At 67.6% G+C, this 54,710-nt stretch carries 46 protein-coding genes, 2 tRNA genes and 5 pseudogenes; 25 read left to right on the top strand and 28 right to left on the bottom strand.

Annotation, left to right across the window (positions count from 1 at the left end):
- Window positions 1–96 precede the first annotated feature (96 nt).
- The gene (locus tag AC07YH_RS22945; RefSeq protein WP_252633584.1) at window positions 97–546 is read left to right on the top strand and encodes a MaoC family dehydratase; all 450 of its coding nucleotides are present in this window, start codon (window positions 97–99) and stop codon (window positions 544–546) included.
- 12 nt (window positions 547–558) lie between these two features.
- Here AC07YH_RS22945 and AC07YH_RS22940 read toward each other — a convergent pair.
- Window positions 559–639: pseudogene (locus AC07YH_RS22940) on the bottom strand (hypothetical protein); the annotation flags it as partial.
- 67 nt (window positions 640–706) lie between these two features.
- On the opposite strand from AC07YH_RS22940, the gene AC07YH_RS22935 reads away from it, so the two are divergent.
- The 4 genes and pseudogenes from AC07YH_RS22935 to AC07YH_RS22920 all read left to right on the top strand — a co-directional run bounded on the left by AC07YH_RS22935 (window position 707) and on the right by AC07YH_RS22920 (window position 3,579).
- The gene (locus tag AC07YH_RS22935) at window positions 707–1,024 is read left to right on the top strand and encodes a DUF1272 domain-containing protein (protein WP_494749227.1); all 318 of its coding nucleotides are present in this window, start codon (window positions 707–709) and stop codon (window positions 1,022–1,024) included.
- Between the two features lie 11 nt (window positions 1,025–1,035).
- Window positions 1,036–1,512, top strand: coding sequence for an OsmC family protein (locus AC07YH_RS22930; protein ID WP_494749226.1), 477 nt, complete (start codon window positions 1,036–1,038; stop codon window positions 1,510–1,512).
- Window positions 1,513–1,557: 45 nt separating this feature from the next.
- Window positions 1,558–3,456 (top strand): M1 family metallopeptidase, encoded by a 1,899-nt coding sequence (locus tag AC07YH_RS22925; protein ID WP_494749225.1) that lies wholly within the window; start codon window positions 1,558–1,560, stop codon window positions 3,454–3,456.
- A 7-nt stretch (window positions 3,457–3,463) separates the two neighbouring features.
- Window positions 3,464–3,579, top strand: a pseudogene (locus tag AC07YH_RS22920) (hypothetical protein).
- A gap of 73 nt (window positions 3,580–3,652) precedes the next feature.
- Here AC07YH_RS22920 and AC07YH_RS22915 read toward each other — a convergent pair.
- Window positions 3,653–3,849: pseudogene (locus AC07YH_RS22915) on the bottom strand (CsbD family protein).
- A 69-nt stretch (window positions 3,850–3,918) separates the two neighbouring features.
- Window positions 3,919–4,767, bottom strand: a complete 849-nt coding sequence (locus tag AC07YH_RS22910) for a trypsin-like serine peptidase (RefSeq protein WP_494749224.1) — start codon at window positions 4,765–4,767, stop codon at window positions 3,919–3,921.
- A 123-nt stretch (window positions 4,768–4,890) separates the two neighbouring features.
- Between AC07YH_RS22910 and AC07YH_RS22905 the strand changes: the two genes are divergently transcribed.
- From AC07YH_RS22905 to AC07YH_RS22895, 3 genes are all read left to right on the top strand, one after another.
- A complete protein-coding gene (locus tag AC07YH_RS22905) occupies window positions 4,891–7,080 on the top strand; it encodes a S9 family peptidase (protein ID WP_494749223.1) in 2,190 nt (729 codons plus the stop codon).
- A gap of 138 nt (window positions 7,081–7,218) precedes the next feature.
- Window positions 7,219–7,770 carry a GNAT family N-acetyltransferase gene (locus AC07YH_RS22900; RefSeq protein ID WP_494749222.1) on the top strand — a complete coding sequence of 184 codons (552 nt, stop codon included), beginning with the start codon at window positions 7,219–7,221 and terminating at the stop codon, window positions 7,768–7,770.
- Between the two features lie 74 nt (window positions 7,771–7,844).
- Entirely contained in the window at window positions 7,845–9,671 is a 1,827-nt protein-coding gene (locus AC07YH_RS22895) for an ATP-binding protein (RefSeq protein WP_494749221.1), read from the top strand.
- 63 nt (window positions 9,672–9,734) lie between these two features.
- Here AC07YH_RS22895 and AC07YH_RS22890 read toward each other — a convergent pair whose 3' ends face one another.
- A complete protein-coding gene (locus AC07YH_RS22890) occupies window positions 9,735–10,163 on the bottom strand; it encodes a Ros/MucR family transcriptional regulator (protein WP_494749220.1) in 429 nt (142 codons plus the stop codon).
- A 422-nt stretch (window positions 10,164–10,585) separates the two neighbouring features.
- Here AC07YH_RS22890 and AC07YH_RS22885 point away from each other — a divergent pair, with 422 nt between their 5' ends.
- A complete protein-coding gene (locus AC07YH_RS22885; protein WP_494749219.1) occupies window positions 10,586–10,888 on the top strand; it encodes a DUF1330 domain-containing protein in 303 nt (100 codons plus the stop codon).
- 41 nt (window positions 10,889–10,929) lie between these two features.
- On the opposite strand, the gene AC07YH_RS22880 is transcribed toward AC07YH_RS22885, so the two are convergent.
- A tRNA-Gln gene (locus AC07YH_RS22880) sits at window positions 10,930–11,003 on the bottom strand.
- 165 nt (window positions 11,004–11,168) lie between these two features.
- Between AC07YH_RS22880 and AC07YH_RS22875 the strand changes: the two genes are divergently transcribed.
- Window positions 11,169–11,245, top strand: a tRNA-Pro gene (locus AC07YH_RS22875).
- Between the two features lie 174 nt (window positions 11,246–11,419).
- Complete coding sequence (sppA, locus tag AC07YH_RS22870) at window positions 11,420–13,204, top strand: signal peptide peptidase SppA (protein ID WP_494749218.1); 1,785 nt, start codon at window positions 11,420–11,422, stop codon at window positions 13,202–13,204.
- Between the two features lie 352 nt (window positions 13,205–13,556).
- Here the strand turns inward: sppA and AC07YH_RS22865 are convergent, their stop codons facing one another.
- Complete coding sequence (locus AC07YH_RS22865) at window positions 13,557–16,517, bottom strand: TonB-dependent receptor (protein WP_494749217.1); 2,961 nt, start codon at window positions 16,515–16,517, stop codon at window positions 13,557–13,559.
- A 647-nt stretch (window positions 16,518–17,164) separates the two neighbouring features.
- Here AC07YH_RS22865 and AC07YH_RS22860 point away from each other — a divergent pair.
- Window positions 17,165–17,572 carry a TIGR01244 family sulfur transferase gene (locus AC07YH_RS22860; RefSeq protein WP_494749216.1) on the top strand — a complete coding sequence of 136 codons (408 nt, stop codon included), beginning with the start codon at window positions 17,165–17,167 and terminating at the stop codon, window positions 17,570–17,572.
- 6 nt (window positions 17,573–17,578) lie between these two features.
- Here AC07YH_RS22860 and AC07YH_RS22855 read toward each other — a convergent pair whose 3' ends face one another.
- A complete protein-coding gene (locus AC07YH_RS22855) occupies window positions 17,579–17,725 on the bottom strand; it encodes a hypothetical protein (RefSeq protein ID WP_494749215.1) in 147 nt (48 codons plus the stop codon).
- A 152-nt stretch (window positions 17,726–17,877) separates the two neighbouring features.
- Here AC07YH_RS22855 and AC07YH_RS22850 point away from each other — a divergent pair, with 152 nt between their 5' ends.
- On the top strand, window positions 17,878–18,768 hold the full coding sequence (locus AC07YH_RS22850) for an MBL fold metallo-hydrolase (RefSeq protein WP_494749214.1): 891 nt from the start codon (window positions 17,878–17,880) through the stop codon (window positions 18,766–18,768).
- A gap of 4 nt (window positions 18,769–18,772) precedes the next feature.
- Here the strand turns inward: AC07YH_RS22850 and AC07YH_RS22845 are convergent, their stop codons facing one another.
- Window positions 18,773–19,732 carry a hypothetical protein gene (locus AC07YH_RS22845; RefSeq protein WP_494749213.1) on the bottom strand — a complete coding sequence of 320 codons (960 nt, stop codon included), beginning with the start codon at window positions 19,730–19,732 and terminating at the stop codon, window positions 18,773–18,775.
- Window positions 19,733–19,742: 10 nt separating this feature from the next.
- A complete protein-coding gene (locus AC07YH_RS22840; RefSeq protein ID WP_494749212.1) occupies window positions 19,743–22,709 on the bottom strand; it encodes a long-chain-fatty-acid--CoA ligase in 2,967 nt (988 codons plus the stop codon).
- 199 nt (window positions 22,710–22,908) lie between these two features.
- On the opposite strand from AC07YH_RS22840, the gene AC07YH_RS22835 reads away from it, so the two are divergent.
- Window positions 22,909–24,705, top strand: a complete 1,797-nt coding sequence (locus AC07YH_RS22835) for a response regulator (RefSeq protein WP_494749211.1) — start codon at window positions 22,909–22,911, stop codon at window positions 24,703–24,705.
- Window positions 24,706–24,763: 58 nt separating this feature from the next.
- Here the strand turns inward: AC07YH_RS22835 and AC07YH_RS22830 are convergent.
- Both AC07YH_RS22830 and AC07YH_RS22825 read right to left on the bottom strand, forming a co-directional pair.
- Window positions 24,764–24,844 (bottom strand): annotated as a pseudogene (locus tag AC07YH_RS22830) (hypothetical protein); the annotation flags it as partial.
- Between the two features lie 7 nt (window positions 24,845–24,851).
- A complete protein-coding gene (locus AC07YH_RS22825) occupies window positions 24,852–26,351 on the bottom strand; it encodes a bifunctional aminoglycoside phosphotransferase/ATP-binding protein (protein ID WP_494749210.1) in 1,500 nt (499 codons plus the stop codon).
- Window positions 26,352–26,495: 144 nt separating this feature from the next.
- Here AC07YH_RS22825 and AC07YH_RS22820 point away from each other — a divergent pair, with 144 nt between their 5' ends.
- Window positions 26,496–27,116 carry a TetR/AcrR family transcriptional regulator gene (locus AC07YH_RS22820; protein WP_494749209.1) on the top strand — a complete coding sequence of 207 codons (621 nt, stop codon included), beginning with the start codon at window positions 26,496–26,498 and terminating at the stop codon, window positions 27,114–27,116.
- A gap of 9 nt (window positions 27,117–27,125) precedes the next feature.
- Here the strand turns inward: AC07YH_RS22820 and AC07YH_RS22815 are convergent, their stop codons facing one another.
- Together AC07YH_RS22815 and pdxH are read right to left on the bottom strand one after the other, a co-directional pair.
- Window positions 27,126–28,154: a hypothetical protein gene (locus tag AC07YH_RS22815; protein WP_494749208.1), complete on the bottom strand. Its 1,029-nt coding sequence runs from the start codon at window positions 28,152–28,154 to the stop codon at window positions 27,126–27,128.
- Between the two features lie 103 nt (window positions 28,155–28,257).
- Window positions 28,258–28,926 carry a pyridoxamine 5'-phosphate oxidase gene (gene pdxH, locus AC07YH_RS22810; RefSeq protein ID WP_494749207.1) on the bottom strand — a complete coding sequence of 223 codons (669 nt, stop codon included), beginning with the start codon at window positions 28,924–28,926 and terminating at the stop codon, window positions 28,258–28,260.
- 103 nt (window positions 28,927–29,029) lie between these two features.
- On the opposite strand from pdxH, the gene AC07YH_RS22805 reads away from it, so the two are divergent.
- The 3 genes from AC07YH_RS22805 to AC07YH_RS22795 all read left to right on the top strand — a co-directional run bounded on the left by AC07YH_RS22805 (window position 29,030) and on the right by AC07YH_RS22795 (window position 30,880).
- Window positions 29,030–29,731: a J domain-containing protein gene (locus tag AC07YH_RS22805; RefSeq protein ID WP_494749206.1), complete on the top strand. Its 702-nt coding sequence runs from the start codon at window positions 29,030–29,032 to the stop codon at window positions 29,729–29,731.
- Between the two features lie 271 nt (window positions 29,732–30,002).
- On the top strand, window positions 30,003–30,419 hold the full coding sequence (locus AC07YH_RS22800) for an organic hydroperoxide resistance protein (protein WP_494749205.1): 417 nt from the start codon (window positions 30,003–30,005) through the stop codon (window positions 30,417–30,419).
- A gap of 11 nt (window positions 30,420–30,430) precedes the next feature.
- Window positions 30,431–30,880 carry a MarR family winged helix-turn-helix transcriptional regulator gene (locus tag AC07YH_RS22795; RefSeq protein ID WP_494749204.1) on the top strand — a complete coding sequence of 150 codons (450 nt, stop codon included), beginning with the start codon at window positions 30,431–30,433 and terminating at the stop codon, window positions 30,878–30,880.
- A gap of 5 nt (window positions 30,881–30,885) precedes the next feature.
- On the opposite strand, the gene AC07YH_RS22790 is transcribed toward AC07YH_RS22795, so the two are convergent.
- The 3 genes from AC07YH_RS22790 to AC07YH_RS22780 form a co-directional block, all read right to left on the bottom strand.
- Window positions 30,886–31,290, bottom strand: coding sequence for a DUF4282 domain-containing protein (locus tag AC07YH_RS22790; RefSeq protein WP_494749203.1), 405 nt, complete (start codon window positions 31,288–31,290; stop codon window positions 30,886–30,888).
- A 104-nt stretch (window positions 31,291–31,394) separates the two neighbouring features.
- Window positions 31,395–31,910, bottom strand: coding sequence for a hypothetical protein (locus tag AC07YH_RS22785; protein ID WP_494749202.1), 516 nt, complete (start codon window positions 31,908–31,910; stop codon window positions 31,395–31,397).
- 86 nt (window positions 31,911–31,996) lie between these two features.
- Window positions 31,997–32,593: a TetR/AcrR family transcriptional regulator gene (locus tag AC07YH_RS22780; RefSeq protein WP_494749201.1), complete on the bottom strand. Its 597-nt coding sequence runs from the start codon at window positions 32,591–32,593 to the stop codon at window positions 31,997–31,999.
- Between the two features lie 113 nt (window positions 32,594–32,706).
- On the opposite strand from AC07YH_RS22780, the gene AC07YH_RS22775 reads away from it, so the two are divergent.
- Window positions 32,707–34,020, top strand: coding sequence for an oxygenase MpaB family protein (locus tag AC07YH_RS22775; RefSeq protein WP_494749200.1), 1,314 nt, complete (start codon window positions 32,707–32,709; stop codon window positions 34,018–34,020).
- Window positions 34,014–34,106: pseudogene (locus tag AC07YH_RS22770) on the top strand (hypothetical protein); the annotation flags it as partial. The gene AC07YH_RS22775 and the pseudogene AC07YH_RS22770, both read left to right, overlap by 7 nt.
- 57 nt (window positions 34,107–34,163) lie before the next feature.
- Here AC07YH_RS22770 and AC07YH_RS22765 read toward each other — a convergent pair.
- The 11 genes from AC07YH_RS22765 to AC07YH_RS22715 all read right to left on the bottom strand — a co-directional run bounded on the left by AC07YH_RS22765 (window position 34,164) and on the right by AC07YH_RS22715 (window position 48,137).
- On the bottom strand, window positions 34,164–35,579 hold the full coding sequence (locus tag AC07YH_RS22765) for an OprO/OprP family phosphate-selective porin (protein ID WP_494749199.1): 1,416 nt from the start codon (window positions 35,577–35,579) through the stop codon (window positions 34,164–34,166).
- Window positions 35,580–35,619: 40 nt separating this feature from the next.
- Window positions 35,620–37,728: a flagellar biosynthesis protein FlhA gene (gene flhA, locus AC07YH_RS22760; RefSeq protein WP_494749198.1), complete on the bottom strand. Its 2,109-nt coding sequence runs from the start codon at window positions 37,726–37,728 to the stop codon at window positions 35,620–35,622.
- 138 nt (window positions 37,729–37,866) lie between these two features.
- Window positions 37,867–39,240: a sigma-54-dependent transcriptional regulator FlbD gene (gene flbD / locus AC07YH_RS22755; RefSeq protein WP_494749197.1), complete on the bottom strand. Its 1,374-nt coding sequence runs from the start codon at window positions 39,238–39,240 to the stop codon at window positions 37,867–37,869.
- Between the two features lie 27 nt (window positions 39,241–39,267).
- Complete coding sequence (gene fliN, locus AC07YH_RS22750) at window positions 39,268–39,603, bottom strand: flagellar motor switch protein FliN (protein WP_494749196.1); 336 nt, start codon at window positions 39,601–39,603, stop codon at window positions 39,268–39,270.
- A gap of 15 nt (window positions 39,604–39,618) precedes the next feature.
- Window positions 39,619–40,257: a FliH/SctL family protein gene (locus tag AC07YH_RS22745; protein ID WP_494749195.1), complete on the bottom strand. Its 639-nt coding sequence runs from the start codon at window positions 40,255–40,257 to the stop codon at window positions 39,619–39,621.
- 13 nt (window positions 40,258–40,270) lie between these two features.
- On the bottom strand, window positions 40,271–41,293 hold the full coding sequence (fliG, locus tag AC07YH_RS22740) for a flagellar motor switch protein FliG (RefSeq protein ID WP_494749194.1): 1,023 nt from the start codon (window positions 41,291–41,293) through the stop codon (window positions 40,271–40,273).
- Entirely contained in the window at window positions 41,293–42,954 is a 1,662-nt protein-coding gene (gene fliF / locus AC07YH_RS22735) for a flagellar basal-body MS-ring/collar protein FliF (RefSeq protein WP_494749193.1), read from the bottom strand. The genes fliG and fliF overlap by 1 nt, the downstream gene beginning before the upstream one ends.
- 272 nt (window positions 42,955–43,226) lie before the next feature.
- Window positions 43,227–43,508, bottom strand: a complete 282-nt coding sequence (sciP, locus tag AC07YH_RS22730) for a CtrA inhibitor SciP (protein ID WP_099580735.1) — start codon at window positions 43,506–43,508, stop codon at window positions 43,227–43,229.
- Window positions 43,509–43,677: 169 nt separating this feature from the next.
- Window positions 43,678–45,438, bottom strand: a complete 1,761-nt coding sequence (gene flgE / locus AC07YH_RS22725) for a flagellar hook protein FlgE (protein WP_494749192.1) — start codon at window positions 45,436–45,438, stop codon at window positions 43,678–43,680.
- 129 nt (window positions 45,439–45,567) lie between these two features.
- Window positions 45,568–46,284: a flagellar hook assembly protein FlgD gene (locus AC07YH_RS22720; protein WP_494749191.1), complete on the bottom strand. Its 717-nt coding sequence runs from the start codon at window positions 46,282–46,284 to the stop codon at window positions 45,568–45,570.
- A gap of 14 nt (window positions 46,285–46,298) precedes the next feature.
- Entirely contained in the window at window positions 46,299–48,137 is a 1,839-nt protein-coding gene (locus tag AC07YH_RS22715) for a flagellar hook-length control protein FliK (RefSeq protein WP_494749190.1), read from the bottom strand.
- 402 nt (window positions 48,138–48,539) lie between these two features.
- Between AC07YH_RS22715 and flgK the strand changes: the two genes are divergently transcribed.
- From flgK to AC07YH_RS22695, 4 genes are all read left to right on the top strand, one after another.
- Entirely contained in the window at window positions 48,540–50,651 is a 2,112-nt protein-coding gene (flgK, locus tag AC07YH_RS22710; protein ID WP_494749189.1) for a flagellar hook-associated protein FlgK, read from the top strand.
- Between the two features lie 3 nt (window positions 50,652–50,654).
- The gene (locus AC07YH_RS22705) at window positions 50,655–51,578 is read left to right on the top strand and encodes a flagellin (protein ID WP_494749188.1); all 924 of its coding nucleotides are present in this window, start codon (window positions 50,655–50,657) and stop codon (window positions 51,576–51,578) included.
- Between the two features lie 147 nt (window positions 51,579–51,725).
- Window positions 51,726–52,958: a tRNA 2-thiouridine(34) synthase MnmA gene (mnmA, locus tag AC07YH_RS22700; RefSeq protein ID WP_494749187.1), complete on the top strand. Its 1,233-nt coding sequence runs from the start codon at window positions 51,726–51,728 to the stop codon at window positions 52,956–52,958.
- 26 nt (window positions 52,959–52,984) lie between these two features.
- Complete coding sequence (locus tag AC07YH_RS22695; protein ID WP_494749186.1) at window positions 52,985–53,764, top strand: DNA polymerase III subunit epsilon; 780 nt, start codon at window positions 52,985–52,987, stop codon at window positions 53,762–53,764.
- A gap of 86 nt (window positions 53,765–53,850) precedes the next feature.
- On the opposite strand, the gene AC07YH_RS22690 is transcribed toward AC07YH_RS22695, so the two are convergent.
- Complete coding sequence (locus AC07YH_RS22690) at window positions 53,851–54,162, bottom strand: hypothetical protein (protein ID WP_494620982.1); 312 nt, start codon at window positions 54,160–54,162, stop codon at window positions 53,851–53,853.
- A 160-nt stretch (window positions 54,163–54,322) separates the two neighbouring features.
- Here AC07YH_RS22690 and AC07YH_RS22685 point away from each other — a divergent pair, with 160 nt between their 5' ends.
- A complete protein-coding gene (locus AC07YH_RS22685; protein ID WP_494749185.1) occupies window positions 54,323–54,682 on the top strand; it encodes a DUF2200 domain-containing protein in 360 nt (119 codons plus the stop codon).
- Window positions 54,683–54,710 lie beyond the last annotated feature (28 nt).

The raw sequence follows: 54,710 nt of genomic DNA, 5'->3' as shown, positions 1-54,710 counted from the left end.
CACCCCTGCCCCTCCCCCATCAAGGGGGAGGGGAAAACTTGCTCTGCACGTTCTCCCATGCCATCCATCAAACAACTGTTCGAGGGAGAGAAAGTCATGAAGGAAGTCGCCTACGCCGACGTCGCCAGCCTGGTCGGCCAGGAGATCGGCGTGTCCGACTGGGTCGAGGTCACCCAGGAGCGCGTCAACCTGTTCGCCGAAGCCACCGGCGACCACCAGTGGATCCACGTCGATGTCGAGCGCGCCACCAAGGAGATCGGCGGCCCGATCGCCCACGGCTACCTGACCCTGTCGCTGATCCCGATGCTGGGCGCCGACATCCTGCGCGTCACAGGCGTCACGCGCGGCATCAACTACGGCTGCGACAAGGTCCGCTTCACCGGCATGGTCCGGGTCGGCAAGCGCGTGCGCATGCGCCAGAAGCTGCTCTCGGCCGAGCCCAAGTCGGGCGGCCTGCAGATGAAGAACGAGTGCACCATCGAGATCGAGGGCGAAGAGCGCCCGGCCTGCGTGGCCGAGACGATCTCGGTGATCTACGGGGCCTGAGGGTCCGGAAACCTCGTCCTTCGACAAGCTCAGGATGAGGTTTCCTACTGAACTGTCCTTGGTCCTCACCCTGAGCTTGTCGAAGGGCGAGGGCCACACTCGGCGGAAAACGAGGGATCATCGTCATTTCTGCTGATGAGATTGCGGGCTATCTGAGCCCATGCTCGAGCTCCGTCCCAACTGCGAACTCTGCGACGTCGATCTGCCGCCGAACGCGCTGAACGTCCGCATCTGCAGCTACGAATGCACCTACTGCGCCACGTGCGCCGGCGACGTCCTCCAGAACGTCTGCCCGACCTGCGGCGGCGGCCTGGCGCCCCGCCCCATCCGGCCGAAGCAGGCCTATCACCATCCGCATATTTCACTCGGCCTGGGCTTCCACCCCGCCAGCGACTCCCGCAGACACACGCGCTGGAGCCGGGACGAGATCGCCGCCATGACCGCGCGGCTGAAGGACGTTCCGCCCCCAGAACGCTAGGAGAGACGGTGATGGCCAAGCAGCACGACTATACCAGCCTGATCGAATGGACCGGCGACCGGGGCGACGGCACCAAGACCTATCGCGGCTACGACCGCACCTGGACCATCGCCACGCCGGGCAAGCCGCCAGTGGCCTGCTCCAACGACCCGTTGCTCGGCGGCGATCCGACCCTGCACAATCCCGAAGACCTGCTGCTGTCGTCGCTGAGCGCCTGCCACATGCTGTGGTACCTGCACCTGGCCTCGGTGGCCGGGATCGTCGTGCGCGGCTACCAGGACCAGCCGATCGGCGTCGGCGAAAGCACGCCCGACGGCGCCGGTCGCTTCCTCAGCGCCACGCTCAAGCCGCACATCAAGGTCGAGCGCGGCGCGGACTTGGCCAAGGCCGACGCCATCCACCACGAAATCCACAAGGTCTGCTTCATCGCCCGCTCGGTGAACTTCCCGGTGGCGTATGCGGCGACCTATGAAGAGGTGGACGCCTAGCTTCGGGAGGGCGCATTAAACATCCCTCTCGCACAGGGATGATCCATGACCTCCAAAGCCCGCGCCGTCCTGCTGTCGCTTCTGCTCTGCGGCGTCGCCGCGCCCGTGCTGGCGCAAACCGCTCAGCCGCCCATCCCGGCGATCCTGAAGACGCCCGAGGCGCGGGACATCCACTCCTACGCTCAGCCGCTGGTGGCGCGGGTCACCCATGTCGATCTGGACCTGACCGCCGACTTCAAGGCCCAGCAGATGAAGGGCAAGGCCTCGCTCGACATCGCCGCCGCCCCGGACGCCAAGGAAGTGGTGCTGGACACCAAGGGCCTGGTGATCCACGGCGTCACCGACGCCTCGGGCAAGGCCCTGCCTTGGACGCTCGGCAAGGCCGATCCGATCCTGGGCGCGCCGCTGACCGTGACGCTGAACGGCGCCAAGCGGATCATCGTCAGCTATGACAGCGCCCCCGACGGCGCGGCCCTGCAATGGCTGACCCCGTCCCAGACGGCCGGCAAGAAGAGCCCGTATCTGTTCAGCCAGGGCGAGGCGATCCTGAACCGTAGCTGGATTCCCACCCAGGACAGCCCCGGCATCCGCCAGACCTGGACCGCCCGCATCGTCGCGCCCAAGGGGCTGAAGGCGGTGATGAGCGCCCAGATGCTCACCCCCAACGGCGAGCCGCTGGCCGACGGGTCGCGCGCCTATCGCTTCAAGATGGACAAGCCGGTGGCCTCGTACCTGATCGCCGTGGCGATCGGCGACCTGACCTTCACGCCCCTGGGCAAGCGGACCGGCGTCTATACCGAACCGTCGGTGATGAAGAAGACCGCGAGCGAGCTGGTCGATGTCGAGAAGATGGTCGCCGCGGCCGAGAGCCTCTACGGCCCTTACACTTGGGGCCGCTACGACCTGCTGGTGCTGCCGCCGTCGTTCCCGTTCGGCGGCATGGAGAACCCGCGCCTGACCTTCGCCACGCCGACCATCATCGCCGGCGACCGCTCGCTGGTCAGCCTGGTGGCGCACGAGCTGGCGCACTCGTGGTCGGGCAATCTGGTCAACAACGCCACCTGGTCGGACTTCTGGCTGAACGAAGGCTTCACCGACTATTTCGAGAACCGGATCATGGAGCGGCTGTATGGCAAGCCGCGCGCCGACATGCTGGCCGACCTGGGCTGGAGCGACCTGCAGGCCGCCATCGCCGACGCGGGTGGGCCCACCGGCGCCGACACCCGCCTGCATCTGGATTTGACCGGCCGCGATCCCGACGACGGCATGACCGACATCGCCTACCAGAAGGGCGCGACCTTCCTGCGCACGATCGAGAAGGCCGTCGGCCGGGCGCGCTGGGACGCCTATCTGAAGAGCTACTTCGCCCGCCACGCTTTCCAGAGCCAGACCACGGCCGGTTTCGTCGCCGACCTGCGCCAGAACCTGATCAAGGGCGACGCCAAGCTGGAAGCGCAGATCGGCATCGACAAGTGGGTCTATGAGGTCGGGCTGCCGGACAACGCCGTGCACGTGAAGTCGGCCGCCTTCCCGGCGGTGGACGCGCTGGCGCAGGCCTATGCCAAGGGCGGCGCCGCGCCGCTGGCCCAGTGGAAGGCCTGGAGCACGCCCGAGCGCACCCGCTTCGTCGCCAGCCTGCCGCGCAAGCTGACCGACGAGCGGCTCGCCGCGCTGGACAAGGCGCTGGGGCTGTCGGCCCAGGGCAACAGCGAGATCCGCTTCGTCTGGCTGGAGCTGGCCGTGGCCAACCGCTACCAGCCTGCGGTGAGTTCGCTGGAGGCCTTCCTGACCGACCAGGGCCGCCGCAAGTTCGTCGCGCCGCTGTTCAAGGACCTGATGGCGCAAGGCGAATGGGGGCAGCCGATCGCCAAGCGGATCTATGGCAAGACCCGGCCGCTGTATCACGCGGTGACGAGGCAGACGGTCGATACGATCGTGAAGTGAGACGGCCCTGCGCCCCCTCCGTCACGATGCGTATCCGCATCGCGCCACCTCCCCCGTTTCACGGGTGAGGAGAAGAACTCCCCTCCTGCCCCGCTTGCGGGGGAGGTGGCGCGGCGCCGATAGGCGACGTGACGGAGGGGGCGCTCTAAGCCCAAACAAAACGGCCGCTGGATCGCTCCAGCGGCCGCTTCTCTAGTCATAGACAGGCGTTCAGTGCTTGATCGCGTCGCCGATCTTGTCCTGGACCTTGCCGACCTTGTTCTGGATGTCGCCCTTGGCCTTCTGGGCGACGCCCTCGGCTTCGAGACGTTCGTTGCCGGTGGCCTTACCGACGCCTTCCTTGACGGCGCCCGCGGCTTTATCGATAGCGCCTTCGACACGATTGGTGCTCATGGCTCGCTCCTGCTTGCTGGTTGTTGTGCGTTGCAGAAGAAACGGGCGGAGCGCGGAAGCAGTTCCGATTTAGTGCGAGGCTCCCATCGCCGTCGCCGAGGTCGCCACGGCCGGGATCGCCCCAGGGATCGCAGGCTCGGGTCTGGTCAGTTTCGCCTGGGTGACCGGCGCGCCAGGGACCTTGTCCAGCAGGGCCAGGGTCTCGCGGATGAACTTGGCGTGGGTGACGATGCCGATCTCCAGGCGCTCGCCCGACAGCTCGACCTGCTGGGTCAGCAGGCCGGCCACGAACTGGACCTCCTGGCTTTCGTTGGCGCCCGGCCGGCGGCGCGCGCCTTCGGCCATGAACACCGGCCCGCCCGAATTGCCGGGGAACACCGAGAAGTCCATCAGGAAGGTCGGGAAATTGGTCGCCGGGGCCAGCGGATAGCTGGCCACGCGGCCCGAGCGCAGGATCGGGAAGCCGGCGGGATTGGCGGACAGACCGCGCGGAAAGCCCAGCGCCATCATCTCGTCGCCGGGGCCCAGCGCGTACTTGTTGAAGGTGTCGTCCTGGGCCAGGTACTTGATCGGGATGGCCGCCTTGACGAACTCGGGCGGGGCCTCGACCACCATGACCGCGACGTCGCGGGTCGGGTGCTTGACCCACAGCGGATGGTCGCCGTCGCGGATCTTCAGGGTCTCGGGATCGAAGCGCCAGACGCCGTCGCCGCCTTCGATGCGGTAGCCGATCTTGGCCGAGAACGAAGGCATCTTGTCGAACACGTGGGCGGCCGTGACCAGGATGGTGCGCGGCTTGCCGTCCGGGGTCGGGTCGGAGATCAGAAAGCCGGTGCCGACCGTCCGCGTGCCGTCACCTAGCGGCTGTTCAATCTGGACCGTCGCCTTGATCAGGTCGACGGAGAGATCCCAGGCCATATCGCCCCCTTGGTTACGCTTACTCGCCCGACGCTAAAGTGAGTTTGACCACAGGATTCTTGCGCCGCAAGTTGTCGTTCTGCCGCAGTCGCGCGTTAGAGACCGATCGGGGGAATTCTGCTCATGAACCGGCGACAGATGGTGACGAGCGCGGCCGCCGTGCTTACGTCATCCCCCACAGTCCTCCCTGGAATAGCTTTCGGATCCGCCATGTCCTCAGACGCCGCTCGCCTCACGCCGCCCGTCGCCAAGAAGATCCCCAAGACGATCGAGCAGTTGGGCCGCACCCGCGTCGATGACTATGCCTGGATGAAGGACGACAACTGGCAGAAAGTCCTGCGCGATCCGGCCCTGATCAAGGCCGACGTCAAGGCGCACCTGACCGAAGAGAACGCCTACACCAAGGCCATGCTGGCCTCGACCGAAGCGCTGCAGGCGACGATGTTCGACGAGATGAAAGGTCGCATCAAGGAGGACGACGCCAGCGTCCCCGCCAAGGATGGCCCCTTCGAGTACTACACCCGCTTCGAGAAGGGCGCGCAGCACCCGATCCACGCCCGCAAGCCTGTGGGTGGCGGCGCCGAGCAGGTGCTGCTGGACGAGGAGACCGAGTCGAAGGGCAAGGCCTTCTACCAGGTCGGCGCGGCCAGCCATTCGCCGGACCACAAGCTCTACGCCTACGCCGTCGACGAGCAGGGCTCGGAAGTCTACCGCGTCCACGTGAAGGACCTGGCGAGCGGCAAGGTGCTGGAGAGCCCGGTGGAGAGCACCACGGGCGACTTCTGCTTCTCGCCCGACAGCCAGTGGCTGTACTGGACCTTCCGGGACGACAACGGTCGCCCGGCCAAGATCTATCGCCGCCCGGCCAAGGGCGCGGCGGCCGACGACGTGCTGATCTATGACGAGCCGGACGAGGGCTTCTTCATCGGCGTCGGCGTCACCGCGTCCGAGAAATATGTCGTCATCTCGTGCGGCAACCAGGAGACCAGCGAGGCGCTGATCATCCCCGCCGCCACGCCGACCGCGACGCCGGTCGTCTTCCACCCGCGCGAGGTGGGCGTCCGCTACGAGCCCGAGCACTGGAACGATCACTGGGTGATCCGCACCAATGCCGACGGCGCGGTGGACTGGAAGCTGGTCACCGCCCCCGAAAGCGCGACCGGCAAGGCCAACTGGAAGGACTGGATCGCCCACCAACCGGGCCGCCTGATCTCCGGGACCATGGCCTTCAAGGCCTGGTTCGTGCGCCTGGAGAAGGTCGACGCCCTGAACCAGGTGGTCGTGACGGCCGCGAATGGCGACCACCACACCATCGCCTTCGACGAGCAGGCCTACGCGCTGAGCCTGGAAGGCGGCTACGAGTACGACACCAACACCGTCCGCTTCGTCTACAACTCGATGACCACGCCCCGGCAGTGGTTCGACTACGACATGGCGCAGCGCACGCGCACCCTGCGCAAGACGCAGGAGCTTCCCTCCGGCCACGATCCGGCCCAGTACGAGACCCGCCGCCTGAACGCCAAGGCCAGCGACGGGACCAACGTGCCGGTGTTCATCCTGATGAAGAAGGGGACCAAGCTGGACGGCTCGGCCCCGCTGCTGCTGTACGGCTATGGCAGCTACGGCATCGCCATGGAGCCCAGTTTCTCGATCCGGAACCTCAGCCTGGTCGACCGCGGCTGGATCTGGGCCACGGCCTGCCCGCGCGGCGGTTCGGAAAAGGGCTGGGGCTGGTTCCTGGACGGCAAGAAGTTCAAGAAGAAGAACACCTTCACCGACTTCATCGCCTGCGCCGAGCACCTGCACGCGGCCGGCTACGGCAAGCCGGCCAACACGGTGGCCTATGGCGGCTCGGCCGGCGGCCTGCTGATGGGCGCGATCACCAACATGCGGCCGGACCTGTTCGCCGGCATCATCGCCGCCGTGCCGTTCGTCGATGTGGTCAACACCATGAGCGATACGTCCCTGCCGCTCACCCCGCCGGAATGGCCCGAATGGGGCAATCCGCTCGAGGACAAGGAAGCCTACGACTACATCGCCAGCTATTCGCCGTACGACAACGTCACGGCCAAGCCCTATCCGGCCGTGCTGGCCACCGGCGGCCTCTCCGATCCGCGCGTCACCTACTGGGAGCCCGAGAAGTGGGTGGCCAAGCTGCGGCCGGCCACGACCAGCGGCAATCCGGTGCTCTTGAAGATCAACATGGACGCCGGCCACGGCGGGGCCTCGGGCCGGTTCGATTTCCTGAAAGAGATCGCGCTCGACTACGCCTTCGCCGTGTGGGCGGTCGACAAGGGCTGGACCAAGGCTTAACGGCTCATTTTTGCACCTCCCCCTCCCCGGGGGAGGTGGCCCAGCGGGCCGGAGGGGGCGGCGCCGCCATCTCAGCATTAGCCCCCTCCGTCGGCTTCGCCGACACCTCCCCCGGAAGGGGAGGAGCAAAGAAGACGCATGCCTCTGACGATCCGCCCCTCGATCGACGCCGACATCGCCGGCATCACCGCCGTCTATGCCTGGAACGTCCTGAACGGCCTGGGCACCTTCGAGGAGGTCCCGCCGGACGCGACCGAGATGGCCATCCGCCGTCGCGCCCTGCTGGACCGCGGCCTGCCCTATCTGGTCGCCGAGCTGGACGGCGAGGTGGTCGGCTACTGCTATGCCGGCCCGTTCCGCCTGCGCGCGGCCTATCGCTACGCGGTCGAGGACAGCGTCTATGTCTCGCCCAAGGCCGTGGGCAAGGGCGTCGGCCGGGCCCTGCTGGAGGCCCTCATCGCCCATTGTGAAGCTTTGGGACTGCGACAAATGTGCGCAGTGATCGGCGACAGCGGCAACGACGCCTCGATCGGCCTGCACGCGGCCTTGGGCTTTGAAAAGAAGGGTGTTTTCCCGGACATGGGCCACAAGTTCGGCCGCTGGGTGGACCTGGTCTGGATGCAGCGCCCGCTGAACGGCGGCGGCCAGACCCAGCCCGACGCCCCAGGTCTGTCGCTCAGCGGCGTCTGAATACCAAGGTTCGAAACAAGGCTTAACCTGTCCTGGGCTAAGGTTACGACCTAGGGGAAGGTCGAGGACAGGTGTTGGCCGCTTCGAAAACTGAGCGCACGCGGCCGCAGAAGGTCGCGCTGATGCAGGCCTATGTGCCGATCGTGAGCGGCTACCTGTTCGCGACCTCGATCTACTATGCGCTGATCTGTCTATCCCACCCCTTCTACGAGAGGGGCGCGGCGCTCGTCGTCCTGGAAGGCCTGTCGATCACCGCCTGTCTCTATGCCGTCTGCGCCTGGGCCCTGCTGCGCCGAGGCCGGATCATGGGCTTGCCGCTGGAAGCGCTGGCCCTGGGCATGAACGCCCTCTTCCTGATCAACACCGTGGCCTACCAGACCTTGCACTTCGAGGCCGAGAAGCTGGTCTATTTCGTGCTGATGGCCCTGGTCTTCGCGACCTCGGCCCCCAGCCGGCGCGTGGCGCTGATCAGCGCGACCGCGGCGATCACCGGGCTGCTGTGGATGACCCGCTACGTCTCGGCCGAGAGCGTCAACCAGTTCCTCTATGTCGGCCTGGCCGGCGCCTTCGCGGCGGCCGGCATGTCGGCCCTGATGCGCGGCGTCGTCGGCCGCGAGGTCCGCGCGCGCCTGGCCAGCGACGACCTCAACGCCGAACTCCAGCGCGAGCTGACCGAGAACCGCCGCCTGAAGACCGAGGCCCAGGACCTGGCGCTGGCCGCCGAGACCGCCAACCGGGCCAAGACCGAATTCCTGGCCACCATGAGCCACGAGATCCGCACGCCGTTGAACGGCGTGCTGGGCATGGCCCAGATCATGGCCGCGGGCGACCTGGCCGCCGACCAGCGCCAGCGCCTGGACACCATCAGCGCCTCGGGCCTGTCGCTGCTGGGCGTGATCAACGCCATCCTCGACATCTCGAAGATCGAGGCGGGCAAGATGGACATCCAGCCCGCCCCGTTCGACCTCTGCGCCCATCTGGACGCCCTGCGCCAGCTGTATGGCGGCCTGGCGCGCGACAAGGAGCTGGATTTCAGCCTGGAGGTCGCGCCGGGCGCGGTCGGCTGGCGCCTGGGCGACGCCGAGCGCCTGCGCCAGGTGCTGTCGAACCTGATCTCCAACGCCGTGAAGTTCACCGAGACCGGCGCGGTGCGGGTGATCGTCGAGGGCGACGAGACGACCCTGACCGCCCGCGTGATCGACACCGGTGTCGGCATCCCGCAGGACCAGCGCGACCGCCTGTTCGTCAAGTTCGCCCAGCTGGACAGCTCCAGCACCCGCCGGGCCGGCGGCTCGGGCCTGGGCCTGGCGATCTGCAAGACCCTGGCCGAGCTGATGGGCGGCTCGATCACCTTCTCGGCCCCGGCGCAGGGCGGGGCCTGCTTCACCGTCGTGCTGCCGATGGCCAAGGCCGCGCCCGCCATCGCTCCCGTCCTGGATATCGCCACGCCCGAGCTGCGGGAGGCGACCGGCGCGCCGCGCATCCTGGTCGTCGACGACAACCAGACCAACCGCGCCGTGCTGCTGACCCTGCTCAGCCACCTGGGCGTCGACGGCTGCTTCGCCGTCGATGGCCGCGACGCCGTGGCGCGTTGGGAGAAGGAGCGTTGGGACGCGATCCTGATGGACGTGCACATGCCGGTCATGGACGGCATCGAGGCCAGCAAGGCCATCCGCGAGGGCGAGCGCCGCACCGGCCGCCCGCGCACCCCGATCATCGCCGTCACCGCCAGCGTGCTGACGCACGAGCGCACGCTCTATGCCGACGCCGGCATGGACGCCCTGGTGCCCAAGCCCGTCGAGGTTCCCCGCCTGGTCGAGACCCTGGCGCGCGTGCTGGCCCTGGAGCCGGCCGACGAAACTGACGCTGCTGACGCTGCTGACGCTGCTGACGCGGCCTGAAACGAAAAAAGGGGACGCCCGCCAGCGTCCCCTCTCATCATTCTAGCAGATCGTTTTGAGCGATCAGCCCTTGCGACCGCGCGGGGCCTTGCCCTTGCGACCGCCTTGGCCCAGGCCGAGAGCCTTGGCCATCGCCGAACGGGCTTCGCTATAGGCGGGCGCCGTCGTCGGATAGTCGTTCGGCAGGCCCCACTTGGCCTTGTACTCGGCCACGGTCATGCCGTGCGTGGTCAGGTGGCGCTTCAGCGTCTTGTACGGCTTGCCGTCTTCGAAGCTGATCAGCGCCTCCGGCGTAATGCTCTTGCGGATCTGAGCCGGTGTCGCCTTGCTCACGGCCTCGACCGTGGGCGCTGGCGGCGCGCCAATACCGGCCAAAGCGTCGTGCGTGGCGCGGATCAACGCAGGAAGTTCCGAAACCGGCGTAACGTTATTGGCCACATAGTTGGCCACGATTTCGGCGGTGAGCTCGATTAGGGTAGCTTTATCTTCCACGTCACAACTCCATTCCCCTTTGATCCGGAATTACACGGCAGCCTGAGAAAAACAAGTAGTTCTTGGGCAAATTCCGACCAGATTCGTGAAGACCCGTAACAATTCACTATCGTTGAGCGCGCTCAACAGCGCTAATTTCCGGCAACTATATCGCTGACAACGCTGTTATCACGCCTCGATTCGCGAGGCTAAACCCCAGCGCGCGCACCTCTATCTCGCAACCGCGAACTCGACTTGGCGGAGTTCAGGCAACGCCCGCGCCAATACCGTAACGTTGTCCGCACCCGACGCTCGAAACGGCGCCGCTTGCCTTCCGACGCGCGTGAACAGCGCTCTATCGACACGATTGTTGCGCATCTCGACTTGCCAATCGATTGTATGCACGCGCGCCTGGCGTACGAGGACTGTTCGAGGACCTGACGATGACCGTCTATGTCATCGCGCAACTGCGCTTCACCGACGTCGCGCGCTACCGCCTCTACCAGGCCAGGTTCGGCGAGGCCTTCGCGGGCCATGCCGGACGCGTCCTGGCCGCCGACGAGGCGCCCCAGGTGTTGGAAGGCGACTGGCCCTACGCCAAGCTGGTGATGCTGGCCTTCGACGACGAGGCCGCGGCGCGCGGCTTTCTCGACAGCCCGCTGTATCGCGAAATCTCCGAGGACCGCCACGTCGGCGCGGAAACCACGGCGGTGCTCGTCCGGGGCGTGGACGCGCCCAAGCCCTGAAGGCGGCCTCTGAAGAAGAGCAGACTATTTCCGGGAGGAAGTGGCTGGGGAACTAGGACTCGAACCTAGAATGACGGTACCAAAAACCGCAGTGTTACCATTACACCATTCCCCAGCAGGAACGGCAAAACCCCTCAGGGCTCGGCGAGGCGGTGGAAATAGCTCACGACTCGGATGGATGCAACATCCCATTTCAGAACTTTTTTCGGACCGTCACACGAACCTCAAAAAAGGCGCTTGCGCCCTCCGAAACCGCCCCCTATAAGGCCGGCCTCCAAGTCGGAGTGTGGCTCAGTCTGGTAGAGCACTGCGTTCGGGACGCAGGGGTCGCAGGTTCAAATCCTGCCACTCCGACCATTTCCTCCCCGCCAACCAGAGGCGGGAAAACAGCCCAAAATTCATAAGTTTAGGCGCCGCGAAAGCGGCGCCTGACTTGCGACTCGCCGGAACCGCCTGGCGATGCGCGCTGTTCATTTGGTCGCAACGCGAACAGTGGTTAACTTGCCGCCTGTCTCGCTCACAGGACTTCCGATGAAGCAGTTCTTCCTGACCGTCGCCGGCGTCTTCGTCGGCCTTCTGTTGTTCGTGGTCGGGGTGCCCTTCCTGCTCATCGTGATGGCCGCCGGCGCGGCGCGGCCCGCGCCCGTCCCCGCCCAGACCGTGCTGCAGCTGGACCTGCGCGGCGGCCTGACGGACCAGGCGCCGAAGAACCCCTTCGCCGCGTTCGGCGGCGGCGGGGATTCGGTGATGTCGATCATCGAGACGCTGCGGCGGGCCGAGAAGGACGACAAGGTCAAGGCCGTGCTGGTGCGCCTGCCCGAGGGCGGCATGACCCCGGCGTCGGCCGACGAACTGCGCCTGGCCTTCAAGCATTTCCGCGAGACCGGCGACAAGCCGATCTACGCCCACAGCCAGGGCCTCTATCCGTCCGGCATGGTCACCTCGACCTATATGCTGGGCGCGGCCTCCAGCGAGTTCTGGATGCAGCCCGACTCGAGCTTCCAGGCGGTCGGCATCTCGTCGGAGTCGATGTTCTTCAAGCGCTTCTTCGACAAGTACGGCGTCAAGGCCGAGTACGAGCAACGCTACGAGTACAAGAACGCGGTGAACCCCTATCTCTATAGCGACTATACCCCGGCCCACCGGGAATCGACGCTGTCGTGGATGGGCTCGGTCTACCGCACGGCCCTGGCCAGCGCGGCGGTCGATCGCAAGCGTGATGTGGCCCTGCTGACCAAGACCCTCGAGGCGGGCCCGTACAGCGCCCAGGAGGCCCAGGAGAAGGGCCTGATCGACAAGGTCGGTCAGGTCAGCGACATCCAGGCCTTCGCCCTCGACAAGGCCGGCAAGGGGGCCAAGCTGGTCGACTTCGACGACTATGCGTCGCGCTCCAAGCCGCCGACCGTCAAGACCGGCCCGGCCATCGCCGTGATCGGGGCCGAGGGCGCGATCGTCACCGGCGCGGACGGCGGCGGCTCGCCGTTCAGCGGCGACAGCAACGTCTATTCCGACAACGTGGCCCAGGCCTTCAAGACGGCGACCGACGACAAGGACGTCAAGGCGATCGTCTTCCGCGTCTCCTCGCCCGGCGGTTCGGACACCGCCTCGGAGCAGATCCTGGCGGCCGTGAAGAACGCCAAGGCGGCCGGCAAGCCGGTGGTGGTCAGCATGGGGACCTATGCGGCGTCCGGCGGCTACTGGATCTCCAGCCAGGCCAATTCGATCGTCGCCCAGCCCTCGACCCTGACCGGCTCGATCGGCGTCTATGGCGGCAAGTTCGCCATCGGCGACGCCCTGGCCCGCTTCGGCGTCGACACCAAGCCCCTGCACGTCGGCGGCGACTATTCGGAAGCCTTCGGCCAGGGCCAGGGCTTCACCCCCGACCAGCGCGCCAAGTTCGCCGGCTGGATGGACCGCATCTATGCCGGCTTCGTCAGCCGCGTAGCCGAGGGTCGCCACCTGCCGCCCGAGCGCGTGCGCGAGATCGCCAAGGGCCGCGTCTGGACCGGCGAGCAGGCCAAGCAGCTGGGCCTGGTGGACGAGCTGGGCGGCTTCTACGACGCCGTCGACAAGGCCAAGGCGCTGGCCAAGCTGAAGGGCGACGTGCGCCTCAAGCGCATGGACGGCGGGACCTCGCCGTTCGAGGCCTTCGAGCGCTTCCTGGGCGTCTCGGAGACCTCGGCCAAGACCCTGGCGGCCGCCGCCTGGGTGCTGGGCGATCCGCGCTCCCAGGCGATCCTGGACGAGATGGCCAAGGCCCGCCTGCGGGCCGCGCCGGGCGGGGCCTCGGTGCTGGCGGATACGCCGGTGCGGTAGGGCTTCCTACAGAGTGAAGCATGAAGCCCCGGCGCGGCCAGCGCCGGGGCTTTTTGTTTGCGCGCCACCAGGCTCCGTCATTCCCGCCCTGCCCTCACCCGCTCATCCCCGCGAAAGCGGGGACCCAAACTGACGGTCAAGACGATGGCGCGGCCGAGCCGCCCTCTGCTGGCTCGGCTTGGGTCCCCGCTTTCGCGGGGATAAGCGGTGTTTGCAGGGGTCCAGGGCGCGCCAATCCCCAGACACACCAAAGCCGCCGACCTCACGGCCGGCGGCTGATGGCGGACACCGCCCAAAAGAAAACGCCGGTGCTTTCGCACCGGCGTTCCCCATCGATAGCCGAGGCTGTCGATTAGAAGGAGTAGCGGACGCCCACGTAGGCGCGACGCGACGTGTTCCAGGCGTTGGCTTCCTGGTACTTGTACTGGCCGCTGCCGGCGCGGTTGGCGACGACGCCGATCGGCGACTGCTTGTCCAGGACGTTGAAGACGTCGAGGAAGAACTCGGCCTCACCGACCGGGAGCTTCTGGACGTACTTCAGACGCGCATCCAGGGTGTAGTAGGACGGGTTCTTACCCGAACCCACGAAGCCCGGCAGGACGTACGTGTCGGTCACGCCACCAACGGTAGTCGCACCGCCCATCGGCGGCAGGTAACGGCTCGAGATGACGTCGGCCGGCGTGTAGTACGAGCCGCTGTTCCAGTTGAACACGCTCGAAGCCTGCAGGCCGAACGGGAAGTCGTACGAACCGTAAGCCTTGATCTGGTGCTTGATGTTGCCGGCCTGACGGCCCCAGATGTTCGGCGCGCGCGGATCGAGCGCAACCCAGTCGCCTTGGAAGTCGGCGTTGCCGTCCGAGTTCGAGTTACCGTACGCCTTGTTGTGGGTGTACGACACTTGGCCGAACCAGTTGGTGGTCTTGTACTTGGTGACCACGAACTCGTAGCCCGTGTACTCACGCTTGCCGCCAGCCAGGGTGCCGATCACGTAGTTCGTGGTCGGAGCCGAGCTGAAGCCGAAGTACGAGTACGGCAGGTAGAAGGGCGAGCCCGGATAGGCCGCGCCGTTGGCGCCGCAGGTCGCTTGCGTGCAGGTCGGATCCGAGTACAGCGTCAGATCGTAGTCTTCCATGATGTCCTTGGTGATCCGGCGGGACCACGTGGCGGACACGCCGATGCTCGAACCGATCGTGGTCGAGGCGCCGATCATGTATTCATCGGTGTACGGCGTCTTGGTGGCGGGCGAGAACTGCGCGTCACCCGGACCACGGGTACGGAAGGTGATCCATTCGTTGCCGACGCGGATCTGCTCGTTGTTGACCGGACCGGTCAGCGCACCAGCGAAGTCGCTCATGTCGTTGCGGATCGGGTCGTAGTAACGACCAGCGTAAGCGAAGACCTTCGTACGGCCGTTGCCGAACACGTCATAGGTCGTGCTCAGGCGCGGGGCGATCGCCCAGTCGAACTTGGCGATCTGGCTGCCGTCCGAGGCGTAGTGCTTCCACTGCTCACCACGCACGCCGGCGTTGATCGTCAGTTGGTCGATCGTCCAGGTGTCCTGGAAGTACAGGGTCTCACCCTTGCTCGACACGGTGTACGGACCGTCGGCCGCGCGGACCGTGCGGTAGACGTTCACATTGCCGTACGGGTTGCCGGCGGTGTCGTTGAACTTCAGGGCGCTCAGTTCCGCCGCCGAGATCACGCCGTTGCCGTTGGTGTCCAGCAGGGCCTTGGCGCTGGCGCTGGCGTTCAGAGCCGGCAGGACGAAGCCGTTGGTGTCCGTCGAGGTGATCGCGCGAGCGGTCCAGCCAGAGCCGATGTACTGGCCGTAGGTGGTGCCCAGATAGGCCGGAGCCAGCGAAGCGTAGGTCACGCCGCCCGGAACCGAGTTGGTCTTGAAGACGGTGTTCTCGGTGTTGGTGTAGCCACCCTTGAAGGTGTGCGTGCCCAGCTTGGTGTCGAGGAAGTACTCGAAGTTCAGGCCGTATTCCTTGCGGTCACGGTGCTCTTCGGCGTTGGTCCCGCGGCCGCCCAGCGAACGCTGCAGAAGGGTCGAGTTGGCGGTCGTGGCGTAGGTGACGTTGTCGCGGATGGTGTTGTCCACCGCGGTGTCGGTCAGTTCCGACTTGTGCTTGAAGCCATAGGCGTTCACGCGCAGGTCGTTCCAGGTGTGGGTGTAGTCGATCTTGTAGTTGTCGCCGCCTTGCTTACGCGAGTAGTCGCGGCGGTTGATGATCGTCGCGTCGCGCTGGCCGCTGATATTGGTCGGATCGTTGAAGAACGTACCCGTCAGACGGTCGTTGTCGGTGATCTGCCAGGTGGCCTTGAAGAAAGCGTACTTTTCATCACGCGTCACTTTGCGCAGGTCGGCGCCGGTCGCGACGTCGAGCACGTTATCGGTGCGCTTCTTCTTCTGGTACGAACCAAAGACCCACAGCTTGTCCTTGATGATCGGGCCACCCAGGGTGAAGGCCGTGTCGTAGGTCTTGAAGCCACCCGAGGTGTTGTGCTTGTCCTTGCCGACCAGGTCCTTGTTCTGCAGGTAGTAGTTCAGCGAGCCGTGCCACTCGTTCGAACCCGACTTGGTGACGACGCGCGACACCAGGCCCGAACCGCCAGCGTATTCAGCCGGCACGCCGCCGACGATCACTTGCTGTTCCTGGATGATTTCCGAGTTGAAGTTGGCGCCGAAGGTGCCGGTGACCGGGTCGGTCACGTCGACGCCGTCGAGGTAGTACAGGTTGTCCGTCGAAGCGCCGATGGCGCCGCCGACGTCCGAATAGTTGGAGCCCGAACGCGACGACGGGTTGCCGCCCGTCGAGGGCTTCACACCCGGAACCAGCTGCAGGTAGCTCTGATAGTTACGGCCGGTGGGGAGCGATTCCACCGTCTGCAGGGTCAGGGTGGTGCCGACGGTGGCCGAGGTCACGTCAACGGCGGCCAGCGAACGACCGGTGATGACGACTTCTTCGATCGTGTTGCCTTCGGCGGCCAGGGCGTAACCGACCGACAGGTCCTTGCCCGAGACGACGGCGACGTGGTCGGCGCTGAAGTTGCTGTAGCCGCCGGCCGAAACGGTGACGGTGTAGTTGGTCGACGGGTCGAGGCCGCCGACGCGGACGCGGCCGTCGGCGTCGGTCGTGGCGGTCTTCGGCGACAGCGAGTCCGGCGACTTGATGACGACCGTGGCGCCCGAAAGCGGGGCGCCGTTCGGGCCGGTGACGGCGACGCGCAGGGCGCCGGTTTGCGACTGGGCCATGGCGACCCCGGTGACGCAGACGCTCAGCGCAATGCCGAGCGCGACGCGGCTCACGCCCTTCGCGAGGCGCGCGCGTGCGCTACCTTTGTTGAATTCCATGCTCTTCAAATCCCCTCTGAGCGTGGCGCGGGCGGCAAGTACGGACAAACCCCTCTAGAAACTTTGTCCGACCTGGAGCGGAAAAACCGCCAAACGGCGCCACGAGATCACTGGTGTCCCGGAAACATTTCTCCGGTTGCACGGACGTTAGGGGGGCGCGCCGCCGAGGGTCAATTGTCATTGCAAATTTGTAATTCACATCGCTCGAAGCTGTCGCAAAATCGCCACAGGGTCGCCGCTTTTCCGGAGATCAGTGCTCAACCTGAATACCGAAGCCTCGGACGGTCGCGCAAAAACTTCGTCATGCTTTTGTTTTAACGTGGCTATTTCGACCTCAAAGAACGCCGTTCAAGCTGTTATCATTTCGAAGAGAAACGCGCCAAAAAATTACGACCCGGAATTGACAGACACAAAATCATGCCCGGAATAACGAAGTTCGACACAAATCCTTTTAACCAACGCCTCGATGGCGACACAATTTCTTCACTCTTGCCACCCCGGCGCGCACCTTGATCGACGCCACTGACCATTGCGTAGGCGCCCTACCCTCGTGAGAATACCGGCGCGGCGGATGGCGCCGCTAAGCGAGCTGCAAAGAACCGATGAGTGATTTCCGACGCGTCACCGACTCCCTTTCGGTCAGCCCGCAGGTGACCGAGGCCGACATGGCCCGGGCCGCGGCCGAGGGATTCGTCCTGGTGATCAATAATCGCCCCGACGGCGAGGACCCCAGCCAGCCGTCCAGCGCCGCGATCGAGGCGGCGGCGCGCGCGGCGGGGATGGACTATCTGCACGCGCCGGTGCGCGGCGGCCCCACGCAGGAGCAGGTCGACGCCGTCCGTGCGGCGACCGAGGCCGCGAACGGTCCGGTCCTGGCCTTCTGCCGCTCGGGCACACGCTCGATCGTCACCTGGTCGATCGGCCAGGCGCTGGCGGGCGAGGATCGCGAGACCCTGGTCAACCAGGGCCGGGAAGCGGGCTACGACCTCTCCGGCGTGTTGCCCGCCTAGTCGGCGCTAGAAAGCGGCCGACTCGCGAGCCGCCATCGGCGTCGGTTCGGGCTGACAGCTGGTCAGAACGAACTGCGCCATGATGATACACAGGATGGCGAAGGCCGCGCGCTGGAGCCGTTTTGATACAAAAATCGCCGCGTCCGCCGTCATGGCCGGTCTCTCCAGGGTTACTGAAGGCTTAAAGCGCAAGACCGGCGCCGCCGGGATCTGCCGGTAGGCAGATCCCATGTCTTAAAGACAGCGCGCGTTTTATGGGCGAAACCGCCCCACACTTTCGCCCAACGCGCTTGTGGAGTCTTCTGATGATCCCCTTCGTCCGCGAGCTGGAGTTCGAATACGGCCGCTGCGACCAGGTCTCGCCGTTGATCCGGCGGGTGATCGCCCGCAATCCAGGGCCGTTCACCTATACCGGCACGGGCGTCTATATCGTCGGCCGGGGCGAGGTGGCGGTCATCGATCCCGGCCCGGACCTCGCCGAGCATTTCGAGGCCCTCAAAAGCGCCCTGGCCGGCGAGCGCGTGACCCACGTGCTGGTCACCCACCATCACCTCGACCACTCTCCCCTCGCCCATCCGCTGGCGCAGGCGTTCGGGGCAAGGGTGTACGGCCTGCCCGCTCCAGCCCCATACGCGAGCGACACCCCGGCCCTGGAGGAAGGCGGCGACGACCGCTTCCGCCCCGACGTGACGCTGACCGACGGCGAAGTGCTCTCGGGCCCGGGCTGGACGCTGGAGGCGGTGACGACGCCCGGCCACACCTCCAACCACGTCTGTTTCGCCCTCAAGGAGGAGAACGCGCTCTTCGCCGGCGACCACATCATGGGCTGGTCGACCACGGTGATCACCCCGCCCGACGGCGACATGGGCGACTACTTCGCCAGCCTGGCCAAGGTGAAGGCGCGGAACTTCGACGTCCTGTGGCCGACGCACGGCGCGCCGGTCCGCGAGGTCAGTCCGTTCATCGGCGCCTATGTCGCCCACCGCCGGGCCCGCGAGGCGCAGATCGTCGAGGCGCTGCAAGCCGGCTTCACCACCATCAGGGCCATGGTCCCCAGCCTCTACGCCGCCGTCGACCCACGCCTGCACCCGGCCGCGGCGCACTCGGTGTTCGCCCACATGGTCCAGCTGGTGCGCGAAGGCCGCGTCACCACGCCAGGCGAGCCCGCGCTGGACGCGGAATACCGGCTAGCCTGACGCCTCAAGGCACGCGCAGCGAAATCCGATCGGCGCGCGGCCGCAGCAAGAGCGGAGATGCGCGCCAGCTAACGGCCAATTCGACCATCATCGGCGCGGGCTGGCTGGGCAACTCGCCGTCGGGGCCCCAGCCGAAGGTGCGCAGGGCGAAGCTCACCTGCTCTTCGTCGTCGAACCGGGGATCGGACAGGAAGTAGGGCGTGCGGCCGCCGCCGCCGATCAGGGGCTCGAAGGCGTGTCCGAGCAAGGCGCTCCAGCGACCTTCGCGCCAGACATGCCACAGCCCGTCGATGACCCGGCCGGTGGCGTCCAGCCTTCGCCCGCGCAGGACCAGCTGTCCGCTGGGCGCCTCAACGACCTCGTCCAAGTCCGCGACGTGCAGGCCCGTCGCCATACCCTCCAGCCACAGGCCGTAAGGCGGGTTGCGCAGCAGCCCTTCGACCTCGACCGTGCCGCGCAGGTCGTCCGGCAGCAGCAGCCGCGCCTCCAGCGTCCGGCCGCTGGGCAGCACGCGGATCAGACACTCCGGCGGCTCAACGGCGTCCTCCAGCCGCAAGCCGCGCACCGGGCGCAGCGCCACGGACCGCCCGGCCTGCCGACACGCCGCCAGCAGTCGAACCTCGTCCATCGTCTTCGGCGCCGGGTCCAGCGTGTAGATGACCAGGGCCTCGGGGTCGTAGACCTGCAGCGTCTCGCCCTGCCGGGTCAGGGTCGGGGCCACGCGCAGGCGGCCGACATCGCTCACCCCGCCGCAGACGCCGTCCAGCATCGCCCCGTCGGCCAGCAGCATGGTCCAATAGTTCGGCCCGCCCATGCCGATCTCGCCCACGCCGCCGACCTGCCGATCGACGCCCACGGGCTGGGTGACGAGGCTCTCCGGCGTCACGGGATGGGACCGCCAGGCGGACCCGGTCGGCGTCGGCGAAGGTCGCAGGCCGAACAGGCGGCGGAGGCCGTCGATCATTCCCGTCGCCTTACTGCCCCTGCGCCACCGCCGCCGTCAGCGCGCCGATCCGCGCGCAGTTGCGGCCTTGATCGGGGCCGGCGTCGCGGCCGATCGAGCGCATGTCGAGGCGCGAGCCCTTGGCGTCGGGGCGCACCCGCACCACCAGGTCGTCGATCAGGCCATACCAGAAGCTGCTGCCCGTGGCCTCCAGGCGGCCGTCCATCGGATCGTCGGTGACCAGGGTCATGCCCGAGGCCAGGACGGCGGCCTTGATCGACTCGTAGACGTCGCCGGGCGCGCGTTCGCTGATCAGGGGACGGGCCGCCGGACAGGTCTCGGCGTTGATGTCAGCCAGGCGGCGCCCGGCATAGGCGGCCGAGCCGACCGGCAGGCTGGGGTCGTCGTCGACGATCTCGGCCGAACCGCCGCGCGCGGCCATGGCCGCGTCCGAGAAGCCCAGCGGCGTCTTCCAGTCGGTGGCCACGTCGTGGATCGGCGGCGACTGACCGCCCAGCGCCTTGGCCGCGAACATCACCCCGAAGGTCGCCGCCGTGACCACCAGGGCCAGCACCGCGCCCTTCCACAGCCGCGCGAAGCCGGCGCTGAGGGCGATGATCAGGCCGATCAGCCCGGTGGCGACGCTGATGAAGGCCACGCGCGGCGCCCAGTCCAGGGTCATGGACGTGTAGCCCAGCGGCAGCGGGATCATGCCCAGCTTGACGCCCAGCGCGCCGCCGGCCGCCAGGATGGCCGGCGCCAGGGCGACCAGCAGGGCCAGGTCCAGATAGAGCCGCGCCCAGCGGGGCGGCTTGCCCGACGCCTTGGCCGGCGCGTCGGTCCTGGCGCTCGTCCTGGACCTGCCGCGCTTGCCCGGCGTGATCGGCATGGCGAACGGCAGGGCCTCGCCGGCGTCGGCGAGGACGGGCCTGGCGTCTGGCTCGCGCAGGCGCAGCGGCTGTTCGGGCTCGGCCTTGACCGGCGTAGGCGCGATCGGCTCGGGCGCGATGACCTCGGCCGCGGCCGAGGGTTCAGGCGCCGGCTCGGCGGACGCCTCGGCCGACGTCGCGGCGGCGATGGCGGTGGCCTCGGCGATGATCGCGTCGGTGGCGGAGACCTGCTGGATTTCCGGCTCTGGCGTCGGATCGGCGACCACTTCCGGCTCAGGCTCGGGCTCGGGCGCGTCGAGCACCGTCTCGGCCGCGACCTCCTCGACCGGCTCGGGCGCGTAGAGCACCGCGGCGTGGGCACCGTCGGCGGCGGCCACGGTCGGAGGCGGAGCCGGCTCGGGCTCGGGTTCAGGCTCCGGCGCGGGCGGCGGAGGCGGCGACGGCTGCACCGGCGTCTCCGGCAGCGTGTAGCCCTCGTCGGCCAGACGCTTGCGGATCACCTTCTTGTCGATCTTGCCGGTCGCGCCCAGCGGGATGTCATCGACGAAGATCACGTCGTCGGGCATCCACCACTTGGCGATCTTGCCTTGCAGGTAGTCGATGATCTCCTGCTTGGTCGCTTCCTCGCCGGGCTTCAGCTTGATCAGCAGCACGGGCCGCTCGTCCCACTTGGGATGCGGCTGGCCGACCACCGCCGCCAGCGCCACCTTCGGGTGGCCGACGGCGATGTTCTCGATCTCGATCGTGCTGATCCACTCGCCGCCCGACTTGACCACGTCCTTGGCGCGGTCGGTTATCTGCATGAAGCCGTGCTCGTCGATCGTGGCGATGTCGCCCGTGTCGAAGAAGCCGTCCTGGTCAAGGATGTTGCCGCCCGCCCCCCGGAAGTACTCGGCGGCGATGATCGGGCCGCGGATCTTTAGGTGGCCGAAGGCGTGGCCGTCGTGCGGCAGCAACTTGCCGTCGTCGTCGGTCAGGCACAGCTCCACGCCCAGCGGCGGCCGGCCCTGCTTCAAGCGATAGGGCATCTGCTGGTCGTAGGGCAGCTTTTCCAGCTCGTCGGTCATCACCGACAGCGTCCCGACCGGCGAGGTCTCGGTCATGCCCCAGGCGTGGACCACCTCGACGTCGTACGTCTCCTGGAAGGCGCGGATGATGGTCTCGGGACAGGCCGCCCCGCCGATCACCACCTTCTTCAGCACCGGCAGCTTGGCGCCCGTGGCCTCCAGGTGCTGCAGCAGCATCTGCCAGACGGTGGGCACGGCGGCCGAGAAGGTCACGCCCTCGGTGTCCAGGAGCTCGAAGATCGAGGCGCCGTCCATCTTGGCGCCCGGCATGACGATCTTGGCGCCCGCGCCGGGACCGCTGAACGCCACGCCCCAGGCGTTGGCGTGGAACATCGGCACCACCGGCAGGATCACGTCGCGCTGCGACACGCCCATCACGTCGGGCTGCATGGTGATGAAGGTGTGCAGGAAGTTCGAGCGGTGCGAGTACATCACCCCCTTGGGGTCGCCCGTCGTGCCCGAGGTGTAGCAGAGGCCCGCCGCCGTGCCCTCGTCGAAGCCGCCCCAGGCGCACTCGGCGCCGTGCTGTTCCAGCAGGTCCTCATAGGCCAGCAGGCCCTTGAAGTGCGGGGCCTCGCCGGCCAGCGGGAAGTCGGCCGGCATGCGGTCGCGATCGGTGAAGACGACCACGTGCTCGACATGCGGCAGGCGCGGCAGGATGGCGGCGATGATCGGCAGGAAGGTCAGGTCGGTGAAGATCAGCCGGTCGCCGGCGTGGTCGGCGATCCAGGCGATCTGCTCGGGGAACAGGCGCGGGTTCAGGGTGTGGCAGACGGCCCCGATGCCCATGATGCCGTACCAGGCTTCCATGTGGCGGCCGGTGTTCCAGGCCAGGGTGCCGACGCGGTCGCCCGGCTTGACGCCCAGGGCCAGCAGGGCGTTGGAGACGCGCTTGGCCCGGTCGCGGATCTCGCGATAGGTCGTGCGCACGATCGGTCCCTCGACCGAACGGCTGACCACCTCGCGCCCGCCGTGCCACTTGGCGGCGTGGTCGATGATCTTGTCCAGGGTCAGGGCCCCGTGCTGCATCAAACCCTGCATCTGAACTCCACGCTCCCGACCGCTTATCGTTGTTCACGCAACGCTATCGGTGTGCGGCGCAACACGCAACGCGACGCGCCCCCACAAGGGAAAAGAGGGCCGTCGCACAACCGCGAACTCCGTCGGGTACCCGACCACACCGCGCCAATCAGCCGCAGGGTGAATTTAGAGACTCTTGGTTGCGATGGGCGGATAGTTCGTGCTGAGCGAACGTGGTTCGTCAGCAGGAGACGATGGCGTGGGCTGGCTGGCCGACACCCTGGCGGATGAGAGACTGGACGAGGTGGGCGCCGACATCCGGCGGCTCGGCGTCTCGCGTCTCATCTCCGGTTGTGTGGCCGCCGGGATCGTCGGGCTGGGCCTGGGCGCCCTCACCGCCTTCGCCTGGCTGGCCGGTTTCGTGGTCGCCGAGGGCCTGGCCACCCTGGCCACCCGCAATTTCGGCAAGGACCGCCCGGCGTCGCGCGGTGATCGCGCCGCCTTCATCCTGGCCTCGATCCCGGTCAACGGCAGCTGGGCCGCCCTGGCCAGCCTGCTGTGGCTGCACGGCTCCGACAAGCTGAAGATCGCCGCCGTCGCCATCTGGTGCGGCCAGCTGGTCTTCGCTCAGCAGTATCGTCACCAGCCCCTGGCCCTGCTGGTCCTCAGCGGCGTGATCCCGGCGGCCAGCCTGGTCATCTTCCCGTTCTTCTTCATGCCCGGCGCCGACTTGGTCACCCAGTCGATGCGCTGGTCGCTGGTGCTGCTGATCGCCGTCACCCTCAATGTCGCCCTGCGCAACCGCGCCGCCGCCCGCCGCATGGACGAGCTGACGCGGGGCCTGCGCGACGAGCGCGAGCGCGCCCTGGAAGCCGCCCGCGCCAAGTCCACGTTCATCGCCGTCACCAGCCACGAGCTGCGCACGCCGATGAACGGCCTGTTGGGCATGGCCCACGCCCTGGAGCGCTCGGACCTCAACCCCGCCCAGCGTGAGCAGGTCGCCCTGATGCTGAAGTCGGGCGACAGCCTGATGCAGCTGCTCAACGACGTGCTGGACATGTCGCGGATCGAGGCCGGCCGCGTCGAGCTGGCGCCGGAAGCCATTGATCCCCGCGCCATCGTCGCCGACGTGGTCGACACCTGGCGCGACGCGGCGGTGTTCAAGAACCTGTCGCTGTTCGCCGACTTCGGGGCCGAGGTCCCGGTCTGGATCAGCGCCGACCCGCTGCGGATCCGCCAGATCCTGACCAACCTGGTGTCCAACGCCGTCAAGTTCACCACCGCCGGCCACGTGCGGGTCAGCGTCAACGCCGAGCGCGCGGGCGACGCCTGGATGCTGCGCTTCGCGGTCAGCGACACCGGCCCCGGCGTGCCGGCCGCCGCCGCCGACCGGGTGTTCGACAGCTTCACCCAGGCCGACGAGACCATCTCGCGCAGCCACGGCGGCGCGGGGCTGGGCCTGACCATCTCGCGCGCCCTGGCCCGTCAGCTGGGCGGCGACCTGGAGCTACGCCCGGCCCAGGTCGGCGCCTGTTTCGTGCTGAGCATCCGCGCCGTGGAGACCGTGGCGCCCGAGGCGATCTCGGAGCCCGAGGAGCAGGACGACGACAACCTCGACCAGATCCGCGTGCTGATGGCCGAGGACAACGCCGTCAACCAGCTGGTCGTGCGCACCATGCTGGAGCCGACCGGCGTGGCCCTGACCGTCGTCGAGAACGGCGAGGAAGCGCTCAAGGCGATGAAATCCGGCCGCTACGACTGCGTGCTGATGGACATCAACATGCCGGTCATGGACGGCATCACCGCCTTGGAGGCCATCCGGGACGGCAAGGCCGGCGACCCCGCCCTGCCCGTCATCGCCCTGACCGCCTCGGCCATGGCCGGCGACCGCGAACGGTTCCTGGGGCTGGGCTTCGACGACCACCTGGGCAAGCCGGTCAAGCCGATGGACCTGATCACGGCGATCATCCGGGCGGTGAACCCGGACCCGCCGAACGAGGGGCTGAGGGCGGCTTAGGCCGCTGAGCGCCCCCTCCGTCTCGTCGCCTATCGGCGCCGATCCACCTCCCCCGCTGCGCAGGGGAGGAGAAGAAACTCCTCACCCGTGGAACGGGGGAGGTGGCGCGATGCGGATACGCATCGTGACGGAGGGGGCGCTACGGCCTACCCCATCGTCTCCGCCAGCGCCCGAGCCTCGTCCTCGAAGGCGTTGACCGTGTCGACCTTGCGCCAGGTGATCTCGCCCGTATCCCGTGACAGCTGGTTCTCCAGCACCGCCACGTCGGCGTCCGAGGCGTCGTTGACGCGGGCCGCCACGCGTTCGCGCAGCACTTCGGGCGGCGCTTCCAGCCAGACGCCCAGGAAGCCGACGTCGCAGCTCTTGGCCAGGGCCTCGGCGCGGGCGCGCTCCTCGGGTTTCAGGAACACCGCGTCCAGCACCACCGAGCGCCCCGCCTTCAGGCACAGCTGCGCGTCGTGGAACAGCTGGTCATAGACCTTGGCGCTCATCTCCGGCGTATAGGCCTCGCGCGGCAGGCGCTGCAGCGACGGCACGCCCCACAGGCGCTTGCGGATCTCGTCGGTGCGCAGGACCACCGCGCCGGGGGCCGAGCCCAGACCAGGGGCGCAGACCCGCGAGAAGGTCGACTTGCCCGAGCCCGACAGGCCGCCGGCCGCCACCAGGCTGACCGGCTTGGGGGCCAGGTGGTCCAGAGCAGCCTGCAGATAGGCCCGCGCGGCCTCGTCGTCGCCGGTATAGGCCCAGACGTGAGTGCGCACGGCGGCGCGGACGGACAGCATCAGCGGCAGCGCCGCCAGGCCCGTCCACAGCCCTTCGTCGAACGTGCGGGCGGCCTCGTCCAGATAGGCGTTCAGCACCCGGCCGGCGGCGTCGCGGCGGCGGCGGAAGTCCAGGTCCATCAGCAGGAAGGCCAGGTCGTACTGCACGTCGATGTCCGACAGGGTGTCGTTGAACTCGATGCAGTCGAACAGGATCGGCTGACCGTTCTCGATCAGGATGTTCCCCAGGTGCAGGTCGCCGTGGCAGTGGCGGGCGAAACCGTCCTTGGCGCGGCCGTCCAGCAGCGGACCCAGGCGCTCCAGCGCGATGTCGGTCTCATGCACCAGGCGCTCGACCGCCTGCTTGCCCAGGCGCGCCGAGAGGCCCCGCAGCAGGTTGGCGTTCGAGCGGATCGTGTAGCCCAACGCCGAGACCCCGCCGCCTTGCGGACGCAGGGACGAGCCGGCATGGAAGCGCGCCACGGTGCGGCCCAGCGAATCCTCCAGCGCGTCGTCGATCGCCCAGGGCTGGGTGGCCAGCACGCCGTTCTGGTCGAAGCGGCGCATCTCCAGCAGGTATTCGACGATCTCGCCCTCGCCGTCGATCTCCAGCCCGCCGTCGGCGGTGCGGTTCAGGCGGCGGACCTCGCGATAGATGTCCGGCGCGGCGGCGCGGTTGAAGGACAGCTCGCGCTCCAGCGCCCAGCGGCGCAGCTCCAGCGTCGAATAGTCCAGAAAGCCGAAATCGACCGGTCGCTTCACCTTGAAGGCCGAGTCGCCGAGCAGGAACACACGGGCGCACGAGGTCTCGATCGTGTTTTCCGACCGTTCCTCGAACCAGGCGGCCACTTCCTGCTCGCGCGCGGCTTCCGCGTCCTTGATCACGCTTGGCGTCCCATCTTTCCGCGCCTCGAAAACGGCGTCCGGGCTGCATAACCGAAACGTGCGCTCACGTCCTCTCGCGCAAGCCTTGCCGGACTCGAAATTTCGCGGTTAGATTGCATCCTAGTCATCGATTGCGAGTGTCATATGCTGGTCGGCGCGGGACTGAAACGATCCGGGCACAAGCGCGAGGAGATCCTCGCCTCGGCCAGGGCGCTGTTCTTGAAGGAAGGCTACGCCGACACCGGCATGGAGGTCGTCGCCCGCGCGGCCGGGGTCTCGACCGCGACGCTCTATGCCTACTTCCCCAGCAAGGCCGACCTGTTCAAGGCGATCGTGCTGGAGACGGTCAGCGGGGTCGGCGCCCCGGTGCGCGAGGCCGTCCGCGTCAAGGGCGACGCCCGCGCGCGCTTGACAGCGCTAGCCGTGGCCTACGCCACCTTCCTGTCGCGCGCCGACACCCGGGCCATGTTCCGCATGGTCACGGCCGAGCGCCGCCGCTTCGAGGACGTCGCCGAATATTTCCTGCAGAGCGCCCGCGACGAGCTGGGTGGGGCAGCGATCTCGGTGATCAACGACCTGGTCAAGACCGGCGAACTCAAGGTCGAGAAAGCCTCCTGGGCCGCCGGCCAGCTGATGGGCATGCTAGACCACGTCACCCTGGTCCTGGGCCTGTCCGCCGGCGACGAGGTGCTGTCGAGGCGTCCGGTCAAGGACATCGCCGAGGACGCCGTGGAGACGTTCCTGGCGCGGTATGGGGTGCGCTGAGGCCGCCCCTCACTTCACCTTGTAGGCCAGCTTGACGGTGAAGTTCGACTTCGCGGCCATGGCGTTGCGGGTCTTGAGACGCACGTGGGTCACCGAGCCTTGCGTCGCGGCGGTCGGGGCGAAGGTCCAGGTCGCGCCGCCGTCGGACGAGAACTCGACGTCATCCGAGGTGCTCGTGCCTGAGACGTAAGAGAAGGCCAGGCCCGATGCCGGGCTGCCTTCGGTAAAGGTCGCGAAGGCGCTGCTCGTGCCGTCACCGTCCAGGGCGACCGTGGTGTTGGACGGGGTGGCGATCACGACGGCCACGGCGTTGTTGTCCTGGGCGGCGATGTCGGGATTGCCGACCGTCACGGTCATGCGGCGCTTGGCGCCGGGGATCGATTTGGGGAACAACGTCCCGTTCTGGTCGTCCCAGGTGGTGGTGGCGACGGTCGAGATGGTGGGTGCGACGCCGCCGATGGTCAGGGTGACGGTGACGTCGGTGTTGACGTTCCCCGTCTCGGTCTTGCCGATGACGCAAACCCCCAGGCTGATGCCCGTGCAGATGCTCCACTCCCACTTCACCCTGAACGTCCCGGTGTAGACGCCGGGCAAGGGCGCGATGCTGGTCAGGCGGGGCTTGACGTAGACCGGGAGGCTGGTCGGCGCGCTGCCCGTCAGGCCCAGGACGTCGATCAGCACGCCGTTGACGTAGTAGGCCGTCGTTCCGTTCAGTTGCGGCGTGCCGGATGAGGTCGCCGACAGCAGGAAATCGACGGTGTTGGTCCCGTTGGTGTGGGTCAGCTTGTAGGCCGTGTTGCTGATCGTCGCCCGGATATAGTTGGAGCCCAACAGGGTCAGGACCGGGCTGCCGGTCGGACAGCCGAAGCCGCCGGGGACGCTGGCATAGGGGACCACGTCGCCGTACACGGCGTTTGGCGACTGGGCGGGCAGCGTCCCGGAGGACGTCGCCGACGCGCCGCACGACGCCGCCGACGCGCCGGTCGCGGTCAGCAGCAGCGCGAACGCCGCCGCCAGGAACGTGAAAATCGGGTTCAACCGCATCCAGAAGCCTTCGGATTTCGCTGGAATCCTAGGCCGCCAGGGTTAATCGCACTTCAAGGATGTAGCCGCCACGAAGGCTCAACCCATAGACTTTAGTCTAGGGAAACAGCCTTTTCGTGGTCCAGCCAGCGTCCACGCGGTCGAACACCAGCCGCTCGTGCAGGCGGAACGGGCGGTCGCGCCAGAACTCGATCGTGACCGGGACGATGCGGTAGCCCGACCAGTGCGGCGGGCGCGGCACCTTGCCCAGGCCGAACTTCAGGCCCATCTCGGCCACCCGCTTTTCCAGGGCCAGGCGGTCGGGCAGCGGTCGCGACTGGTCGCTGGCCCAGGCGCCGATCTGGCTGGCGCGGGCGCGGCTGGCGAAATAGGCGTCGGCCTCGGCCTCCGTGGTCGGCTCGACCGTCCCGCGGATGCGCACCTGGCGACGCAGGGACTTCCAGTGGAACAGCAGGGCCGCCTTGGGATGGCCGGAGAGCTCCATGCCCTTGGCGCTGTGGGTGTTGGTGTAGAACACGAACCCGCGCGGATCGAAGTCCTTCAGCAGCACCATCCGCGAGTCCGGCATGCCGCCCTCGTCGACCGTCGAGACGGTCATGGCGTTGGGGTCGTTGGGCTCCTTCTTGCCCGCCTCTTCCAGCCATTCGGCGAACAAGGCGAACGGGTCCTCTTCCGACAGCAGGGTCGGCGGGACCGCCTCGGTCACCTGGCGGACATAGTCGTCCTCGCTGGGCGAGGCGGGGATCAAGGTCGGGTCGGCGCTCATGACCTTCGATATAGGACGAGGCGTGGACGAGGGCCACATCCGCACCATCCCCTAAAGTCTTAACTTAACCCGCCGTTGACCATCCTGGCGGCAGGGTCGGGCGATGACGACCCGCATGTCCACGCTCACGCTTTCGGCCGCCCGCGCTCTGCTGGGCGTCGGTCCGATGGCGGACGAGCGTGAGCTGCGCACCGCCTATCGCGAGGCGGCCAAACGGGCCCACCCTGATCGCCCGACCGGCGACGCGGCTCTGTTCCGCGACGTGCTGGCCGCCTATCGCCTGCTGCAGGACACGCCGGTCGTTCAGCACAATTTCCCGCCGGCGGTGGCGCAGGCCGCGCCGGTCGCCGATCGCGTATTCCTCGAGATCGACATCGCCACGGCCGTGACCGGCGGCGCCGAGGAGCTGGCCATCGACGGCCGTCGCCTGCGGCTGAAGCTGCCGGCGGGCCTGCGCGAAGGCGACAAGGTCCGGGTCGAGGGCGTGACCTTCGAGGTCCGCCTGCGGGCCCAGGACGGCGCCCTGGTGCGCGGCGACGACATCTGGCTGACCGGCAAGGTCGATCCGCGCGTGCTGTCCGAGGGCGGCCGCGTCGACGCCGACACCCCGCTGGGCCCTCGCCCGGCCTGGATCTCGACCAAGGCCGCCGCGCGCGGGCTGGTGCGGCTGCCGGGGCAGGGCCTGCCGGCGCGAGCCAACCACAAGGCGGGGGATTTGTTCCTGCGCCTCGAAGCCGCCGAAGCCGGAGCCGAGAGCCCGGCCCGATCGTTGCTGAAGCGCTTCGCGGCGGCCTGGGCGGCCTGACGCTGCTTTAATCTCTCCTCCCCTTCTGGGGGAGGTGGATCGCTGCGAATACGCAGCGAGACGGAGGGGGCCAGCACCCTGTCGCCGAGCTAGCGCTATCCCCCTCCACCGCCATTCGGCGGTCCCCCTCCCCCAAGAGGGGAAGGAGAGACACTCACGCACGCCGCTTCATTTTATTCAATCGCGCACGATCTTTTTTCGCGCCATCCACTTGCAATTAAATTGCGCGCGATTAAATCGTTCACATCAATTCAAACCGAGGGAGTTTCCCATGACCACGCTCTACACCACCCGCGCTACCGTCGTTGGCGGCCGTGAAGGCCACGCTCGCACCGAAGACGGCCTGCTGGACGTCCAGCTGTCGATGCCCAAGGCCCTGGGCGGCAAGGAGACCGGCACCAACCCCGAGCAACTGTTCGCCGCCGGCTACGCCGCCTGCTTCCAGAGCGCCATGGCCCACGTCGCCCGCACCCAGAAGATCGCGCTCACCGGCTCGACCGTGACCGGCCAGGTCGGCCTCGCCACGCAGGAAGTCGGCTTCAAGCTGGAAGTCGCGCTGGAAGTCGAAACCCAAGGCCTGAGCCAAGCCGACGCCGAAGCCCTGGTCGCCACCGCGCACCAGGTCTGCCCCTATTCGAACGCCACCCGCGGCAACGTCGATGTGGCCATCACCGTGAAGGCGGCCTAAGCCGTATTGTCATGAGCCAGAAGAAGTCCGCGCCGTCCGATGCTCCGATCGAGGTCCTGCGCCTCGACAACCAGCTATGCTTCGCCCTCTACGGCGCGGCCAACCGGATGACGCGGCTCTACCGGCCCATGCTGGACGCCCTGGGGCTGACCTATCCGCAGTATCTGGCCATGCTGGTGCTGTGGGAGGCCAGTCCCCGGACCGTCGGGGCCCTGGGCGACGCCCTGGACCTTGATTCCAGCACCCTGACCCCGCTGCTCAAGCGTCTGGAAGCCGGGGGCCTCGTGGCCCGCACCCGCGATCCGGAAGACGAGCGGCGGGTCATCGTGGCGCTGACCGACAAGGGCCGCGCGCTGCGCGACCAGGCGGAAACGATTCCCGAAAAGCTGTTCTGCGCGCTGGACATGCCGCTGGAGACGATGGGCGCGCTGCGCGATCGTCTGAAGACGGTGGCGACCTAGCGGGCTTAAGCCTGCGGCGGACGCTGCGGCTGCGCGGCCTGCTGGCGGGCGCGGTGGGCGGCGTGGTCGGCGTCGCTGGTCTGGCGCAGGGCCCGCAGGTCCTCGCTGATCCGGAAAATCGCGACATAGAACTCGCAGAAGGCGCGCCACAGCAGCACCAGCGCGCCGGCGACCAGCAGGCCGGCGATCAGCACCGGAAAGGCCAGCAGCAGCGAGCCGACGCCCGGCTCCTTCAGCGCCAGGCCGACGGCGGCGCCGACGACCGAAAAGCCGAACAGGGCCACGACGCCCAGGCCCGCCCAATAGATGAAGTGGATCACCGGCCCGGTGACCAGGCGGTCGAACGTCAGCAAATCCCACATCAACGAGTTGGATTTAGTCTTTTTGGCCGGAGGCATACTGAACCCCAAGTCGGCGAGAACCGCCCCTCTTATGGGCCATCGCTAGCAGTGCGAAGCCCGCTCGGCAATGCCGAGCGGGCTCGCGGTGTTATCAGCCTTGGAAGCCGTGAGGCTTACTGCGGCTTGGCGCCGGCGACCGTGGCGTCGATCTGGGCCTTGGTGGCCGTGGTCGAGACGCTGCCGTCCGCGCCCGCGCTCAGGCTGTTGCCCGGCAGAGCGAACTTCACGCCGCCGTTGGTGACGATGACGTTCGTCGAGCCGTCGGCGCCGGTGCTGGTGCCGGTGATCTGGCCGACCGAGACGCCGGCGACGTCCTTGACGGCCGAACCAACCTTGAAGCTGGCCACGCTGGCCGAGGTCGGCGTACCGGCCGCATCAGCAGGATTGGCCGAAGGCGGCGTGGCGGTCTGGGTCGTCGTCGAAGCCGACGGCGTGGTCGTGGTGGTCGTGCTCTGGGTCGGCGTCGTGGTCGTCGTCGACTGAGTCGGGGCCGCGGTTTCAGCAGCCGGCGGCATGGCGCCGGTGGTCGGCGCAGCCGGGGTCGTGGTGGTCGTGGTGCTCTGGGCGAAAGCAGCGCCGGCGAACGTCAGGGACGCGGCGGCGGCGAGCAGGGCGATCTTGTTGGTCATGTAAACTCTCCGTCGAAGGGCCCCTCCCTTGGCTGAAACAACGTGACCTTGCGGACACGGTTCCGTCGGAGAGTCGACGTGATGCTCTACCGGCGCGCGACGAGCGCCGCGATATAGGCCTCCATCAGCCGCGTCAGCTCGTCTTCCAGTCGTTGCGGGTCGAGCGCCAGGTCGGTCTCGATCGTCGCCGCGCGCAGCAGGCCGATGACCGCGTGGGTCAGGACGAAGCCGGCCTCTGGCGACAGCGGGAAGCCGAAGGCGGTCTTGCCGGCGATGGTGTCGAAAAAGATCAGGTGATGGCGCATCACCACGTCGTCCTCGCCCTGCTGGGTCAGGGCGTCCAGCAGGGCGCGACGGGTGGCGGGCGCGCCTTCGAACGCGGTGGCCAGGGTGCGGACGATCAAACGCACCGCGCCCAGCTCCGGCCCGGCTATCACAATCTCGGCGATGCGGTCGCGGGCGGCGGCGGCCCGGCGCTGGGCCAGGGCGGCCAGGATCGCCTGCTTGCCGGCGAAGTATTGATAGAGCGTGCCGACGCTGACCCCGGCCCGCTCGGCGATGTGATTGGTGGTCAGGGCCTCGACGCCGCCCTGATCGAGAAGTTGAAAGGCCGCCTCCAGAATCGCGTCCACCGTCGCCTCGGAGCGCGGCTGGCGTGGCGTTCGTCTCGCCTTTTCAGTCACTTGCGGCTGAGCCTCCGAAGATGCGGGCAAGGCGAGTAGCGCGCGGGTCCTATCAGCCTAACCTAGGTCGCAAGACTTGGATCCGTCTCGGTTCCGCTACGTACGAGGTTCCCATGAACGCCGCCCTCGAAAAGGTCCGGGCCAAGGTCGCGTCGCAGAAGACCGCCCTGCCCGCGCTGTATGGCGACGTCGATTTCGACAGCACGCCCGAACGCTTCACCGACGATCCCAAGGTCAGTGTCGCCCCGCGCCTGCGCAATCTCGATCCCGACAAGGTGGCTCTGATCAAGGCCTACACCATGCTGGGCGATGTCGTGGCCGACGCCTATGCGGCGCTGATGCCGAAGTACGGCTTCCGGCCGCTGATCCAGATGCTGACCAAGGCCTGCGACGAGGGGATCGCCGCCGTGGCCGATGCGCCGCCGGAGCTGGTCGCCTTCATCGCCGACATGGAGGCCACGCCCGACTGGGTGGACATGGACCTGGTGCGCGAGGGCCAGCGGCTGGACCGCAACGCCGCCGCCAATCTGGGTCCCTTCGCGATCCGGGGCGCGTTCATCGCCACCTTCATGAACAAGTACGCCGCCCTGCCGATGGCCCTGACCGGGACCCTGTCGAACGACACCGCCGCCCGGCGGGTCAACGAGACGGCGACCTTCTTCACCACCACCCTGCTGCCCGGCTCGCTGGAGCGTCACGGGGCCGGGTTCAAGGCCGCCGCCATGGTGCGGCTGATGCACTCGATGGTGCGGTTCAATGCGCTGAAGCGCTCGGATAACTGGGACGTGCGCGTCTACGGCATCCCGATCCCGCAGGTCGACCAGATGCCCGCCGGCCTGATCCCGATCTTCCTGATGAGCTACAAGATCGTCGCCCAGGGGCGGAAAACCTTCACGGCCGAGGAGCGCGCCCGGGTCGAGCTGGCCCGCTACCGTTGCTTCCTCTTGGGCCTGCCCGAGGACCTGCTGGCCGACACCCCGCAGGGCGTCGTGGACACCATGAACGCCCGCTCGGGCACCTTACGCGCCGGCTTCGACGACGCCACCTGCGGCGAGCTGGTCCGCGCCACGCTGGACGCCTATCTGCCGCCGGACGAGAGCCCGGAGAACAAGCTGTTCGACAAGGTCGAGCGCCGGTTCTCCAAGGTGTTCTTCCTGCGCAACTTCCTGAACGGCGACGTGGCGGCGGCCAGGAAGATGGGCGTCGAGATCGGCCCCCGCGACTTCATGATGTTCGGCCTGGTGGCCCTGCTGGTGACCAGCCAGCTGATGGCCTACCGCTTGGCGCGCAACGTCCCGGGCGTGAGTGACGTGGCCGACCGCCGGCTGGTGGCCAAGCTGAAGAAGCAGCTGGCCCGGTATGGCCACGCGGAGTTCACCAGCGACGCCGAGAAGTATCGGCCGACGGGCAGGCCCGTGACGGCCTAAGCGCCCCCTCCGTCACGTCGCCTATCGGCGCCGCGCCACCTCCCCCGCAAGCGGGGCAGGAGGGAGTTACTTCTCCTCCCCCGTGAAACGGGGGAGGTGGATCGCTGCGGATACGCAGCGAGACGGAGGGGGCGCTTTAGGGCCTAGAAATCCAGCTCCATCCGCGCGCCCGCGACCCGCGCCGTGTAGTCCCGGTCCCCGTTCGGCAGCGGCGTCGCGTCCCGATACGCCAGCACCCCGCCGTTGAAGTTGAAGCGCAGATATTCGACCGGCTGCCAGATCAGCGCCGCCAGCCAGGCGTCCTGCTGGCCGCCGACGATCCCCCGATCGTTGAGGTCCAGATAGTCGTAGCGGACGTTCAGCTGCAGCGCCCCGACGCCGCCCGCGCCCAGGGGCGTCTTGGGCTTGGCGCGGTCGAACTGGCCGCTCTTGTAGCCGCGCGTGTCGTCGGTGAGGAAATAGCCGACCTCGGCATAGCCGCCGACGAAGCGGGCGTCGGGGCCGGTCTTCAAGGTGCTGTCCAGACGATGGACCTCGGCCGCGCCGTGCCAACGGCCACGGACGAAGGCGGCCTCCACGCCGTGGTGGGTCTCCTCGCGCACGGGCAAGGCGGCCGTGCCGATCAGGCGGCTGTTGGTCGTGTGCAGATAGGGCCGCTGGCGGTAGCGGGTGGCGGTGTCGCTCACGCGGTTGAGGTTGCGCCAATGGGCCGAGCCGCCGAAGTGCAGCTGGGTCTTGCCGATCTTGGGCGCATAGACCATCCGGCCGTCCAGGCCGTAGCTGTTGTTCTCGTCGCCGCCGGCCGGGCCGTCGCTGGCGTTGGACAGGGCGGTGATGTCGTCGGCGAACAGGCCCGCCTGCAGCACCCACGGGCCCTTCTCGTACTGGGCCGACAGCCCCAGCCGCCGCTCGAAAGCGAAGGCGTCGGTGAAGGCCGCCCGCTCCATGAACGAGCCGGAGGTGTCGCCGGTCAGCTCGTCCAGCGACTGGAACTGGTTCTGGTTGCCCAGGGCCAGCAGCCAGGGGCCGGTCTTGTAGGTGACGAAAGTGTCCACGAGATCGACGACGTTGTCGGAAAGCTCGAGCTCCAGCTTGTAGCCGATGCCGGCGCCCAGGCTCCCCTCCCCGCCCAGGCGGATGCGGCGCACCTCGGCGACGTAGCCCAAGCCGCGGTCGGCCAGGGCGCTGGGCGCATCGACATAGCCGATGTCGGTCTGGATGCGTCCCTTGGCCTTGAAGCTGCGCCCGCCGCTGGCCGAGATCACCGGCGAGCCCTTCCAGGTGATCTCGCTGGTCGCGGGCTTGGCCGGCGCCGGCGCGACCGGCGGCGGAGCGGCGGAGACGGCGTTCAGCCGCCCCTCCATCCGCTGCAGCTGGGCGCGCAGGGTCGCGATCTCGGCGCGCAGGGCGGCGACATCGTCGGGGCTCAGGGCCTCTTGGGCGAAGGCGGGAGTGGCAAGCAGGCAGGCGCCCGCCGCGCCGAGCGCGACGAGGGTCGTGATCTTGGGATGCAAACGAGCACCATGGGAAAGAGCACCTGCGCCCCCTCCATGCGACAAATCTATTACGGTTTTACGACAACCGCAGCCGGTGCGACCTTTAGACCATCCCCACCGTCTTCAGACGGGCGCGCGGGTGGATCTCGTTCTGGCTCATCACCACGGTCTGGCCGCGGAAGCGCTCGATGATCGAACGTACATAGGGACGGACGCCCGGGCTGGTCAGCAGCACGGCGGCCTCGCCGGCCAGGGCGGCGCGCTCGAAGGCGTCGCGGACGCCGCGGATGAAGTCCTGCAGGCGCGAGGGCGGCAGGGCCAGCTGCTTGTCGTCGCCGGGGCCGATCAGGGCTTCGGCGAAGGCCTGCTCCCAGTCGGCCGACAGGGTGATGATCGGCAGGGCGCCGTCGTCGCCACGGTTGGCCCAGCACAGCTGGCGGGCCAGACGGGCGCGGACCTGCTCGACCAGTTGGGTGACCGAGCTGGTGTGCGGGGCGGCCTCGCCGATGCCTTCCAGGATCTGCGGCAGGTCGCGGATCGAGACCCGCTCGCGCAGCAGCGACTGCAGCACGCGCTGCACGGTGGTGGCCGTGGCGGTGCCGGGGATCAGGTCGGCGACCAGTTTCTGCTGCGCCTCGGGCAGCTCCTTAAGGAGCTTCTGGACTTCGGAGTACGACAGCAGGTCGGCCATGTTCTCCTTGAGGATCTCGGTCAGGTGCGTGGTCAGCACCGTGGCCGGATCGACGACCGTGTAGCCGCGGAAGGTGGCTTCCTCGCGCAGGTCGTCGGCGATCCAGGTGGCCGGCAGGCCGAAGGCGGGCTCGCGCACGTGCTCGCCCGGCAGCTCGACCTGGCCGCCGCGCGGGTCCATGGCCATCAGGTTGCCCAGGCGCACTTCGCCGGCCCCGGCTTCCATTTCCTTGATGCGGATGGCGTAGCCCTGGTTGGCCAGGCGCATGTTGTCGAGGATGCGCACGGGCGGCATGATGAAGCCGAACTCGCCGGCCAGGGTCTTGCGCAGGGCGCGGATCTGGTCGGTCAGCTTGCGGCCGTCCAGGTCGTTGATCAGGGTCAGCAGGCCGTAGCCCAGCTCGATCTTGACGTCGTCGATGGCCAGCGAGGCGCTGATCGGCTCTTCCTCGGCCTCGGACGGCGCGGAGGCCTGCTCCAAGAGCGATGGATCGATTGGCTTGGGCTTCTTGGCGTCCTGGATGCGCTTGTAGGCCAGGGCCCCCGCGCCCAGCGACAGGGCCGCGAACGGGATGATCGGCATGCCCGGGATCAGGGCGATGATGCCGGCCGAGGCCGAGACCATGCCCAGGCCCGCCGGGTTCATGCCCAGCTGGGTCATCAGGGCCTTGTCGGCCGAGCCTTCGACGCCGGCCTTCGACACCACCATACCGGCGGCGATCGAGATGATCAGGGCCGGGATCTGGCTGACCAGGCCGTCGCCGATGGTCATGATCGTGTACGAGGACGCGGCCTGGCCGATCGGGATCTTGTGCTGCACCACCCCGATGATGATGCCGCCGACGATGTTGATGCCGGTGATGATCAGGCCGGCGATCGCATCGCCCTTCACGAACTTGCTGGCGCCGTCCATGGCCCCGAAGAACGTGCTTTCCTGCTCCAGCTCCTTGCGGCGCAGCTTGGCCTGCTCCTGGTCGATCAGGCCGGTCGACAGGTCGGCGTCGATGGCCATCTGCTTGCCGGGCATGGAGTCCAGGGTGAAGCGCGCGGCGACTTCGGCGATCCGGCCCGAACCCTTGGTGACGACCATGAAGTTCACCACCACCAGGATGATGAAGATGATCACCCCGATGACGAAGTTGCCCTGCATCATCAGGTGACCGAAGGCCTCGATGACCGCGCCGGCCCCGCCGCTGCCTTCCTGGCCGTGGCCGAGGATCAGGCGGGTCGAGGCGACGTTCAGGCCCAGGCGATACAGGGTCGCGACCAGCAGGACGGTCGGGAACGAGGTGAATTCCAGCGGCCGCTTGATCAGCACCGCCGTCATCAGGATCAGCACCGAACCGGTCAGCGAGATCGCCAGCAGCAGGTCCAGCAGGATCGGCGGAACCGGCAGGATCAGCAGGACGATGATGCCCACGACGCCCAGCGCCAGGCCCATTTCGCCGCGCAGGAAGCCATCCAGCAGCGACTTCGCGCTGGGGACGGATCGACCGGCGGTCGGGGCGGCGGCGTCGGCCATGCTGAACCTTGAACCGTTGATGGATAGGCTAGACCAGCGCTTGGAGCGATTTGCGGTCCGCCGCCATCTCCTTAACCAAAATTAGCCATGTTCGGCGCCGGACGGATGGTCGCGGCGCCGAGCCATGGAGTCGCACCCTCAGGCCGCGGCGCCGACCCCGCCTTGCGGCGGCGGAACGGGGACGCCGGCGTCGCCATATTCCTTCAGCTTGTTGCGCAGCGTGCGGATCGAGATGCCCAGGATGTTGGCGGCGTGCGTACGGTTGCCCAAGCAATGCTCCAGCGTGTCGATGATCAGCTTCTGTTCGACCTCGGCGACGGTCGAGCCGACGAAGGTGCGCGAGACGGCGTCGGCGGCCATCTGGGCGCCGCGGGCCATGGCCACGTCCGGGGCCGGCGCGGGGGCCAGCTGCTGGCCGTCCGGCAGGCGGATGGCGAATTCCTCGATCTCGTCGCCGGTCGACAGCAGCACCGCGCGGTGCATGGCGTTTTCCAGCTCGCGGACGTTGCCCGGCCAGCGGTGGGCGATCAGGCGGCGCTTGGCCTCGGCCGAGATCGGCTTTTCCTGGACGCCGTTGGCGGCCGAGTACTTCTTCACGAAGAACTCGCACAGGCTGATCACGTCGCCCGGACGCTCGCGCAGCGGCGGCAGGCGCAGGTTCACGACGTTCAGGCGATAGAGCAGGTCTTCGCGGAAGACGCCGTCCTTCACCGACTGGGCCAGGTCGCGGTTGGACGTGGCCAGGATGCGGATATTGACCTTCACCGGCTTGGAGCCGCCGACGCGGTCGATCTCGCGCTCCTGGATGGCGCGCAGCAGCTTGGCCTGCAGGCGCACGTCCATTTCGCTGATTTCGTCCAGCAGCAGGGTGCCGCCGTCGGCTTCCTCGAACTTGCCGATGCGGCGGGCCATGGCGCCGGTGAAGGCGCCCTTCTCGTGGCCGAACAGCTCGCTTTCCAGCAGGTTCTCGGGGATGGCGGCGCAGTTGACGCTGATGAACGGCGCCTTGGCCCGGCGCGACTTGCCGTGGACGTAGCGGGCCATGACCTCCTTGCCCGAACCGCTTTCGCCGGTGATCAGGATCGAGGCTTCGGACGGGGCGACCTGGTCGGCCAGCTTCAGCACCGACTCCATGGCCGGGTCGCGGACGACCATCGGCTTTTCGTCGTCGGTGACGGCGGCCAGGACGGCGGCGATCAGCTCGGCGTCCGGCGGCAGCGGGATGAATTCCTTAGCGCCGGCCTTGATGGCGTTCGCCGCGCGGATCGGATCGGCGTCGACGCCGCAGGCCACCACCGGCACCCGCATCCGCTCGGCCTCGTTCGCCGCGATGAAGCTGGCGATGTCGAGCGAGTAGTCGACCATCAGAAGGTCGGCGCCCTGCCCGGCCCGCAGCGCGTTGGTCGCCGCTTCCGTCGTTTCGACGTGCGAGACCTTGGCGCCCGCGTTCATCGCCATTTTCACGGCGACCGAGAGCTGTCCGTTCAGTTTTCCGACGACGAGAAGCCGCATGATCTAACTCCTTACAACCAGGGGGCCTTAGCCCTGCTGGTCGCCGTCCTTGATGATTTCCGTCATGGTCACGCCCAGGCGTTCGTCGACGACGACGACCTCGCCCCGGGCGACCAGGCGGTTGTTGACATAGATGTCGATCGCCTCGCCGACCTTGCGGTCCAGCTCCAGGATCGAGCCTTGGTTCAGCTGCAGCAGCTGCGCGACCGACATGTGGGCGCGGCCCAGCACGGCCGAGATATTGACCGGCACGTCGAAGACCGGCGCCAGGTCCGACGCCGTCTTGTCGCTGAGCTCGACCGGCATTTCGGAGGCCAGCATGCTGCCTCCGAATTCGTCGAGCGGGAGATTGTCTTCGGCCATCTTAGGTCAGCCTTCTCAGGAGAACATGGGTTCGGCGTGGAGACCTTCGGCGGCGATGGCCGCCTCCAGCGCTTCGGCGACGCGCTGGGCGGCGCCGTCTGGATCGAAGGCCGCGCGGCCGTCGCCCCAGTCGAAAGTGAAAGCGGCCGGCGCCATGGCGCCGTCGGCGCGGGCCACGACCTGGCCCTGGTAGCCGATCTGGCCAGCCACGTGCTCCAGCGCCGCCTGCGTGCGCTCTTCCAGCTCGGGCGAGACCCGGACGAAGATGCGCGGCTGGGCCTCGACCTCGCGGGCCAGGCTCTCCAGCGCCGCCGCGATCGGGGCCTCGGGGAAGTGGTGCAGGGCCGCGTCGGCGATCTTGCGGGCGCAGGCCAGGGCCAGCATCGCCGAGCCCTCGCGGTGCTCGTGGGCCACCTGGCTCAGCGAACCGAAGGCCTCGCGGATGGCGTGGGCCACGTCGTTCAGGGCGTGGGCGGCTTCCTGCTCGGCGCGGGCCACGGCCGAGCGCTCGCCCTGCTGGTAGGCTTCGGCCTTGGCGGCTTCGACCTCCTCGATGGTGAAGCTCTTCTTCACCTTGGGCGGGGTGTAGGCGACGCCGCCACGGTCGTCGAAGACCGTGTCGAAGCCGAATTTGCGGTGAGGGGTGTCCATCATGATGCCATCCTCCTCAGTAGATCAGCTCGTCGTCGCCGCCGCTGCCGGCCAGCATGATCTCGCCCTTGGCGGCCAGGTCCTTGGCGACCTGCACCATGCCCACCTGCGCGGCGTCGACGTCCTTCAGGCGCACAGGGCCCATGCTTTCCATGTCCTCGCGCATGATCTTGGCGGCGCGCTCCGACATGTTCGAGAAGAACATGTCGCGCAGCTTGTCCGAGGCGCCCTTGAGCGCCAGGCCCAGCTGCTCCTTCGGCGTGCCGCGCAGCAGGGTCTGGATGCCGCCCGGGTCCAGCTTCGACAGGTCCTCGAACACGAACATCAGGGCGCGAATCCGCTCGGCGGCCTCGCGGTTGCGCTCTTCCAGGGCCGCGATGAAACGGGCTTCGGTCTGGCGATCGAAGTTGTTGAAGATCTCGGCCATCATCTCGTGGCTGTCGCGCTTGGACGTGCGCGCCAGGTTCGACATGAATTCGGTGCGCAGGGTCATCTCGATCTTGTCGAGGATCTCGCGCTGCACCGGCTCCATCCGCAGCATGCGGGTGACGCATTCCAGGGCGAAGTCTTCCGGCAGGCAGGCCAGCACGCGGGCGGCGTGGTCGGACTTCACCTTGGACAGCACCACCGCGACGGTCTGCGGGTATTCGTTCTTCAGGTAGTTGGCGAGCACCGCCTCGTTCACGTTGCCCAGCTTGTCCCACATGGTTCGACCCGCCGGACCGCGGATCTCTTCCATCAGGGCGTCGACCTTCTCCTGGGGCATGAACGACATCAGCAGGCGCTGGGTCTGTTCGTACGAACCCATGATCGCGCCGGTCGAGCTCATGCCCGAGACGAACTCGACCAGCAGATCTTCGACGACGCTGGCCGAGATCGTGCCGAGGCCGGCCATGGCCTGGGAGACCTCCTTGATCTCCTCGTCGTCCAGGGATTCCCAGATCTTGGTGTGGTCTTCACCGAGCGCGAGCAGAACAATCGCGGCCTTTTCCGGCCCCGAGAGGTTCTTGATATCGGTGATGGCGGCTTTCATGGCCATCAGTTGGACTCGTGCAGCCAGTTACGGAGGATCGCGACCGATTCTTCCGGATGCTTTTCGACGAACTCGGACACCCGCTTGATCGACGAGGCCTTAACCTGGCCCTCGATCTTGGCGATGTCGATACGCGAGTCGATATCCGAGGCCGGACCGGCGATGGCGATCGGCTCACCCGACTGGTCGATGACGACCTGCTGCTGGGTGCCGTCCGACAGGGTGACCAGGCGGGTCACCGGCTGACCGCCGCCCGGACCGGCCAGGGCGATCTGGCCCGGCGCGGGGGTCGACAGGTTCTTGATGAACGGGCGGACCGCGAACAGCAGGACCAGCAGGGCCACGACGCCCAGGATGCCCAGTTCGGCGAAGCGCATGATGTCGTTCTTGTCGAAGCCGGCCAGCAGGCCTTGCTTCTCCAGGCCCTGGTCCTCGGGCTGCGGGAACTTGATGTTGGTGACCTTCACCTGGTCGCCACGCTGGGCGTCGAAGCCCACGGCGGTCTTCACCAGTTCCTCGATCTGGGCGATCTCCTGGGCGGTGCGCGGGGTATAGGCGCCCGGCTTGCCGTCCTTGCCCGGAGGGGCGGTGATACCGTCGATGGCCACGGCCACGGCAACCTTGCGGATCGTGCCCGGCTCGCGGACGGTCGTGGTGACCGACTTGGAGATCTCGTAGTTGGTGACGCTCTCGTTGGCGTTCGAACGCGAGCCCAACGCCTGGAAGCCACCGGCGCCGCCCTGGCCCGGCACGTTCGAGGTCGCGGTGACGCCCGAGGTGTCGTCGTTCTTGGTCTCGCTGTTGCCCTGCTCGTTGGTGCTTTCCGAGCGGACGACCTGGCCATCCGGGTCGAACTTCTCTTCCTGGGTGGTGACGCGGTTCAGGTCGAGGTCGGCGGTGACGTTGACGCGGGCCTTGCCCGGGCCGAGCACGCCTTCGATCATGTCCTTGACGGTCTTGGCGATGCGGGCCTCGGCCTCGGTGCGGCGATCCTCGGCTTCCTTGCCAGCCAGGCTGTCGTCCGACGGGGCCGACAGGGTCTTGCCGTGCTGGTCGATGACCGCGACCTTCTCGGCCTTCATGTTCGGGACCGACGACGAGACCAGGTTCTGGATGGCGCGGACCATTTCCGAGCCCGGCTCGCGCATGCCCACGCCGATGGTGACGGCGGCCGACGGCTGCTCGGCGTCTTCCTCGAACAGCTGGCGCTTGGGCAGCACCAGGTGGACGCGGACGCTGTTGACGCCCTGCATGGCCTTGATGGTGCGTTCCAGCTCGCCCTGCAGGGCGCGTTGACGGTTCAGCTGCTGGACGAAGTCGGTCTGGCCCAGCGCGTTGTTGCCGTCGAAGATTTCGTAGCCGATCGAGCCTGAACTCACGAGGCCCTTGCCGGCGATCATCAGACGGGCGCTGGCGACCTTGTCGCGCGCCACCATGATCGTCGAGCCGTCGCCCTTGGTCTCGTACTTGATGCCGGCCTGGTCCAGCGCCTGGGTGACGCTGGAGGCTTCCTTCAGGTCCAGGTTGGAATACAGCAGCTCATTGGGCTCCTTGCCCATGAACATGACGAGGGCCACCAGGACCGCGACGACGCCGGCGCCAACGCCCAGCATCGCGGCCAGACGGCCAACGCCAAACTGCTTGATCGAACCCAGAAAGCTTTCCACGAAGCCTCACCCTTGATCCCACGCGCCCTCCTCGAAGGAGAGCGACCGGCAGGCGAACGAGAACCGCCCGTCGGTAGGCAAGATTTACCCGGTACAAGGTAAACGAGGTGTTTATATTTGGCCGGTGGAGGGCCTGGCCGAGGCGCCAAAACGTCGCGGCCGCCCCCTTTCGGGAGCGGCCGCTGAACGTCTTCGAACCCTTGTGGCGCAAGGCCTTGGGGATTTTCAGGCCGACAAGGGGTGGTCACATTAACGCACCCCCTCTCGGGGTATTAACGGTACTGCTGGATCCGGGTGGTCCGCAGACCCGCCAGGCCGTGCCGGTCGATCGACTGCTGCCAGCTGAGGAACTCATCGTTCGTCAGCTTGTAGCGATCGCAGGCCTCGTCGAGCGAGAGCAAGCCCCCGCGGACGGCGGCCACGACTTCGGCCTTACGACGGATCACCCAACGCTGGGTTTCCGGCGGCGGCAAATCCGACAGGGTAAGAGGCGCACCGGTCGGACCGATGACATACTTTTCACCCCGGCTGTTCGTGCGCTGCTGTTGCAACATGGCTTTACGCCTTTCCCACAACCATCACTGTTGAGGCCTCACTATAGGCGCCGCCTAATAACAGCGACTTAATCCCAATAGTAAAAGATGCCTGAACAGAATGGCTCCTTAAGCAGTTCCTAGTGTATCAATGTGAAACACAAGAATTAAAGATCGTTAATTCCTATGATCAGCGCTTAATATTCAGAAGTTCTTCAAGCATCTGATCTGCGGTCGTGATGATCTTCGACGACGCCGAGTAGGCGCGTTGCGTGGTGATCAGGCCCGTAAACTCAGTCGACAGATCGACCGTCGAAGCTTCCAGCGTCGACGGGGCCAGCGCGCCGGCCCCACCCTGGCCCGGAGCCTTCAGGCTGTAGGTGCCGCTTTCGTTGGTGACGCGATAGGCATTGCCGTTGACGCCCTTCAGACCGTTCGGGTTCGAGAAGGTGGCGACGGCGACCTGGGCGATCCGGCGGGTGACGCCGTTGTCGAAGATGGCCGAGACGTAGCCGTCGTCATCCACTTCGATGTTGGTCAGGTTGCCGAAGGCCGTACCGTTGGTGTTGACCGACTGGACGACCGACTGGCTGTTGTACTGGGTCAGGCCGCCGGCGGCGTTGGCCAGGTCGATCTGGACGTCCTGGGTGTCGATGCCCAGGTTGTCGGCCCAGATCGGCGGTTGCGGCAGTTGCGCGGCCGGCGGGGCCGGCTGGGTCACCAGCGGGGTGCCCGAGGCCTGGATCGAGATCGAGGTCGGGTTGGTGCCGCCGAACAGGTTGCCCGTGCTCTGCAGCTTGCCGTCGGTCGTGAACTTCACCATGCCCGCGCTGATCAGGCCGTTGCCGTTGTTGGCCAGGTCGCCCGGCTTGGCGCGCAGTTCGGCGTACCATTCGTTCGGGCCCGGGCCCTTCAGCAGCGACAGGGTGACGGTGCGCTGACCGCCCTTGGAGTCCGACAGCGGGACCTGGATCTCGAAGTCCGGCTTCACGCCCTTGGTGTTGTCCAGGGCGTAGTCCGACATCGACCAGGTCGACGGATCGTACAGCTTGCCCAGCTTGACGTCGGCGTCGGTGGCCAGGCCCAGGTCGGCCAGCTGGACCTTGTCGCCGGCGGAGTTGATGACCGTGTCGGTGACGTTGCCGGCCGGGGTCGCCGCGCCCTTGAAGTCGATCGTCGAGCTGACCAGGGCGCCGGTGGAGTCGTAGCCGACCTTACCGGTGGCGACGATCACGCCGTTTTCCTTGATGTCGACCAGATATTCGTTGTTGCCGGCGACCGGATTGGCCACGCCCGTCGAGCTGTAGACGACGTCGAAGTTGTGGTTGACCAGGTTGTCGTCCTGGACGTTGGTCTTCGACGGCGAGCCGGCGGTGCCGACCTTGAACGAGACGGCGGCGGCGACCGGTTGTTCCGAGCGCAGGTTGGCGTTGACGCCGACGCGGGTGGTCTTCTCGGCGGTGCCGCCGACGCTGCCGACGTTGATCGACGACAGCTGCATCAGGTCCGACGGGTCGGGCGTGATCTGGCCGCTGACCGGATCGGCCAGCCAGCCTTGCAGATACAGGCCGGCGTCGTTGCGCAGGTAGCCCAGGTTATCCAGCTGGAACGAACCGGCGCGGGTGAACGAGCGGGTGTCGGTCGCCGTCAGGTTTTCCGGCTTTTCCGTGGTGACGAAGAAGCCCGAGCCCGAGATCGACAGATCCAGGTTCGAGGTCGTCGACTGGGTCAGGCCCTGCTGGCTGACATATTGGTGCGTCTGGGCCTTCACGCCGCCGGCGCTGTAGGCCTGGTTCTTCGAGCCGGACGTCACCAGGGTCGAGAAGTTGGCGCTGGAGCGCTTGTAACCGACCGTGTTGACGTTGGCGATGTTGTCCGAGATCGCGGCCAGGGCCGACGAATTGGCGATCAGGCCGGAGACGCCGGCGAGCATGGCGCTGTTGATGCTCATGACTGAATTCCTACTTCTGAATGGGGTTCGAAGGGTTCAGCGCTGTTTGCGTTTGGGTCCGGGGGAAGACCGTCTTCCGGGGACCGCGTCGGCGTCTTTCTGACGCCCGTTCGAAGGGGTGGAGTGGCCTTAGGCGGCCTTGTCTTCCGTCTTGTCGTCGTTGGTGGCGGTGACCGTGGCGACGCCGATGACGCTGTCCACGGGAACCATCTTGCCGTCGATGATGACCATCGCCTGGCCAGTCGAGTTGTCGACGCCCGTGACCACGCCTTCGGTGCGGCCCTTGACGTTCGTCGCCTTGATGTCCTTGCCGTCGGGGCCCTTGGCGGTGACCGCGATCGTGTAGACGCCGCCGTCGGCCAGCTGGGCGCCGCTGTCGTCCTTGCCGTCCCACGTCAGGGTGTGGGCGCCGCTCGACTGGTCGTCCGGCTTGATCGTGCGGACCACCTTGCCGGCGGCGTTCTTGACTTCGACGGTCAGCGTGGTCGAGGCGCCCGGCTGGCTCCACGAGAAGGTCGCCTTGCCGCTCTTCAGCGTCGAGTTGTCGGTCGTGGCGGTGATCTGCTTGCCGATCATGCCGACGCTTTCCGACAGGCCCGTGCCCGTGTTCATGCCGACCAGAGCGGCCAGCAGGTCGTTGGTGACCAACTGCTGCTCGACGCCCGTCATCGACGTGATCTGCTGGGTCATCTGGGTCGTGTCGGTCGGCGACAGCGGATCCTGGTTCTTCAGCTGGGTGGTCAGCAGCTTCAGGAACGTCTGCTCGTTGTTGGCGAGCGACGTCCGCGAGTTGTTGATCTTGTCGAGGACCGAGGAGGTGTTCTGCGAATTGATAGCGGTGGCCATGGCTCGGTTCTTCCTTAGATCCGGATGTCCAGACCGCTGTCGGCGGTCGTCTTCAGACCGGGCAGCAGTTCGGGGGTGATGAGGATGTCGTCCTCGCCGTTCAGGGCCGACTGGAACGCGCGGCCCGAGAAGGCGCGCTGTCCCTGGTCGCCGAAGTCCTGGAAGGCGAGGAAGGGGTTGGAATTCTGGCCGTTGTTCTGGCTGGAGACGTCGAACGACAGGCCGTTGTCCGAGACCGTGAAGCCGGCGTCGGCCAGGGCCTGGCGCAGTTCGCTGGCCTTGCCGCGCAGCTCCTGGGCGGCGTGCAGCGTGTCGAACTTCATCGAGGCGGTCATCGCGCCGTCGCGGCCGATCTCGATGCGCACGTCGACCTTGCCCAGGTTGTCCGGGGTCAGGGTGACGTCGAAGCGCGTGGCCTTGTCGCCGGCCTTCTTGATGATCTCGGCCGACAGGGCCGCGACGGTCTCGGGACCGCCGCGCGCGCCGGCCGGGGCCGCGGCGGCGGCCGAGGCGCTGGCGGCGGGGGCCTGAGCGGCCGGCGCCTGGACGGCCATGGCGTTGGTGTCGACCGTGGCGACGGCGGCGGCGGCCGGCGCATCGACCGGGGCGATCGTCGCGGCGGCCTTGTCCGAGCCCTTGGAGTCGGTGGTCGTCTCACCGCCCTTGCCGGCGGAGCCCGCCGCGACGGCGGTCACGGCCTGGGCGGTCTCGACGGCCACGGCGTCGGCGGCCTTGGCCTGGACCGAGAGCTGCGTCAGGGCGGGCTTCTGGGTTTCGGTCGGCTTGGCCGAGGTCTGGGCGGCTTCCGGCGCGGCGGCCTCGGCGGTGGCGGCGGCGTCCGTGGCTGCGACGGTCGCATCGGCGGCGACGGTCTCGGCGACGATCGGAGCCTCGACGACCGGCGCGTCCACCACCGGAGCGGCGATCGGCGCGGCCGTGATCACCGGCGCTTGCGGGGCCACGGCGGCCTTCGGAGCTTCAGCGGTCTTGGGCGCGTCGGCGGTCTTGGCGTCGGCGGCCTTGGGCGCGGTCAGGTCGTCGGTCGAGATCGGCGCGGCGTCGTCGCTGGCCAGGGCGGCCAGGGCCTCGAGGGCGGCGGCGTCGACGGCCTGGCCTTCCGGCGCGGCGGCCTGAGCCTGGGCGGCGACCGGCTGTTGTTGCGGGACCTGAGCCGGCTGAGCGGTCTGGGCGGCGGCCGGCTGGGCCGCGACCGGCGTGGTCTGGGCGGTCTGCACGGCGGCGGCGAAGTCGGCGGCCTGGTCGGCGACGGTCTTCGTCGCGTCCACGGTCGGCGGGACGTCGGTCGTCGCTTCGGCCTGGACCGGAGCCTGGACCGGCGCGGTCATGGCGGCGATCAGGGTGGCGGCGGCCTGGGCCGCGGCGTCGGCGGCGGTGGCCGCTCCGTCCTTGCTGGCGGCGTCCTTCTGGTCGGCGTCCTTGTCCGAGGCCTTGCCATCGGCGGCGTCGCTCTTGGCGTTCTTGGTCGCGTCGGCCTTGTCCGAAGCCTTGGCGTCGGCCTTGGCGTCGGCGGCGTCCGCCTTGTCGGTCTTGGCTTCGTGAGCGTCGTCGGCCCGATCAGCAGCCTTGTCGGCGCGATCGGCGCGCTTGGCGTCGGACTTGCTGTCGGTCTTGGCCGGCTTGTCGGCGGCCTTCGTATCGCGAGCGTCGCGAACGTCGTTCTTGTCGTCGCGAGCGTCGTTCTTCGTCTCGGCGCGCGACGGAGCGCGCGGCGCCTCGTCGTTCTTGCCGGCGATGGCCAGGAGGGCGTCGAAGCCGGTGTCCGACGCCTTGGCGCTCACGACCGGGGTCGGCGCGGGGGGCAGAGCGGCGGTGGGTGCGGCGATCGCGGTCATTCGCAGTCGTTGCTCGGTTGCTGGGCGGTCCGTGACGAACACGCCTTGGTCGACCTCCTCTGAGCAACGGTTGGGCCAACTCGCCAAAACCACCTCAAGCCATTGTTTTATTTCATATTAATGGCTTGTTTACGAAGAAAAATCGCTCCCCGTGCGGCGCTTTTTGCCGAGTCCTTCCGGTCGTTGAGGACGGGAGTTGCCGCGTCGCCCCGTCGCGGGGCCAGTTGGCGCCGTCCTTGCGCATCACATCTCGTCGAACTTCCGACCACCGGAAACTTTCGCAATGAGATTCAATAGCTTGGCAAATATCGGGAACGCAATTCCCTCCGTGACCCGGCAAGTTTCGCCGGGCAACGACGCGCTGTGCGTTACGCGGATTGCCGGGCTTGAAGGAGCCAACGCATGTCGCTGAATGCGATCATGAACACGGCGACGTCCGGCATGATGGCCGCGCAGACGGGTCTGCGCGTCACCTCGGACAACATCGCCAACGTCAACACCACGGGCTACGTCCGCAAGACGATCAGCCAGTCGAACCTGCTGTCCAACGGCATGGGCGTCGGCGTCAGCATCGACGCCATCAAGCGCGCGACCGACCGCTTCCTGCAGTCGGCCAGCCTGAACGCCGCCTCGGACAGCGGCCGCACCTCGGTGGTGGCCGACACCCTGAACCGCGCCCAGCAGCTGTTCGGCGACCCCAGCGGCGACACCAGCTTCTTCTCGACCCTGGACGACATCTACGCCGCCTTCTCGGCGGCGCAGGATGATCCGTCATCGTCCCTGCTGCGCACCCAGTCGCTGACGCGCATCGACGACTTCCTCAGCGAGTCCAGCCGGATCACCTCGTCGCTGTCCAAGCTGGGCAAGGACGCCGACACCCGCATCTCGGCCGATGTCGACCGCGTCAACGACCTGCTCAGCCAGATCGACGGCCTGAACACCGACATCACCCGCGCCAAGGTGGCCGGGGCTGACGCCACCGGCGCCGAGAACGTCCAGAGCGGCCTGGTCGACGAACTCAGCAAGATGATGAACGTGCAGATCACGCCCCGTCAGCTGGGCGGGGTCTATGTGCGTTCGACCGAAGGCCTCCCGCTGGCCGGCGACGGCGCGGCCAAGCTGACCTATCAGACCTCGGCCACCGCCACCGGCTACCTGACGGTGCAGCTGGCCAACGGCTCGGTGCAGCCCACCCCGCTGAACATCACCAGCGGCGAGATCAAGGGCCTGCTGGACGTGCGCAACGTCGAGCTGGTCAATCTGTCCGACCAGCTGGGCGAGTTCACCTCGCGCGCGGCCGAGGAGATCAACCGCGCCGCCAACGCCGCCTCGTCGGTGCCGGCCCCGACCAGCATGACCGGTCGCAACACCGGCCTGGACGAGCAGGCGGCCATGACCGGCTTCAAGGGCAAGACCACGATCGCCCTGACCGACAGCAGCGGCGTCATCCAGCGCCGGATCGACATCGACTTCGACGCCGGCTCGATGAGCGTCGACGGCGGCGGCGGCCCGACCTTCGACTCCAGCAACTTCATGGCCCAGCTGAACACCGCCATGGGCGGCATGGGCTCGGCCGGCTTCTCGGGCGGGGCCCTGACCCTGACCGGCGCCGGCGGCATGGGCCTGGCCATCCAGGACGACGCGACCAACCCGTCGCTCAAGGCCGGCAAGGGCTTCAGCCACTATTTCGGCCTGAACGACATCGTCCGCACCAACGGCTATTCGCCGTACGAGACGGGCCTGACGGCGGCCGATCCGCACGGCTTCACCTCGGGCTCGATGACCATCCGCCTGACCGACGTCGAAGGCGGCCGCATCCGCGACATCGTCGTCGACCCGCCCCCGGGCGGCACAATGCAGGACATGCTGGACGCGCTGAACTCGCGCGCCTCGGGCGTGGGCCTCTACGGCCAGTTCTCGCTGAACCCGAAGGGCCAGATCAATTTCACGTCGGCCAGCACCACGCCGGTGTCGATGTCGATCCAGGCCGACACCACCGAGCGGGGCACGGGCGGCCCGTCGGTCAGCCAGCTGTTCGGCCTCGGCCCGGCCGAGCGCAGCACGCGCGGCGAAAAGTTCTTCGTCAGCCAGGCGATGAACGAGAACCCCAAGCTGCTGCCCTTCGCTCAGCTGGACCTGACCCAGGGCGTCGGCGGCAACCCCGCCCTGGCCATCGGCGACGGTCGCGGGGCCCTGGCCCTGGCCAAGTCGGGCGACACCACCGCCGGCTTCTCGGCCGCCGGCGACGCCTCGGCCACGAACATGACCGTCAACCGCTACGCCTCCGATTTCAGCGGCGCCATCGCTCGCAAGTCCTCTACCGCCGCCAGCCGCAAGGACGCCGCCGACGCGGTGTCCAGCGAGGTCGATAGCCAGCGCCAGTCGGAAGAGGGCGTGAACCTCGACGAAGAACTGATCAACCTGACCACCTACCAGCAAGCCTTCAACGCCTCGGCCCGCCTGATCCAGGCGACCAAGGACATGTTCGATGTGCTCACCGGCCTCGTGAGGTAAGCCATGACCCGCGTCTCGACCGTCCAGAACTACAACATCATGACGTCCAACCTGATGGCGGCTCAGATCCGTCAGAACGAGGTGGGCGCCCAGGTCTCGAGCCAGAAGGTCGCCACCGACCTGAAGGGCTACGCCAAGAACGCCGAGGTCCTGACCGCCATGCGCGGCACCCAGACCAAGATCAACGGCCTGCTGGACCAGTCCAAGCAGGTCAGCAACCGGCTGGAGATGCAGGACACGGGCCTGGGCCGCGTCTCCGACGCCACCCAGAGCGCCCGCGGGGCCATCGCCAACGCCCTGGCCGCCGGCAACGCCAGCACCCTGATGCAGCAGCTGCGGGCCAATTTCAGCGACGTGATCCAGGGCCTGAACACCAAGTCGAACGGGCTCTACGTCTTCTCCGGCGCCCAGACCGAGACGGCCACGACCTCTGCGACCACCATGGCCGATCTGACCGCCACGCCGGCCACGTCCGACCTGTTCCACAACGATCAGTACATCACCACCAACCGCATCGACGAGCAGACCAACGCCAAGACCGGCGTGCTGGGCGACGCGATCGGCACCGACGTGTTCGAGGCCTTCAAGCAGGTCCAGGCCTATGTCGACGCCAATGGCGACTTCACCGGCAAGCTGGACGACACCCAGACCCAGTTCCTGACCGGCCTGCTGAACGTCTTCGACACCGCCCAGAAGGGCGTGGTCGACCTGCAGGGCAAGAACGGCGTCACCCAGAAGCGCTTCGAGAGCGCCAGCAAGGACCTGTCGAACCAGGCCGACACCCTGACGGGCATGGTCGGCGACATCGTCGATGTCGACATGGCCGACGCCGTGACCCGCCTGGAAGCCGCCAAGCTGGCCGTCCAGGCCTCGGCCCAGGTGTTCACCAGCCTGCAGGCCTCGTCGCTGCTGAACGTGCTGAAGTAGTAGAGATGCTCCCCCGCTGGGGGAGCTGTCGCGGAGCGACTGAGGGGGCCATCTGGGCTTATGCCGCGCTGCCCCCTCCGGCCCTTCGGGCCACCTCCCCCAGCGGGGGAGGATGCAAAACCGCCGCCTAACCGCTATATGGCGGCGATGAACGCCGACCTGCTGACCCCTGCCCCCGCCCAAGACGCCGACGCCCTCATCGCGCGCGCGGTCGAACAGGTGCGCGAGGCCGTCGGCCTGCCGGAGGGGACGCGTATCGTCGCGGCCATGTCTGGCGGCGTGGATTCCACCGTCACCGCCGCCCTGCTGGCCAAGGCCGGCTACGATGTCGTCGGCGTGACCCTGCAGCTCTACGACCACGGCGCGGCGATCACCAAGAAGGGCGCCTGCTGCGCCGGCCAGGACATCCTGGACGCCCGCATGGCCGCCGAGCGCATCGGCATCCCGCACTATGTGCTGGACTACGAGAGCCGCTTCCGTGAGCAGGTCATCGAGGACTTCGCCGACGCCTATCTGCGCGGCGAGACGCCGATCCCCTGCGTGCGCTGCAACCAGACGGTCAAGTTCCGCGACCTGCTGGACGTGGCCCGCGACCTGGGCGCCGAAGCCATGGCCACCGGGCACTACGTGCAGCGCGCCTTCGCCGGTGGCGGCAACCGCCCGCAGCTGCGTCGCGCCGCCGACCCGGCCAAGGACCAGAGCTATTTCCTGTTCGCCACCACGCGCGACCAGCTGGACTTCCTGCGCTTCCCCCTGGGCGGCATGGACAAGCCGACCGTGCGCGCCGTCGCCTTCGGCCTGGGCCTGGCCATCGCCGACAAGCCCGACAGCCAGGACATCTGCTTCGTCCCCGAGGGCAAGTACACCACGGTGATCGACCGCATCCGCCCGCAAGGCGCGGAAGCGGGCGACGTCGTGCACCTGGACGGCCGCGTGCTGGGCCGCCACGAGGGCGTGACCCGCTACACCATCGGCCAGCGCCGGGGCCTGAACATCGCCGTCGGCGACCCGCTGTTCGTCGTGAAGATCGACGCCGACAAGCGCCAGGTCATCGTCGGCCCGCGCGAAGCCCTGCTGACCGCGGCCCTCACCCTCAAGGAAGGCAGTTGGCTGGGCGGCCAGGACAGCCTGGAAGCCGCCGCCGAGGACGGTCAGCCGGTGCTGGCCCGCGTCCGCTCGACCCGTGAGCCCGTCGCCGGCCGCCTGGCGATCCGCGACGGTCAGGTCTCGGTCGTGTTCGACGGCGCCGAGGAAGGCGTGGCGCCCGGCCAGGCCTGCGTGCTGTACGACCCGGCCGATCCCGAGCGCGTGCTGGGCGGCGGTTTCATCGCCGGCACGACCCGCCAGATGGATTTGGCGATGGACCTCGTCGAGGCCTGACGCGCCTCTTGCGCGTTGGACCTTCGATGTCCGACGCCCATATTCATCCGATGTCCCCGCTTCGCGTCCGCGTCGTCGATCTCGAGACCGCCGGTTCCGGCCCGCATGATGTCTGCGAGATCGGCTGGCAGGACGTCGCCCAGGGCGCCGATGGCCTCTGGCGGATCGACGATGAAGGACGCGGGTCGCAGTTGGTGAATCCCGGCCGGCGGATCACGCCTGAGACCATGGCCGTTCACCACATCATCGACGCCGACGTGGCCGGCGCGCCGTTCTGGAAGGATGTCGCGCCGTCCGTCCTGCGCCCCGAAGACGGCGTCCAGGCCCTGGCCGCCCACCGCGCGGCGTTCGAACAGCGCTTCTGCACGCCGAAACTCGCCGGCGGCGCGGCCTGGATCTGCACCTGGAAATGCGCCTTGCGGCTGTGGCCGCACCTGCAGGGCTTCTCCAACCAGATGCTGCGCTATCAGCGGATGCCCGAAGGCCTGGTCCGCGAGCTGGGCCTGCCGGCGCACCGCGCCCTGCCCGACGCCTATGTCACCGCCCATCACCTGCGCGACATGCTGAACGAGGCTTCGCTGGAACAGCTGCTGGCCTGGAGCGTCGAGCCGGGCCTGCTGCCCCGCGTGCCCGCTGGTCCCGAGCGCGGCAAGCCCTGGGACCGCCTGCCCGGCGAGACCCTGCGCGCCCTGGCCCAGGAGCGCGACATCAACATCCGCTTCAGCGCCGAGACCGAGCTGCGCCGCCGGGGCGAAGCCGTCGCCGAACCGAAGACCACGCCGCCCGCCCAGCAGACGCTGCTCTAGGTTCTGGGCTCTAGGCCCCAAACAGCAAAAACCCCCGCCGGCGGACCGGCGGGGGCTTTGTTGTCGTCAAGCTGACGAAGCGATGCTTACGCGCCGCCCGGGAAACGGAAGGGGACCTTCACCGAACCGGTCTTGGCGCCCATCGGCAGCTTCTCGGCGATGCACATGGCGGCCTTGTCGAAGCCCTTGCCCGCGGCGCTGTTGTCGACGACCTTGCAGTCCGACAGCTTGCCGGCGTCGGCGTTGCATTCCAGCATGACCTGGGCGGCGTCACGGGTGTTCGCGAACTGCTGCAGGCAGCGGCCCATCTGGTCTTCGAAGCCGCCGGCGGCCGACGCGGCCTGAGCGACGAAGAAGCTGCCAGCGATACCGGCGGCGAGCGCGATCGAGAGTTTCATGTTTGGTCCTGCCCCTTGCGGCGTTCAAATCTGATGTGACTGTTTTCGCAGGTAGGAACCAAGGAATGGCTAAGGTTCGCGGTTAATCATTTCCAAAAATGGTGAATGACCGCAGGCGGATGAAAACCAAGGTTTCGGTATGGGGCATGGAGGGATGGATATGACGCAGACGACCAAGCACCGCATCTATGGAATGGCCTTCGCCAGCGTCTACCCGGCCTATGTCGCCAAGGCCGAGAAGAAGGGCCGCACCCGAGCCGAGGTCGACCAGATCATCCTGTGGCTGACCGGTTTCACGCCCGAGGCCTTCGCCGCCCAACTGGCTGAGAAGAAGGACATGGAGACCTTCTTCGCCGAAGCCCCCGCCCTGAACCCCGCCCGCGCCGAGATCAAGGGCACGGTCTGCGGCGTCCGCGTGGAAGAGGTGGCCGAGCCGCTGATGCGCGAAATCCGCTACCTGGACAAGCTGATCGACGAGCTGGCCAAGGGCAAGGCGATGGAGAAGATCCTGCGGGGTTAGCTCCCGAACCCTTCCCCTCCCCCCGATC

This window comes from Caulobacter sp. GW456-12-1-14-TSB4, from assembly GCF_059424195.1.
This window is presented reverse-complemented; position numbering and strand designations above follow the sequence as displayed.

Bases quoted from the DNA above. Each gene is read 5' to 3' on its own strand.
- AC07YH_RS22945 (WP_252633584.1), top strand. From the start codon at position 97: ATGAAGGAAGTCGCCTACGCCGACGTCGCCAGCCTGGTCGGCCAGGAG.
- AC07YH_RS22935 (WP_494749227.1), top strand. From the start codon at position 707: ATGCTCGAGCTCCGTCCCAACTGCGAACTCTGCGACGTCGATCTGCCG.
- AC07YH_RS22930 (WP_494749226.1), top strand. From the start codon at position 1,036: ATGGCCAAGCAGCACGACTATACCAGCCTGATCGAATGGACCGGCGAC.
- AC07YH_RS22925 (WP_494749225.1), top strand. From the start codon at position 1,558: ATGACCTCCAAAGCCCGCGCCGTCCTGCTGTCGCTTCTGCTCTGCGGC.
- AC07YH_RS22910 (WP_494749224.1), bottom strand. From the start codon at position 4,767: ATGGCCTGGGATCTCTCCGTCGACCTGATCAAGGCGACGGTCCAGATT.
- AC07YH_RS22905 (WP_494749223.1), top strand. From the start codon at position 4,891: ATGAACCGGCGACAGATGGTGACGAGCGCGGCCGCCGTGCTTACGTCA.
- AC07YH_RS22900 (WP_494749222.1), top strand. From the start codon at position 7,219: ATGCCTCTGACGATCCGCCCCTCGATCGACGCCGACATCGCCGGCATC.
- AC07YH_RS22885 (WP_494749219.1), top strand. From the start codon at position 10,586: ATGACCGTCTATGTCATCGCGCAACTGCGCTTCACCGACGTCGCGCGC.
- sppA (WP_494749218.1), top strand. From the start codon at position 11,420: ATGAAGCAGTTCTTCCTGACCGTCGCCGGCGTCTTCGTCGGCCTTCTG.
- AC07YH_RS22860 (WP_494749216.1), top strand. From the start codon at position 17,165: ATGAGTGATTTCCGACGCGTCACCGACTCCCTTTCGGTCAGCCCGCAG.
- AC07YH_RS22855 (WP_494749215.1), bottom strand. From the start codon at position 17,725: ATGACGGCGGACGCGGCGATTTTTGTATCAAAACGGCTCCAGCGCGCG.
- AC07YH_RS22850 (WP_494749214.1), top strand. From the start codon at position 17,878: ATGATCCCCTTCGTCCGCGAGCTGGAGTTCGAATACGGCCGCTGCGAC.
- AC07YH_RS22845 (WP_494749213.1), bottom strand. From the start codon at position 19,732: ATGATCGACGGCCTCCGCCGCCTGTTCGGCCTGCGACCTTCGCCGACG.
- AC07YH_RS22840 (WP_494749212.1), bottom strand. From the start codon at position 22,709: ATGCAGGGTTTGATGCAGCACGGGGCCCTGACCCTGGACAAGATCATC.
- AC07YH_RS22820 (WP_494749209.1), top strand. From the start codon at position 26,496: ATGCTGGTCGGCGCGGGACTGAAACGATCCGGGCACAAGCGCGAGGAG.
- pdxH (WP_494749207.1), bottom strand. From the start codon at position 28,926: ATGAGCGCCGACCCGACCTTGATCCCCGCCTCGCCCAGCGAGGACGAC.
- AC07YH_RS22805 (WP_494749206.1), top strand. From the start codon at position 29,030: ATGACGACCCGCATGTCCACGCTCACGCTTTCGGCCGCCCGCGCTCTG.
- AC07YH_RS22800 (WP_494749205.1), top strand. From the start codon at position 30,003: ATGACCACGCTCTACACCACCCGCGCTACCGTCGTTGGCGGCCGTGAA.
- AC07YH_RS22795 (WP_494749204.1), top strand. From the start codon at position 30,431: ATGAGCCAGAAGAAGTCCGCGCCGTCCGATGCTCCGATCGAGGTCCTG.
- AC07YH_RS22785 (WP_494749202.1), bottom strand. From the start codon at position 31,910: ATGACCAACAAGATCGCCCTGCTCGCCGCCGCCGCGTCCCTGACGTTC.
- AC07YH_RS22775 (WP_494749200.1), top strand. From the start codon at position 32,707: ATGAACGCCGCCCTCGAAAAGGTCCGGGCCAAGGTCGCGTCGCAGAAG.
- flhA (WP_494749198.1), bottom strand. From the start codon at position 37,728: ATGGCCGACGCCGCCGCCCCGACCGCCGGTCGATCCGTCCCCAGCGCG.
- flbD (WP_494749197.1), bottom strand. From the start codon at position 39,240: ATGCGGCTTCTCGTCGTCGGAAAACTGAACGGACAGCTCTCGGTCGCC.
- fliN (WP_494749196.1), bottom strand. From the start codon at position 39,603: ATGGCCGAAGACAATCTCCCGCTCGACGAATTCGGAGGCAGCATGCTG.
- AC07YH_RS22745 (WP_494749195.1), bottom strand. From the start codon at position 40,257: ATGATGGACACCCCTCACCGCAAATTCGGCTTCGACACGGTCTTCGAC.
- fliG (WP_494749194.1), bottom strand. From the start codon at position 41,293: ATGGCCATGAAAGCCGCCATCACCGATATCAAGAACCTCTCGGGGCCG.
- sciP (WP_099580735.1), bottom strand. From the start codon at position 43,508: ATGTTGCAACAGCAGCGCACGAACAGCCGGGGTGAAAAGTATGTCATC.
- flgE (WP_494749192.1), bottom strand. From the start codon at position 45,438: ATGAGCATCAACAGCGCCATGCTCGCCGGCGTCTCCGGCCTGATCGCC.
- AC07YH_RS22720 (WP_494749191.1), bottom strand. From the start codon at position 46,284: ATGGCCACCGCTATCAATTCGCAGAACACCTCCTCGGTCCTCGACAAG.
- AC07YH_RS22715 (WP_494749190.1), bottom strand. From the start codon at position 48,137: ATGACCGCGATCGCCGCACCCACCGCCGCTCTGCCCCCCGCGCCGACC.
- flgK (WP_494749189.1), top strand. From the start codon at position 48,540: ATGTCGCTGAATGCGATCATGAACACGGCGACGTCCGGCATGATGGCC.
- AC07YH_RS22705 (WP_494749188.1), top strand. From the start codon at position 50,655: ATGACCCGCGTCTCGACCGTCCAGAACTACAACATCATGACGTCCAAC.
- mnmA (WP_494749187.1), top strand. From the start codon at position 51,726: ATGAACGCCGACCTGCTGACCCCTGCCCCCGCCCAAGACGCCGACGCC.
- AC07YH_RS22695 (WP_494749186.1), top strand. From the start codon at position 52,985: ATGTCCGACGCCCATATTCATCCGATGTCCCCGCTTCGCGTCCGCGTC.
- AC07YH_RS22690 (WP_494620982.1), bottom strand. From the start codon at position 54,162: ATGAAACTCTCGATCGCGCTCGCCGCCGGTATCGCTGGCAGCTTCTTC.
- AC07YH_RS22685 (WP_494749185.1), top strand. From the start codon at position 54,323: ATGACGCAGACGACCAAGCACCGCATCTATGGAATGGCCTTCGCCAGC.